41 protein-coding genes (2 of these 41 cut by a window edge) are annotated in these 57,671 nt (G+C 35.5%); 13 read left to right on the top strand and 28 right to left on the bottom strand.

The window, feature by feature from the left end; translation table 11 throughout:
- The 3 genes in view from sov to thiL are tightly spaced (at most 53 nt apart) and all read right to left on the bottom strand, a layout consistent with a single transcriptional unit that may run on beyond the window.
- Positions 1–1,694: the beginning of a T9SS outer membrane translocon Sov/SprA gene (sov, locus tag A8B35_RS01785; protein ID WP_068471589.1), read on the bottom strand. Its footprint begins 5,695 nt before the window's first position; 1,694 of the gene's 7,389 nt are visible here — the first part of the coding sequence; its start codon is at positions 1,692–1,694; the stop codon falls past the left edge of the window.
- A gap of 53 nt (positions 1,695–1,747) precedes the next feature.
- Complete coding sequence (ruvA, locus tag A8B35_RS01780; RefSeq protein WP_068471588.1) at positions 1,748–2,329, bottom strand: Holliday junction branch migration protein RuvA; 582 nt, start codon at positions 2,327–2,329, stop codon at positions 1,748–1,750.
- 33 nt (positions 2,330–2,362) lie between these two features.
- Entirely contained in the window at positions 2,363–3,400 is a 1,038-nt protein-coding gene (thiL, locus tag A8B35_RS01775) for a thiamine-phosphate kinase (protein WP_068471587.1), read from the bottom strand.
- Between the two features lie 230 nt (positions 3,401–3,630).
- Here thiL and yaaA point away from each other — a divergent pair, with 230 nt between their 5' ends.
- The 3 genes from yaaA (at position 3,631) to A8B35_RS01760 (ending at position 5,942) form a co-directional block, all read left to right on the top strand.
- Complete coding sequence (yaaA, locus tag A8B35_RS01770; protein ID WP_068471586.1) at positions 3,631–4,404, top strand: peroxide stress protein YaaA; 774 nt, start codon at positions 3,631–3,633, stop codon at positions 4,402–4,404.
- Between the two features lie 83 nt (positions 4,405–4,487).
- Entirely contained in the window at positions 4,488–5,201 is a 714-nt protein-coding gene (locus A8B35_RS01765) for a hypothetical protein (protein ID WP_068471585.1), read from the top strand.
- A gap of 174 nt (positions 5,202–5,375) precedes the next feature.
- Positions 5,376–5,942 carry a hypothetical protein gene (locus A8B35_RS01760; protein ID WP_068471584.1) on the top strand — a complete coding sequence of 189 codons (567 nt, stop codon included), beginning with the start codon at positions 5,376–5,378 and terminating at the stop codon, positions 5,940–5,942.
- Positions 5,943–6,002: 60 nt separating this feature from the next.
- On the opposite strand, the gene A8B35_RS01755 is transcribed toward A8B35_RS01760, so the two are convergent.
- Positions 6,003–6,467: an Lrp/AsnC ligand binding domain-containing protein gene (locus A8B35_RS01755; RefSeq protein WP_068471583.1), complete on the bottom strand. Its 465-nt coding sequence runs from the start codon at positions 6,465–6,467 to the stop codon at positions 6,003–6,005.
- 184 nt (positions 6,468–6,651) lie between these two features.
- Positions 6,652–7,920, bottom strand: a complete 1,269-nt coding sequence (locus A8B35_RS01750) for a mechanosensitive ion channel family protein (protein WP_068471582.1) — start codon at positions 7,918–7,920, stop codon at positions 6,652–6,654.
- 141 nt (positions 7,921–8,061) lie between these two features.
- Here A8B35_RS01750 and A8B35_RS01745 point away from each other — a divergent pair, with 141 nt between their 5' ends.
- Complete coding sequence (locus A8B35_RS01745; RefSeq protein WP_068471581.1) at positions 8,062–9,342, top strand: M64 family metallopeptidase; 1,281 nt, start codon at positions 8,062–8,064, stop codon at positions 9,340–9,342.
- 37 nt (positions 9,343–9,379) lie between these two features.
- On the top strand, positions 9,380–10,381 hold the full coding sequence (locus A8B35_RS01740) for an aldo/keto reductase (RefSeq protein ID WP_171973134.1): 1,002 nt from the start codon (positions 9,380–9,382) through the stop codon (positions 10,379–10,381).
- A 79-nt stretch (positions 10,382–10,460) separates the two neighbouring features.
- Here the strand turns inward: A8B35_RS01740 and pgl are convergent, their stop codons facing one another.
- The 3 genes from pgl to hydE all read right to left on the bottom strand — a co-directional run bounded on the left by pgl (position 10,461) and on the right by hydE (position 13,974).
- Complete coding sequence (pgl, locus tag A8B35_RS01735; RefSeq protein WP_068471580.1) at positions 10,461–11,168, bottom strand: 6-phosphogluconolactonase; 708 nt, start codon at positions 11,166–11,168, stop codon at positions 10,461–10,463.
- Between the two features lie 14 nt (positions 11,169–11,182).
- On the bottom strand, positions 11,183–12,718 hold the full coding sequence (zwf, locus tag A8B35_RS01730; RefSeq protein WP_068471579.1) for a glucose-6-phosphate dehydrogenase: 1,536 nt from the start codon (positions 12,716–12,718) through the stop codon (positions 11,183–11,185).
- A gap of 164 nt (positions 12,719–12,882) precedes the next feature.
- Complete coding sequence (gene hydE / locus A8B35_RS01725; RefSeq protein ID WP_068471578.1) at positions 12,883–13,974, bottom strand: [FeFe] hydrogenase H-cluster radical SAM maturase HydE; 1,092 nt, start codon at positions 13,972–13,974, stop codon at positions 12,883–12,885.
- A gap of 211 nt (positions 13,975–14,185) precedes the next feature.
- On the opposite strand from hydE, the gene A8B35_RS01720 reads away from it, so the two are divergent.
- The 3 genes from A8B35_RS01720 to A8B35_RS01710 all read left to right on the top strand — a co-directional run bounded on the left by A8B35_RS01720 (position 14,186) and on the right by A8B35_RS01710 (position 19,362).
- On the top strand, positions 14,186–16,243 hold the full coding sequence (locus A8B35_RS01720) for an acetate--CoA ligase family protein (RefSeq protein WP_068471577.1): 2,058 nt from the start codon (positions 14,186–14,188) through the stop codon (positions 16,241–16,243).
- Between the two features lie 223 nt (positions 16,244–16,466).
- Positions 16,467–17,555, top strand: coding sequence for a glycosyltransferase family 4 protein (locus A8B35_RS01715; protein ID WP_068471576.1), 1,089 nt, complete (start codon positions 16,467–16,469; stop codon positions 17,553–17,555).
- 208 nt (positions 17,556–17,763) lie between these two features.
- Positions 17,764–19,362, top strand: a complete 1,599-nt coding sequence (locus tag A8B35_RS01710; protein WP_068471575.1) for a DUF6377 domain-containing protein — start codon at positions 17,764–17,766, stop codon at positions 19,360–19,362.
- Here A8B35_RS01710 and A8B35_RS01705 read toward each other — a convergent pair.
- The 10 genes from A8B35_RS01705 to A8B35_RS01660 form a co-directional block, all read right to left on the bottom strand.
- Positions 19,359–20,636 (bottom strand): hypothetical protein, encoded by a 1,278-nt coding sequence (locus A8B35_RS01705; RefSeq protein WP_068471574.1) that lies wholly within the window; start codon positions 20,634–20,636, stop codon positions 19,359–19,361. The two genes, A8B35_RS01710 and A8B35_RS01705, sit on opposite strands and share 4 nt — an antisense overlap.
- Positions 20,637–20,925: 289 nt before the next feature.
- Positions 20,926–21,744, bottom strand: a complete 819-nt coding sequence (locus A8B35_RS01700) for a FecR family protein (RefSeq protein ID WP_068471573.1) — start codon at positions 21,742–21,744, stop codon at positions 20,926–20,928.
- Positions 21,745–21,859: 115 nt separating this feature from the next.
- The gene (locus tag A8B35_RS01695; RefSeq protein ID WP_068471572.1) at positions 21,860–22,999 is read right to left on the bottom strand and encodes a phospholipase D-like domain-containing protein; all 1,140 of its coding nucleotides are present in this window, start codon (positions 22,997–22,999) and stop codon (positions 21,860–21,862) included.
- An 18-nt stretch (positions 23,000–23,017) separates the two neighbouring features.
- On the bottom strand, positions 23,018–24,238 hold the full coding sequence (locus A8B35_RS01690) for a phospholipase D-like domain-containing protein (protein WP_075601819.1): 1,221 nt from the start codon (positions 24,236–24,238) through the stop codon (positions 23,018–23,020).
- On the bottom strand, positions 24,238–25,371 hold the full coding sequence (locus A8B35_RS01685) for a phospholipase D-like domain-containing protein (RefSeq protein ID WP_068471570.1): 1,134 nt from the start codon (positions 25,369–25,371) through the stop codon (positions 24,238–24,240). Before A8B35_RS01685 ends, A8B35_RS01690 begins: the two co-directional genes overlap by 1 nt.
- 34 nt (positions 25,372–25,405) lie before the next feature.
- Positions 25,406–26,809, bottom strand: a complete 1,404-nt coding sequence (locus tag A8B35_RS01680; protein WP_171973133.1) for a SusD/RagB family nutrient-binding outer membrane lipoprotein — start codon at positions 26,807–26,809, stop codon at positions 25,406–25,408.
- A 91-nt stretch (positions 26,810–26,900) separates the two neighbouring features.
- Positions 26,901–30,248 (bottom strand): SusC/RagA family TonB-linked outer membrane protein, encoded by a 3,348-nt coding sequence (locus tag A8B35_RS01675; RefSeq protein ID WP_222844081.1) that lies wholly within the window; start codon positions 30,246–30,248, stop codon positions 26,901–26,903.
- 340 nt (positions 30,249–30,588) lie between these two features.
- A complete protein-coding gene (locus A8B35_RS01670; protein WP_083634265.1) occupies positions 30,589–31,392 on the bottom strand; it encodes a glycerophosphodiester phosphodiesterase in 804 nt (267 codons plus the stop codon).
- A 64-nt stretch (positions 31,393–31,456) separates the two neighbouring features.
- On the bottom strand, positions 31,457–33,274 hold the full coding sequence (locus A8B35_RS01665) for a DUF6359 domain-containing protein (RefSeq protein ID WP_068471567.1): 1,818 nt from the start codon (positions 33,272–33,274) through the stop codon (positions 31,457–31,459).
- 246 nt (positions 33,275–33,520) lie between these two features.
- Positions 33,521–35,161 (bottom strand): DUF6359 domain-containing protein, encoded by a 1,641-nt coding sequence (locus tag A8B35_RS01660; protein ID WP_068471566.1) that lies wholly within the window; start codon positions 35,159–35,161, stop codon positions 33,521–33,523.
- 195 nt (positions 35,162–35,356) lie between these two features.
- On the opposite strand from A8B35_RS01660, the gene A8B35_RS01655 reads away from it, so the two are divergent.
- Entirely contained in the window at positions 35,357–35,890 is a 534-nt protein-coding gene (locus A8B35_RS01655; RefSeq protein ID WP_068471565.1) for an RNA polymerase sigma factor, read from the top strand.
- A gap of 240 nt (positions 35,891–36,130) precedes the next feature.
- Positions 36,131–36,775: a fibronectin type III domain-containing protein gene (locus A8B35_RS01650; RefSeq protein ID WP_068471564.1), complete on the top strand. Its 645-nt coding sequence runs from the start codon at positions 36,131–36,133 to the stop codon at positions 36,773–36,775.
- A 66-nt stretch (positions 36,776–36,841) separates the two neighbouring features.
- Here A8B35_RS01650 and A8B35_RS01645 read toward each other — a convergent pair whose 3' ends face one another.
- From A8B35_RS01645 to A8B35_RS01630, 4 genes are all read right to left on the bottom strand, one after another.
- The gene (locus A8B35_RS01645; protein ID WP_068471563.1) at positions 36,842–37,303 is read right to left on the bottom strand and encodes a hypothetical protein; all 462 of its coding nucleotides are present in this window, start codon (positions 37,301–37,303) and stop codon (positions 36,842–36,844) included.
- 114 nt (positions 37,304–37,417) lie between these two features.
- On the bottom strand, positions 37,418–39,484 hold the full coding sequence (locus A8B35_RS01640; RefSeq protein ID WP_068471562.1) for an outer membrane beta-barrel family protein: 2,067 nt from the start codon (positions 39,482–39,484) through the stop codon (positions 37,418–37,420).
- Between the two features lie 362 nt (positions 39,485–39,846).
- Positions 39,847–40,911, bottom strand: coding sequence for a ribosome small subunit-dependent GTPase A (rsgA, locus tag A8B35_RS01635; protein WP_068471561.1), 1,065 nt, complete (start codon positions 40,909–40,911; stop codon positions 39,847–39,849).
- A gap of 66 nt (positions 40,912–40,977) precedes the next feature.
- On the bottom strand, positions 40,978–41,967 hold the full coding sequence (locus A8B35_RS01630) for a helix-turn-helix domain-containing protein (RefSeq protein WP_068471560.1): 990 nt from the start codon (positions 41,965–41,967) through the stop codon (positions 40,978–40,980).
- 153 nt (positions 41,968–42,120) lie between these two features.
- Between A8B35_RS01630 and A8B35_RS01625 the strand changes: the two genes are divergently transcribed.
- Both A8B35_RS01625 and A8B35_RS01620 read left to right on the top strand, forming a co-directional pair.
- Positions 42,121–43,659, top strand: a complete 1,539-nt coding sequence (locus A8B35_RS01625; RefSeq protein WP_068471559.1) for an arylsulfatase — start codon at positions 42,121–42,123, stop codon at positions 43,657–43,659.
- 104 nt (positions 43,660–43,763) lie between these two features.
- Entirely contained in the window at positions 43,764–44,975 is a 1,212-nt protein-coding gene (locus A8B35_RS01620) for a BamA/TamA family outer membrane protein (RefSeq protein WP_068471558.1), read from the top strand.
- A gap of 87 nt (positions 44,976–45,062) precedes the next feature.
- Here A8B35_RS01620 and A8B35_RS01615 read toward each other — a convergent pair whose 3' ends face one another.
- The 6 genes from A8B35_RS01615 to A8B35_RS01590 form a co-directional block, all read right to left on the bottom strand.
- Positions 45,063–45,692, bottom strand: a complete 630-nt coding sequence (locus tag A8B35_RS01615) for a GyrI-like domain-containing protein (protein ID WP_068471557.1) — start codon at positions 45,690–45,692, stop codon at positions 45,063–45,065.
- A 258-nt stretch (positions 45,693–45,950) separates the two neighbouring features.
- Positions 45,951–47,465 carry an alkaline phosphatase gene (locus A8B35_RS01610; protein WP_068471556.1) on the bottom strand — a complete coding sequence of 505 codons (1,515 nt, stop codon included), beginning with the start codon at positions 47,463–47,465 and terminating at the stop codon, positions 45,951–45,953.
- 159 nt (positions 47,466–47,624) lie between these two features.
- Positions 47,625–48,431, bottom strand: a complete 807-nt coding sequence (locus A8B35_RS01605; RefSeq protein ID WP_068471555.1) for a PI-PLC domain-containing protein — start codon at positions 48,429–48,431, stop codon at positions 47,625–47,627.
- A gap of 45 nt (positions 48,432–48,476) precedes the next feature.
- Complete coding sequence (locus tag A8B35_RS01600; protein WP_068471554.1) at positions 48,477–50,030, bottom strand: RagB/SusD family nutrient uptake outer membrane protein; 1,554 nt, start codon at positions 50,028–50,030, stop codon at positions 48,477–48,479.
- A gap of 40 nt (positions 50,031–50,070) precedes the next feature.
- A complete protein-coding gene (locus A8B35_RS01595) occupies positions 50,071–53,118 on the bottom strand; it encodes a SusC/RagA family TonB-linked outer membrane protein (RefSeq protein WP_083634264.1) in 3,048 nt (1,015 codons plus the stop codon).
- A gap of 202 nt (positions 53,119–53,320) precedes the next feature.
- Complete coding sequence (locus A8B35_RS01590) at positions 53,321–57,178, bottom strand: hybrid sensor histidine kinase/response regulator transcription factor (RefSeq protein ID WP_068471552.1); 3,858 nt, start codon at positions 57,176–57,178, stop codon at positions 53,321–53,323.
- Positions 57,179–57,395: 217 nt separating this feature from the next.
- Here A8B35_RS01590 and A8B35_RS01585 point away from each other — a divergent pair, with 217 nt between their 5' ends.
- Positions 57,396–57,671, top strand: the 5' portion of a protein-coding gene (locus A8B35_RS01585; RefSeq protein WP_083634263.1) for a phosphatidylinositol-specific phospholipase C. It continues 687 nt past the right edge of the window; 276 of the gene's 963 nt are visible here — the first part of the coding sequence; the start codon lies at positions 57,396–57,398; its stop codon lies off the right edge, out of view.

Below are 57,671 nucleotides of genomic sequence, written 5' to 3'. Positions count from 1 at the left end.
GGCACATCATCAGGGAAATAATTAATGGCAGTACCAGTAGAATCATCAACATAAGCCACATCAAATATAAAGTCTTCTCTATTTACCTGATACGCACCTATTGCATAAATATTCTTCATCATCAAATCCCACGATGGCTTCACTGTAGGCGTTAAATTGGTACTTTTTAGCATTTTAAGATATAGTGCCTGAGGTGCATCAATCCCATTATTGGCAAATTCTCCAACCCTATATGTTGCTCCATCATAATCATATTCATAAGCAATGGCTAGAACCTCATCCGCATTAAGCGACATATTTAATGATATAAAACCTAAACTTCGATTTAATGTATATTCTGTTGACGACAGCATACGAGCACCTTCCAATTTTTCATAATCTGTCCCATCCTTAATCACACCATTAAATTGTGCCGATGCATTCTTAATATCGCGAACAGAACTATATTCTCCACCTTCTATTATTGATGCATACAAGGAGTTAACATCATTCGTTGGGTTCACATTAGCACCACTACCTCCCCATTTTTTTGGACTGATCATATAGGGATTATCAGAGCCAACGCCCCCCCCAGACTCACCGAGATCGGCAAATGCAATTATATCGCGAGCATCATTTACATTCCCAGATCTATTAGTAACCCAAACTTCAACACGCTGAACATTAATGCGTGGTAACATAGGGTAGGTCTTTTGTGTTATATCGTATAAATTGCGGAAATAATGAGATAAAAAGAAGTGACGGTTTTTGTCGTACTCATTCACAGGCATATCAAATTCCTGCTTCTGCGCACCTCCTTGTATATCTAATACTGAGGTTTCTCCTTTTTGTTGAGAAAATATAGAGGTAACAGATAATTTACCAAACTGCATTTCGGTTTTAACACCAAACAAACTCTGACTACCGGTAATTAAAGTTCCTGGTAGTGGCAGTGTTACATTACCCGCTTCAACAGAACGCAAAATATCATCCTCCTTACCTTCATACTCCAAATTCATTTGATTCTCAAACTCAAATGTAGCTTCGGTATTATAGTTAATACCCATTTTCAGTTTATCTCCAATAGTACCTTGGATATTCATCTGAATCTTTTCCTGAAAATCGAAAGTGGTAGTCTTCCTGAGGTTTTCTTGTAATGTGGGGTTATCAATTTTACTAGTAGTTACCCCAATGCGTAATTCGGCAACCCCTTGCGGCTTAATATTCACCATATTATTGCCAAATATATTACCCAGGAGTTCGCTATTTACATTAAAGTTTGGATTGAAAATACTAAACTGATCATTCTCATCACCTGCAGATCGGGCTCTTTGATCCCAATACGCTAACATGGAATTTCGCACATCCTCATTCATGTACTCCTCCACCGTCATAGAGTAAGGGAGCTTTACGTCTATATTTCCTATTTTACGATAAAAATGAACTTGCCCTGTCGCGGGGTCATATTCTGATGTATAATTAAGACTTGAAGCGTCATTAAGCTGCATTGAACGACTTGAACTCTTCTCTGCAAAAGGATTATTACCTTTAGAATCAATACTCTCAAATCGAGTACCGGTATAGATAGAGTCCGGTTCTTGGGTTTGCCATTCAGCAAGTGGTAAGCTACTATTAAGCGCCCAAGCATCAGTCAAGCCCAAACAGCTTAATATAACAATAGAGAGTTTTAAAGTATTTTTAAAAACTTCACTCAAGTTTTGATTCAATTATAGGATTAAAAATTAGGGGGCCTGCGTACTCGTATTCTCTATAGCATTTTTAATGATTTTTTAATTACATCCTCAACTTTACAGTCCGGCTCAGAGTTTAAGATTTTAGTTACAACTTTTTGTGCACTATTCTTAGCAAATCCCAACATCACTAAAGCAGATAACGCCTCTTCTTTAGTTGTATTGTTTTGATCAGTAAATAATTTTTGATCTACTGGTTCCTTACCTAACTTATCAGCAAGGTCAACTATCACTCTTTGAGCTGTTTTTGCCCCAATTCCCTTTATTCCTTTTAGAACATTAACATTTCCTGAAGTGATTGCTTCGTGTATCTCTCCCGGAGACATTGACGATAACATCATGCGAGCAGTATTGGCACCAATACCACTAACCGATATCAAATGTTTGAATATTTCACGTTCTGTAGTTTCGTAAAACCCATATAGATTATGTGCATCTTCACGAATCTGTTCGAATAAGAACAATTGTATTTCTTTCTGATTTTGAAGCTTTGTGTAGGTATTAACTGATATGTTAATAAAATAGCCTAGCCCATTGTTTTCAACAATACAATGAGCTGGACTCGCTTCTATAATATGACCTTTTATGTACTCTAACATATAATTAAATGGATTAGGACAATGAAAATTTGTTTAAGCTAAAGCATTCCAACCTTGAGCTTGCAGGGCAACTTCCTGATCTCCGCCTGTTACTAAATAGCTACCTTTACTTTCTTCGGTAATATGGCCTATGGTATAAATTTTCAAATCAGTTTCTTCCGAAAACTTTTCATAATCGGCTTGCGATATAGTAAATAACAACTCATAATCTTCGCCACCATTTAAAGCCGCCACAGTAGGGCTCATATTTACCTCTTCAGCCATCATTGAAGTTACAGGATCAATAGGAATTTTTGTTTCGTAAATCCTAGCTCCTACTTTCGATTGCTTACAAAGATGCAACACTTCTGATGATAAGCCATCAGAAATATCAATCATTGAAGTTGGTTTTACGCCAATAGACGCCAAGTATTCAATAATATCCTTTCGGGCTTCAGGTTTTAATTGACGCTCCAATATATAATCGTATCCTGATAAATCAGGTTGTACTTTAGTGTTACCTGCATGAACGGCTTTTTCACGCTCTAATACTTGCAAGCCCATATAAGCGCCACCTAAATCGCCACTTACACATACTAAATCGTTTGGCTGTGCACCATTTCTGTAAACAATATCTTCTTTATTAGCCTCACCAATTGCAGTAATGCAAATGGTTAATCCAGTTAATGAAGTAGAGGTATCTCCTCCTATTAAATCAATGTTATGCGCTTCACAGGCCATTTTTATACCCGCATATAATTCATCAATATGCTCTAATTTAAACTTAGAGCTAATGCCTAAGGAAACCGTAATTTGCTTCGGAATCGCATTCATAGCATATACATCACTCAAGTTTACCATAACTGACTTATAGCCCAAATGCCTTAATGGTGTGTATACTAAATCAAAATGAATACCTTGTAATAAAAGGTCAGTTGTTACCACTTGGTGTTTGTCAGTGCTGATTACAGCAGCATCATCACCTACTCCTTTTATAGTAGAGCTATGTTTAATTTCTACATTTTTAGTTAAATGCTCAATAAGTCCAAACTCTCCTAGTGATTCAAGGTTTTGTTCCTTTTCTGTGGTCATATATATTTGTATTCTTTTTTGTGATGATAATTAACCCTGCAAAACTAATAAAATAGAATGTGAATATGATATTGCATGGGTATTAATACAATTTATATTATTAAAATTGTGATATAAATAGTTATTACTAGGATAAACTTAAATACATCCGATTTATTATATCCCGATTGGAACAAATACGGATACTATTAGTTGTATAATTAATTACCTAATATTTTACAAACACGAGTATGCAAATTATTATATCACCAGCAAAGTCTCTCGACTTTGAAAGCCCAATTTCAATTGAAAACAAAAGTAATATCCGTTTTACTGAAGAACCCCGGCTTATTGTTGAGGAATTACAAAAAAGAAATATATCAGATATCGGATATTTAATGAAGATAAGTGATAAACTCGCTGAGTTAAACTATAATAGATATCAAGAATGGGAATACCCCTTTAAACCTGAAAATATTAGACAAGCCCTGTTTGCTTTTAAGGGAGATGTTTATCAAGGTTTAGATGCCTTTTCATTATCTGAAGAAGATGTGACTACTGCGCAAAGCCAACTACGTATATTATCTGGCTTATACGGTTTATTGCGACCTATGGATACAATTATGCCATATCGTTTAGAAATGGGAACTAAACTTTCGTTCAAAAAATATAAGAATCTTTACAATGTTTGGGGCAGTAAAATTACCGATATGTTGAACGAAGACATCCAAACAGAAAATCATAAAGCGCTAATTAACCTTGCCTCAAATGAATATTTTAAAGCTGTAAAGAAGAGTAATATAAAGGTGCCAATTATAACGCCAACATTCAAAGATTTGAAAAATGGAGAGTACAAAATTATTAGTTTTTATGCTAAGAAGGCTCGGGGCTTAATGACACGATTTATTATCCAAAATAAATTAACCAATGTAGATGATTTAAAGGCATTTGATTTTAATGGATATTACTATAACAATAACTTATCGACCGAAGATGAACCTGTTTTCACAAGAGATCATGCATAATTAAAGACCCGTAAGTAGCCTATTGACTTATACATTTTTTTTTGTACCTTATTACAATTAAAATAATCTAAATCAGTACTACTATGGATACATCTAAAATAATTGACACCTATGGTAACTTATTAAAAGCTGAAGAGCTTGTTACCATGACAAAGAAAATCTTACCTAATACTTTTGTTTTAGAAGCACCAGAACCTTTCCCCGGTTTCTTTAATTATTATAGTGATGCTCCTGGAAAATCAAAGCCACTATATATTTATTTTGTAGTAGACAGACTCTATACTCTTGAAGAAATCACAAGAGCCCGACAAAACATAATGCGGTACTTTCCGGATGGCTTTCATGCCGATGCAGGTACCTTATCATTTTACAACAAATCATATCACACAATAAGGGTTCGTCATTTAACTGATTACGATCAGGTAAGAGACCTTCAATCGTGCTTTTTAGATGAAGGAATTGTTTTCAAGAAAAAGCCAAGCAAAAACATTTCGGCAACGGCTATCATTCGACTCAAAAAATTCTTCTGTCTTGAAGAAGTGCAAGAAGGTATTTATTTAGATCGAAGTGAAAAAGACCATGGATACTTCACTTTACCACGCCAATTAAAATGGAGCGAATTTGAAGAGGTAACAAAAAAGGTTAAATACAATTGGGAAGCCACTTCATTTGATGCTGCCTTGGGTCACTTCCATAAAGATTTTAATATCGTTGATATGGTTAGGGTTTTTAATCCGAATTTAAATGTTGAATTAATTTTAGAGGCACGAAAAAAATATTTACAGCAAATTAAATAACGGTAGAAGTAAATTAATAGCGTTAAGTAAATAAAAGTCCCTACGGGGACTTTTTTATGCCTAACGTGTGAATAAAGAGATTCAAGTTGTACTGCCATGATTTAAACCTTGCAATACTTGTAAATAATAACATTATGTATTACTATCGCTCCATAATTTATAAATGGTAATAAAATGAAAATACCACAGATTGACTTTACGCTTGCTAATTTAACTCAACTGAAAGAAGAAAATAGTTGGAACGATCACTTTACCATAACATTATGGCCACGCTTATTAAATTGGCTTGGAATTATAGAGCAATTTAAAGATTATGCAAACATTGAATGGAGGCTGCATTACACCCCTAATAATATGCACTCGAACATGTTATCGGCACATATTATTGATCCTAACAAAACCTTTAACTTTTACTTTCAGATTCCACTGAAACAAAACTTTCAGTTTAATTTATATCTGGGAGATAACACATACAACTTTTTTGAAATACACCCATTCCTAGTGCATAAAGGAGTAATAAGTAACAGTGAACCAAAAATTGAAGCAACCTCATCCATTCTCCCCCACCTTGTACTTTCTACAGAAAATAGTAAATACCAAAGAGCTACATTAATGAAAATTAATAGTGACAATTATATTTCTATCACTAAAAATGATCCCTTAATAAATCTATTAGTATTGAACTTTTCTAAATTTATTGCGCCTTTGAATAAAATCATATCTGGAGAATGGCAATTATAGAAACAAAAAGAGCTTGCTCAATAAAGAACAAGCTCAAATAAAATATAAATACCTTATAATTTAGTCAATCGGTAATTGACGTTTAAATGTTTCTTCAAGAGATATAATTGTTTCTGTTGCTGAAATTCCAGCAATAGATTGCAATTTATCATGTAGCATTATCTTTAAATCTTCATTATTCTTTGAGTATATCTTAATAAAGATTGCATACTGCCCTGTAGTATAATGACACTCTACAACTTGAGGTATCTCTTTTAAAGCACTTACAACTTCATCAAAAAGACTGGCTTTCTTTAAAAATATCCCCATAAATGCACAAGTGTGGTAACCTATTTTTGCAGGATTGATAATAAATTCAGAACCTTTAATAACTCCAAGATTCATCAAACGCTGAATACGTTGATGAATAGCAGCTCCCGACACCTTACACTCTCTTGCAACTTCTAAAAAAGGGATTCTAGCATTTTGTGTAACAAGTGCTAATATCTTTTTATCCAAACTATCAATTTGTTGGCTATTCTCCATCTTGGCAATACTTGAATTTATAATTTGTTATTGAAACGTTTAATTTAGTAATAATCTGCGCAAAAATAGAAAACAAAAACATATAAAACATGTAGTTTGATCATATTTATTTAACTATTAGTTTACAGCTAGCATGCTCAAAATAATAAAACTAACCACTTTTTAATCAAATATCCTTTAATAATTAACTTAAACCAGCTAAGCCTACTTCGGTAGGATATTGAAATACCCTCAATTCAAACTCGGGAATTACAGCTAAAATATGATCAAAAATATCAGCTTGTATTGACTCATAATTAGACCAAGCCTGATCAGTACTAAATACGTATATCTCAATAGGCAAACCTTTCTCGTTAGGTTGAAGATGACGAACTAAAAAGGTCATTCCATCATGAATTTTAGGATGTTGCCTTAAATAACTTTCCAGATAGGCTCTAAAAACACCCAAATTAGTCATGCGCCTTCCATTTACAAAAACAGACTCATCAATGTTAGCTGATGCATTGTATTGCTTAATTTCTTTCGATTTATCTTGCATGTAGCCATTCAAAAGATGCACTTTACCATACTTCTCAATCATCTCTTCAGTGCAAAATTTCACAGATTTCATATCCACATTAATAGATCGTTTTATGCGTCTGCCACCAGATTCCTCCATACCTTTCCAATTTGAAAAGCTATTACTAACCAATGCATAGGTCGGTATAGTAGTTATGGTTTTATCCCAGTTCTGAACCTTTACCGTATTCAGGGTAATTTCCAAAACTGTTCCATCTGCCCCTTGCGATGGCATTGAAATCCAGTCGCCAGGCTTAACCATATTATTGGCCGACAGTTGTATACTTGCTACAAAACCAAGTATTGTATCTTTAAAAACCAACATGATAACAGCAGCTGTTGCCCCAATACCAGTAAAAACTTTGGTAAGTTTTACATCGAATAATATGGATATAATAATCAGAATTCCAATAACGGTAAAAAGAAGCATTATAGTTTGTACGTAACTTCGTATAGGTCGATCTTTACTATAATCGAAAGATTCATATATATCGGTCAGACCTCGCAGAAAGGATTGCACAATGAGCAATATGGCAATTATAAAATATACCGAAACTACATTATGAAGCAGGTTATTAATTCCATCAAATTCTCTGAACACCCAATTCAGAGTTGTATAAATAACAATAGCTGGAATGATATTTCCTATATTCTTAAATAATTTACGTTCAATAAATACATCGTCATGTTTAGTTTTGGTTTTCTTCAAGGCTTTCTCAATAACCTTCACTACATACTTGCTAAAAATCCAATGCGCTATTTTAGCAACTAATAATACTATAAGGCATAATACAGCAGCGCGCGCATATGATATAAGGTGTTCACTCATACCCAAATCCAACATTGCATCTCTAAACCATTTATATATTTCGGTTTCTTTGTTTAAGGTTTCCATAAAATTTTATCATTTATTGTATCCCCAAAAATAAACAGTTTAACTATATATTAGCACTCTTGTTTTGTATATTTACATAGAAGTTGTTTAACCATTCCAATCCATTCAACATTTTTTATCGTACACACTAATTTATCTTATATGCATAAGGCACTTTTTATTGTAATATTATCATTAACTACTTTTATTAAACCCAATGCTCAGTTTAATCAAAGCTTCACTAAGGAGGCTTTACGTATCGATTTTGTTTTAACCGGAAACAATAAAAGCACCGACATATCAATATTTGAAACCATAAAGGAACCTCATTGGGGAGGAAACTATAATAATTTAATTTGTCCGTTTGATTATGGTCAATTTAGATTAGTAGTTAAAGATTATTCTTCGAAACAGGTTTTATATACCCATGGATTTTGCACTCTCTTTGAGGAATGGCAAACAACTATTGAAGCTGAAGAAAACGAAAGTGCTTTTTTTCAGACAGTACAGTGCCCATTTCCCAAAAAGAAGGTATTAGTTGACATTGAAACTCGCGATGAAGCAAATCAATTTAAATTAGTAAAAACCTTTACCATTGACCCTAAGGCACATTCTATAATCGAGCGTAAAGCAATAGCTAAAACCCATAAATTTATTGATAACGGAAAGTCAACAAAATGTGTTGACATAGCCATTATTGCTGAAGGCTATACCGAAGATGAAATGGAGATATTTCATGCTGATGTAGAACGCTTATCCAATTACTTATTTACGCAAGCCCCCTTTGATCAGTATAAAAACAAATTTAATATTTGGATGATAGATGCCATTTCTGAAGAATCAGGAGTTAGTGACCCTAGAAAAGACATTTGGAAAAACACGGCTTTGCAAGCTAGTTTTAACACCCTTAACTCCGACAGATATTTAGAAACTACCCATACCTTCACTGTTAGGGATTATGCGGCTCTTGTTCCTTATGATCAAATCTACATTTTAGTAAATACTGAAAAATATGGCGGTGGCGGAATATACAATCACTTCTCTACAACCGCAGCGCATCATGGCAATTCTGAGCCTGTATTTGTCCACGAATTTGGTCACTCTTTTGCTGCATTAGGCGATGAATATTACACATCAGAAGTGAGCTACTCTGATTTTTTTAATACTGCCGTTGAACCTTGGCAACCTAATTTAACCACTTTAATTAACTTTGATAGCAAGTGGAAGACAATGCTTGATGAGAACACTCCAATACCAACTCCAGCAAATGCTAAACAAAAAGATATTATTGGTGTTTACGAAGGCGGTGGATATGTTGCCAAGGGGGTTTACAGACCTTATATAGATTGTAGAATGAAAACCAATACTGCAGATGGATTTTGTCCGGTATGTCAAAAGGCCATTAAAGAAATGATATTATTTTTAACAGGAGAAGAACTCTAATTGCACCCACAATAAAAAACGAAAAACGACAGTGAAAATGGAACACAAAGCAGCGGATAGTAGATACGATAAAATGGATTATCGTAGATGTGGAAGAAGTGGATTGAAATTGCCAGCTATATCATTAGGACTATGGCATAATTTCGGTTCTGTTGATGTATATGAAAATGGGAAAAGTATAATATTTGAAGCTTTCGATAAAGGAATTACTCATTTTGATTTGGCAAATAATTACGGTCCTGAGCCAGGAAGTGCAGAAACAAATTTTGGTAACATCGTTAACGATCATTTGAAAAACTATCGAGATGAAATGATCATTTCAAGCAAGGCTGGTTACGATATGCTTCCTGGTCCGTATGGAGAATTTGGTTCTCGAAAAACGATGATTGCAAGTTTAAACCAAAGTTTACGCAGGTTAAAGCTAGAGTATGTTGATATATTTTATTCACACAGATACGATCCTGACACTCCACTTGAAGAGACGATGATGGCCCTTGACTTTGCCGTAAAACAAGGAAAAGCCTTATACGCTGGCATTTCTAATTACCCGGCTGATAAAACACGTGAGGCTGAATCTATTCTTCGAGAATTGGGTACACCTTGTTTAATTCACCAAGCGCGTTACAGCATGTTTCAGCGCGACGTAGAAGAAGAATTACTAGAGGTAGTAGACAAACGTGGTATGGGACTCATTGCTTTTTCTCCTCTCGCCCAAGGTTTATTAACGGATCGTTATTTAAATGGAGTTCCTAGCGATTCTCGTATGGCTCGAGCTCATTTCTTAAAGCAAGATCACTTAAACGAAGAAAAATTTAATATTATTAAGGCCTTAAATGATATAGCCAAAGATAGAAATCAATCTTTAGCCCAAATGGCGATTGCTTGGTTATTAAAGGATAAAAGGGTGACTTCGGTACTTGTTGGTGCTAGCTCTGTAAATCAATTAAACAACAACTTGGGTGCATTAGATAATACAGCATTTAACGATTCTGAACTCTCTAAAATTCAAGAATTAATTAAAGATATTCAGTTAAGGTAGCTAATTAGCATTCTATCAAACGAAAGAGAGACCTCTAAACATTTAGAAGTCTCTCTTTATTTTAGTTTTTTCAAAGTTGCTATTCTTGTAATTTTGCAGCAGCTGCGCTATCCAATAACCAAGTCGGTTTGTCAACTAAGGCTGCAGGATATTGCTTATATCCTTCTTTTTTATTTAATATCTCTGAAAGCTTATCTGCTTTATTCGATCCGGTTACCAAAAAGAAAATCTCTTTAGCATTATTAATTACACCTCCAGTGAGTGAAACTCTATTTTGCTTAGATTCGGGATGCTGCGCCGCCACACATACTTCAGGTTTATCCCATAAATTAATTTGATAAGGAAATACCGATGCTGTATGTCCATCATCTCCCATTCCTAAAATCATAAGGTCAAATTGTGGCAATCCATTACTTTGAGGTAACTCAGCCAATAATACCTTTTGGTAATCTTCAACGGCAGCATCAATATTCAGTTCACCTTTTACCCTAAATACATTAACTTCGGGTATGGTAACCTTGTTTAATAAATGTGTTTTTGTCATTAAATAATTACTCTCTTCATCAGTAGGTGGCACGCAACGTTCATCGCCCCAAAACAGAAATACCTTGGTCCAATCAATTTCATTGGCATACTCGGCAGCTAATTCCTCAAAAATTGCCTTAGGAGTACTTCCTCCCGAAAGTGCTATAGTAACTTTATCCGACTTTTGTGTTCTATTTAATAGTACTCTTCCGAAATGCTGTGCCAGCATTTGTTTATCACTAAAAACTCGTGTAGTATTCATTGTAAAGAGTGGTTTTAAAGTTCGCAATAATTTCCATCGTTAGCCAAATTTTTACATGGGTAACGCCAAGTTTGCCTTTTATCTTCAATTAAATCATCGGCCACATCAGGTCCCCATGTACCTGCAGGATAACCATGAACCGGGATATTATTATTTTTCTTCCAGGCCTCTTGAATTGGCTTTACAAATTCCCAAGCCGCTTCCACCACATCTCCACGAGAATACAAAGTGGAATCGCCCAACATACAATCGTGTAATAAACGTTCATACGCGCTTGGTAGGTATGCATCTGCTAAATCTGAATAATGAAAATCCATATTAACAGTTTGCGAATTAAACCCTGCACCTGGTGTTTTCATACCAAATTTCATTAACAATCCTTCATCAGGCTGAATGCGAATTACTAACTGGTTATGATTGTGCTGCATGCCTGACTTATCAGCAAATAAACGATGTGGTGAAGGTTTAAAGTGAATTACAACTTCGGTTACACGAGTAGGAAGCATTTTTCCTGTTCGTATATAAAAAGGAACATCAGCCCAACGCATATTGTCGATAAAAAACTTCATCGCCACATAAGTTTCTGTACGCGATTCTGGATTTACTCCTTGCTCCTCACGATATCCTTTTGTAGCAACTCCTTTAATTGTAGAATCAACATATTGACCGCGTATCACATAATTTTCAACCTCTTCCTCTTTTATCGGGCGTAAAGATTGCATTACTTTGGCTATTTCGTTACGAATACCATTTGATGTTATTACTGCTGGCGGCTCCATGCCTACTAGGCCGGCTAACAGCAATAGGTGGTTTTGAACCATATCGCGCAAAGCACCTGATCCTTCGTAATAACCACCTCTATTTCCTACACCTATACTCTCTGATGAAGTAATTTCAACATGACTTACGTAATTACGATTCCATAAAGGTTCGAAAATACCATTTGAAAAACGCGTTACTAATAAATTCTGAACCGTCTCTTTTCCTAAGTAATGATCGATTCTATAAATTTGATCCTCTTGAAAATTCTTTAACAAATCTTTGTTTAAAGATTTTGCAGTTTCTAAATCGTAACCAAAAGGTTTTTCAACTATTAAACGCTTAAAGCCATTCTCCTCATCAGCTAAGCCTTCTTTTGCCAAATTGCAAGGAATAACTGTATACATACTAGGCGGTGTTGCCAAGTAAAAAATAAAATTATTTCCTGTATTTAACTTCGCATCTAATGAAAGTAAACGCTGCTTAAATCCAGCATATTCACTCTCCTCTTTAGTATTAAAAGCGTAGTAATATAGTTTTTGCACAAAAGCATCTATATCGTCTGCAGTTGAATCATGATTGTGTTTACTGGCAAACTCTTGAATACCCTCCTTCATTTTAATCCGAAAATCAGCATCACTCATTTGGGTGCGTCCAAGGCCCAGAATTGCAAAATTATCAGGCACTAAATTCTGCTCGAAAAGATCGAACACTGCTGGTACTAATTTTCGGTTTGTTAAATCTCCGGATGCCCCGAATATAACAAGTATATGATTGCTAGGTATCTTCATTTGCTTCTATTTTTCATTGACTTAATAGGCGCATAGGCCAAGCCAAATGTAGGATTTTACTTTTAATTTTTGTTTGCTTACTTGGGGATTAAACAAGAAAAATAGCGTTTAGTTTAGTACAAAGTCCTATAAATATAATCGGGTTAAATAAATAGGTGTCGAACTTATTTTAATGGAGTAGTTCTATTTTGAAAATGCGGTGAATCTCCCCACTCTCCAAGTCCAGGCTCCCTATCTGCCATCTCAATTCTAATACTCATACAGTTACCACAATCTTCAGCACCTTCATCTGTACATGGTTTATTCTGATAAAGCTGATAATCTTTCCGATGCGTTGTAGGAGTTATATTAGGCATTATAACATTTGCACCAATCTTTAAGGCTTTCTCGCGGCCCATAGGATCAATAGCCTGCAAAGCTGTAGTGGCCGCAATATTAATATCCTTCATTAAAATTCGCAACAAAGCAATCATATTTAATGAAGTATTAAAACGCTCTTCAATGGGCCATAACATTTCTTTTTGAGCGTACAGTGGAGTATCTTCATGTTCAATGTAAGGGCCCATTCCACACATATCAATATCTCGCTCTTTCATAAATAGCAAATCCCTCGCTAAATCTTCATACGTTTGCCACGGAAGGCCAATCATAACACCAGTTCCTACCTGATAACCTACATTTCGTAAGCTATCTAAACAAGACACGCGTTCATTATAATCGTGCATTTGATTGTCAGGATGTAACTGCTTGTATAAAACGGGCGATGAAGTTTCAATTCTAAGTAAGTAACGGTGTGCTCCACTATCAAACCATTTTTTATAGGTATCTGCAGTTTGCTCGCCCAAGGAAATTGTAATACCTAACTCATTATTTGTTTCCTGTTTAATAGTCTTTAACAGCTTTGTAACTCTATCAATAAAAGCACTATCATTACGTTCACCTGCTTGCAAAACCATAGATGAATATTTGTTTTCCCACGCAAATTTTGCGGCATTAACAATATGCTCATCTTCTATATTGTATCGATCAATCTCCTTATTTCCTTTTCGTATGCCGCAATAAAAACAATCTTTTGCACATACATTAGAAAACTCCACTAGGCCCCTATAAAAGACTTTACGCCCCAGATTGGCTAACTGAACTTCTTGGGCTTTGCTAAAAAGCAGCTTTTGATCCGCTCCTTTTAGCTGTAGTAGGTATGCCAACTCTCTAACACCTAAGTCGCCTTTTAAAATATTGTTGATATTATTACTCAAAATCCTAATTATTAAAAAACACTTTATTACTTCTTAACCTTACCAATTATTGATGAGTTGAAGTTATTGAAATTTTGTGAGCGGCAAAGTTAACAAAAGCGGACTAAGTATTCTAATTCATAACAAATACTGAGGATTATCACTGATATAATTCATTGTAATACTAAGGGATAAATGGCATTTTTAATCAGATAGATTTAAGATATAGATTATGATTAACGAGCAGTTGATAAACCCCAAAAGTATAGCTATAATAGGCGGATCGGAAAACTTACAAAAACCCGGCGGTAAGATTTTACATCATATTTTGGAGCGATATCGAGGCGAAGTTTTTGTGGTTAACCCCAAGGCTGAAAATATACAAGGCGTAAAAGTGCATCAGCAAATTAAGGATATCAACGAAGAAATTGATTTAGCAGTTATAGCCATAGCCGCAAAGTTTTGTCCCGAAGCTGTTAAAAAACTAGTTAAAAATAATAACACGCGTGCTTTTATCATCATATCAGCTGGCTTTAGCGAAGAAAGTGCGACCGGTGCAGGCTACGAAAAAGAAATTACGGATACTATTAATAACGTTAATGGCTGCTTAATTGGCCCAAATTGCACTGGAGTAATCACTAATAATCATCAATCTTATTTTACAACACCCATTCCTAAACTAAATCCACAAGGGGCCGATTTTATTAGTAGCTCTGGAGGCACTGCCGTTTTTATTATTGAAACAGGTACTAGTATGGGATTAAGTTTCAACAATATATTCTCGGTGGGCAATGCACCACAGACTTGCGTTGAGGATGTTTTAGAGTATTTAGATGAAACCTTTAACGAAGAAACAAGCTCAAAAAGTAAACTTATTTACATTGAGGATATAAAGAAACCCGACAAACTTTTAAAACATGCGAGTTCTTTAGTTCAGAAAGGATGCAAAATAGCGGCCATTAAATCAGGTACCTCAGACGCTGGTAAAAGAGCAGCAGAGAGTCATACGGGAGCAATGGCTTCCTCCGATATTGCTGTAGATACTTTATTTAAAAAGGCCGGTATTATTCGTTGCCACAGCCGATTAGAACTTGCTACAATGGCGGCAATATTTGCATCTCCTGAATTAGTTGGTAACCGTATGGCTGTAATAACCCATGCCGGTGGCCCTGCTGTAATGTTAACAGATACACTTAGTAATGGTGGTATTGAAGTACCGCAACTTGTAGGTGAAGATGCCGATGATCTCAAAACTAAACTGTTTGCTGGGTCGAGTGTGAAAAATCCTATTGACTTTTTAGCAACAGGAACGGCAGAACAATTGAGCGAGATTATTGACTATTGCCAAAACAAATTTGATAATATTGATGCCATATGCATTGTTTTTGGGAGTTCGGGTCTATTTGATGTCGAAAATGTTTACGAAGTAATACACCACCAAATGGGTAAGTGCTCAAAACCCATTTTCGCGGTTCTGCCATCCGTTGAAAATGCAAAAGAAGCGATTGGCTATTTCACATCTAAAGGAAATGTGTGCTTTTTTGATGAAGTAATATTGGCTTCAGCCCTAACTAAAGTATATCCTACATCTGAAGTAAAATATAAAGGAATTGAGATGAAAGGGGTTAATATTCCCTCAATCAAAAAAATGATTTCGAAAGCTTCAACAGGCATACTCGATGCTGATGATTGCAATAAACTACTTAACTATGCAGGCGTAGCAAGTGTTCCCTATCAAATAATTCAATCAGAAGCTGACCTAAAAAATATTAATAAGGAATTGAATTTTCCTATTGCCGCAAAAGTAATGGGTTTCGCTCATAAAACAGAAATTGATGGCATAGCACTTAACATTAAATCAGCAAATGAACTAGAAGAAGAATATCGCCGTCTTTCAAAAATAGAAAATGCGGAAGGCGTTATTTTGCAGCCTATGCTTGATGGAATAGAACTTTTTGTGGGCGCCAAATACGAACCTAAATTTGGCCATATTATGATGATTGGTTTAGGCGGTATATATGTTGAGGTATTAAAAGACATCACTAGTGGCTTGGCTCCTTTCTGTAAGCAAGAAGTATTAGAAATGCTGCGTGAACTTAAAGCCTATCCAATCCTTCAGGGATTTAGAGGCAATAAAGGCATTAATATTGATCAATTTGCTGATATCATTGTACGTATATCTACAATGTTACGTTTCTCTACTGAAATTGTAGAAATGGATTTAAACCCACTTATTGCTAATGAAGATGGTATCTTCGTGGTTGATGCACATATTAAGATCGAAAAATAATGCCCGTTCATAAAAAAACGACCTTAATTGCTGGTTCATCTTTGTATATTGTAATTGCGACACAGAAAAGTATCACATAATAATAACATAGGATAACACTTGCGATAAATCTGGTGAGTTACATTGCATTAATAAAACTTAGACTAGCGTCTAATTTTGATCCTCCGATACGATAGAGGTTTAAGCTTGATTGGGAATTGCAAATATCCGTAAACGATAACAGATGAAAACGGTATTAATAGCGCATAAATATTCCGACAATTCTTTTGCAGCCATGTCAAAAGCTCTTGCCATTAAGCTTGCTAAGGATGGGCATCAAGTCATTTTTCTATCACACAAAAAAGACCCGCCATTTGTTGATGAGTACGGTGTTAAAGTTTTTAATTGGCCCGATAAGAGACCAAATGGAATTAAAAGTTTGTTACTGTCATTAAAGCTTCACTTTAAATATAAACCAGATATCTCAATAGCACATTTTTCTGCCGTGCAGTGGGTAATGCTCTCCGGCTTCTTATCCCGCACAAAAAAAAGAATGGCCTACTACCATACTTTGTCGGAGCAAATTGCCATTGATGATAAAATCACAATTAAATCTCACATCAACAAAATGAGAAATAGCCTAATGTATAGGCTATTTACAACACATTTAATTCCGGTTTCTAAATACGCAAAAAAAGATTTTAGAAAAACCTTTTGCACGAGCCCCTTTCTTAGGCCAGAAGAAATAGTTTGCAATAATGGAATTCCTGATCGCTATAAAAACTCTGTCAGCTCAAATAAATCAATATCAAAACCAATAATAATCAATTATCTGGGTAGAATAGATGAAAGTAAAGGACTGACAGAAGTTGTTGACTTTGTTATTGCTGACCCTAAGCTATCTAACTTAGTGCAAATTAACATTGGAGGCAAAGGATCTTTAAGTACTTATTTTTCGGAATTAAATAACCCTAGTATTAAATACCTCGGACTAGTAAATTACACGGATATCGATAAATACCTTCAATCAGGTCACTTCACAATTATTCCTTCTAAAATAGATAACCTTCCCACTGTTGGTTTAGAAAGCTTAATGAATGGCACTCCTGTAATTGGAAATACCAGAGGCGGAATTCCTGAAATAGTAAGTGATAATGAAAATGGTATTTTATTTGATGGATTATCTGATAATGAACTCACTAAGTTATTTGAAAGGATATTATCAGTCTCTGGTGATGAATATGAACAAATGCGAACCAATTCTCGTAAAAGCTACTTAAATAAATTTTCAATAGACACTTACCTTGAAAACATGTACAAAATAATTATGTAAGCTATTTAAAACTACCTAAAATTTAATTTGTTGAATTATTCTGAGGATTTTTAAGGAGAAGTCAATACTAAGTTTGACATGAAATAATTCTGCTAGTTCAATAAACTTTGCAAATCAATTTATTAAAAATACACTAAAACAAAAGGATAAAATATTAACAGTTTCTTTACAACTATTATATCTTTGGTGGTGAAACAGAGCATTAACAATGAAGTATATTTTTACCTTATTAAGTATTTTTTTTAGTCTTAACCTATTATCTCAAAACTCAGAATTATTAAATGAGTTAGATCTTGTTCTTTCAAATAAAAAAGAATACTCCCTCAAAAAGGAAGCTAAATTAGACTCTTTAAAACTTGAGGTTGAAAAAATAAATACACTTGGTAAAGGTTGGGAACGTTATCAAATATTGCTTCAGATTGCAGATGAATATGCTCGTTATAAATTTGACTCCGCTTTTAATTATTCAAAACAAGCTATTGATTTGGCTTACCAAATAAATAATGCCAATGCTATAGCATACACTAAAAGTAAATTTGGTCATTTATTGGTTTCTGTTGGATTACATAAAGAAGCCATTGATACACTGAATAGTGTAAATACTTCTCATTTAAAAAACGAACAGTTACAAGATTATTATGGCTATAAGGTTCGTGCTTATTACGATTTAGCCGATTATATAAATGATGAGTATTACGCTCCATCCTACCGTAAAATGGCTCGCAGTAATGTAGACTCGTTACTTAAATATAAGCAAAGTGAAACTACCAAGCCTGTAATGACAAAGGCTATTCGTTTTTTAGCCGAATACCAATTAGATTCTGCTGCCTATTATTACAATTACACCCTTAAAAACTACCATACAACATTGCACGATGAAGCAATGATTCACTCATGCCTAGGCTTTATTAATATTGAGCAAGGCAATACAAATGAAGGTAGAGACCACCTTATAAAATCAGTAATTGCAGATGTGCAAACGGCTACAAAAGAAGCCATATCTTTAATAGTATTGGCCAATTATTTCTATAATCACAACGACTTAGAACGTGCGTATAGGTATATACTTAAAGCGAAAGAAGATGCACTATTCTTCGGTTCTAAACAGCGTTTATTACAAGTAAGTGAAGTATTGCCAAAGATTGAAGGAGCCACCTTATTAGCTACCGAAAAATCAAAAGAAAAGGCTACACGAATTTTATGGGTTTTAGCTGTGGTAGCTTTTGTTGTTATTGTATTATTGATGATTGTTTACCGCCAACTTTTTGATTTGCAAAAAATATGGGCTGTAATAAATAATCAGAATAAAGAACTCAAACAGCTGAATACCGAATTGCAAGAAGTCAATAAAATTAAAGAAAAATATATTGGACACTTCTTTAACACCAGCTCTACTTACATTAACAAATTAGAAACGATTTCTAAATCGCTCAATACTGTTTTGGTGAGTAATAATACTCAAAACCTTAAAACGATATTACGTAGTATTTCTCCTAAGAAGGAACGAGATCAGCTATTCCATAACTTCGATGAGATATTCTTAAGCCTGTTTCCGAGCTTTATTGAAGAGGTTGATAAAATGTTAGATGCTGATAAAAAGTATACCCTTAAGCCCGGTCAGATATTAAATACCGAGCTTCGAATATTAGCCATTATCAGATTAGGAATAATTGAAAATGAAACCATGAGCCAAGTTTTAGGCGTATCGATAAATACCATATACACTTATAAAACAAAGGCTCAAAATAGATCATCCCTTTCTACCGAATTATTCTTTGAAAGGCTGAATCAAATTAAATCGGTTTAAAACTCAAATCCTAAACCAAATTCAAACTGATTGCCCGATGGGATAGAATATTGCTCGGGAGTTAAATCTTGGCGGAATTGGTAATTCATTTTTAAAACCAAATGCTCTGACAAATTGTAGTTTGCTCCAACGGCTAAAATATTCATATTACGCTGAATGCGATCGTAGCCTTGTAAGGACTCTGCTACTTTTCCATGTGTATTTAAATGCTCCACTCTAACAAAAATAGGCAGTTTCATATCTTTATTATTGTGTACAAAACTTTTACTTTCAGAACGGTTTGACCATAACCAATGTAAGATATCAACCCCGGCTTCAAGGTAACCGCCATATACCTGCTGGCCCAACACCTGACCTTCGCCATGCTTTTGTTTGGTAATTTCGTATATACCCTCTGTATCGCTTAAATTACCCAAGGCACCAACAGCTAAAAATCGGAAGTTGGCAGGTGTATAACGTGCATAAGCCGAATAAAGTGACAATTGCGACTGATTGGTTAAATCTCTACCTCCATGTTCATAATCGTAAGATCCCACGCTTCCAAAATATCCTGATACACTTAAATCTAAATCATTTCGTGGTGAATAAATTAACTGAGGAGAAACAGCAAACGAGCTATAATCAAAGGCTTCTCTACCATTTCGCACCCATGTAGCACTTCTAAATTCTGAAGCATCTAAACTGGTTACTACATTTACAAAGTAATTTAATTTAGGAGCTATTTGTCCGTAAGCACCAACACCCAATTCTATCCAAGTAGTTGGAATAATTAAGCGCTCCACCTCAGGTCTGTTTACCGAATAAAACAATAAAGGCTCGTCGTTACTATTTATATACCCTATGGATATAGGCTGAAAACCAACTCTTAAATTTAAGGCCTGATGCAAACGAAAATCTAAGAATAACTCAAAATTAAACTCTGTATGACCTTCTATTCCATCAGTTAAATACTCCACTTGAATTTCTGAGTTGAAAATAATTTTATCAGAAAATCGGTAACCAAAAAAAGTAGCCAATCGATACAAGCTAGTGTAATACAACTCCATATCTCCTAAGGATTCTTTCATTGGAGAATAGTTATAGTTTACACCGTTCACCTCGCCAAAACCGCTAACTGACCATGGTTTTTCGGAAAAGAAAATACTAGATGCCGCTTTTCCTAAACCCGGATATTGTTGGTCTTGATGATTTTGTATATGTGTTGAATCTTTTATTTGAGATTGTGCTGAAATAGCAAAAATTAGCAGTGCGCTTAGAAGTAACTTTAGCTTCATGATGTTTGTGTATAGTAGTGTGCAAATTAGGGGCGAATAGTATTTTAAAGCACCTTATTCAAAAATAAGACAATTTTATAACACATGCATGCCCAGTATCGAGCTGCTATAGGCAATTACTATGCCTAAGAGAGTAAGTTCACACTCTGAAAACTATAATTTAAGTTAATTATACCCCCTATAAAAATAGAGACAGATATTATTGTTTGGTATTTGAGAAGTATTTATAATGATTATATCATATGGTTACATACGTTCTTTAGGAAACAAACCAGTATTAAAAATCTTATTATTTAGTGATTCGCATATCCGCTGGATTATATTTAAGATCACAGGTTTTTGTCCACACTTTAATTAGATCGTTGACATCTGTTTTCTTAAACTTCGCTGTAAATAAACTTGCGTTTAGGTTCGCATCGGCATTTAGTTGCACATTAAATTCGCGCTGTATTATCTGTATTACTTCAGTAGGAGTAGCATTGTTAAATTCTATAATTCCATCGCGCCACAGTGCTGTTTGTGCTTTATCATACTCAACAACATTAGCTTGATTGTTATTAAATACCAAACGTTCGCCAGGAGAAAGTTGAAAGGTTGATTGATTATTTTCTAATTCTACACGAACTTTACCCGATTTTAAAGATACCTGCTCTGCAATTCCCTCGTATGCTTTAATATTAAAGCTAGTACCCAAAACCACTACCTTAAATTGCTCGGTTTGTACCGTAAACGTTTTACCTTCATTTTTCACCACATCAAAAAAAGCCTCGCCTTTTAAGGTAACTTCTCTATTGTTTGAAAACCAGCGCTTGTAGGTAAACTGCGATCCGCCATTTAAAATAACTGATGATCCATCAGGTAAAATAAGCTCCTGAGTTTCTCCATTGGCCACTATTAAAGTAGTTTCGGCTGTAGAAATATAAAAATAAACACCAAGTAACAATACAACACTTGCCGCTGCTGAAGCAAGGTATCGCATTATGTTAGGTTTATTTTGTTGCTTGCTTAACAAAGCATCTTCATACTTATCAATTCTATTAATAAGCTTATTAAATTCTTCAGATATTTCATCATTCGTTGCTGATGTGGAGCTATTCGGCGTTTTCATAAAGGCAATTTATTGAGATAAGGTTCAATTATTATTGTATGGAAAAAACAATTGCCGAAACTATAAAAGATATCGACAATTGCCATATTTTTTTTTGTTTTAAGTTCTTGAGTTATTACAATTGCCACAACTGATTAAAGTTTGCCATATAAGCCTTATAAATATCGGTGTTGTGTGTAGTAATAATTGCCTCGTTATTATTGCTTAGTGCATTTTGGGTAAGATTACCCGATCCTGTTAAAGTATACTCCCAGTCGTTGGTTTTAATAAGCATATACTTTGAGTGGATATTAATTTCAGACGTTTTAAAGATCTTCACTTCTACGTCATATTTCTCAAGTGCCAGCAATGCATTATTAACGGCAGCATCGTTACCTGTTTTTGTAATAATTTTTATACTCGCGCCAGCAATAGCCAACTCTTCAAGACGTTCAATAACATTCATTCTATTGGCTGTCCATAACGACATACCTACACTAATCACAGCACTTTCAGGATGTGCAATTTTATCCAAGGCTTCCATATAATTATCCCCTACCATTATGCTACCTCCTTTTCTGCGTGGAAAAAAAGCGGCTTCATAGGTATTCGATTGCACCTCGCGGTAACGATAATTGGTAAGGTCAGCATCGTAACAAAGTTGCATTACATCCTGATGGTAGCTTGCGTACCCTTGGTAAATGGTTTCGTCGCTTATAACAAGCGCATCTTGTAACTTAGCAGTGGCGCCATCGTGCATATTAGACGATGTTTGCAAAACCACATTATTTATGATACCCGATGATGTATTTATAGCAGATAAAGCCACGTATTTATTGTGATTTATAGAGCTGCTAGTAACATTATTGACAACAGTAATACCCGAATCGAAATGCTGAATTAATTTGGCATGCACCACCTTATTGGTAATTGTACTTTCATCAACCGAAAAATCAATCATCAAATTAACTTTCACACCTCTTTCATCGGCATCTATTAAGGCATCTGCAATTTCGTGGGTATCTATTAAATAAACCGAAAAGTAGATTTCCTCGCCAGTAGGTACCGCATTAATTAATTCAATTATGGTGTTAAAAATAACCCTATCTTTTTCTTGATTGGCAATGGTATTTGGATTATTAAAAATTGCCTTTGGAAGATTTATGTTAATGGGAGTTTCATCTTCCAACTCAATGCTCACTTCTTTTTCACATGAGGCAAGAAACAAACTGATAAAACAGATGAAACCTATTATTGATTGCTTAAATATATTCATTTTGCTATGTTTTGTAAATTATAAATTTTGATAAATAGTTAAGAACTGCTTGTGAAAATCATCATACCTTTTAAAAACACCTTCGTGATTAAAATACAACAGTGTTTCGTTATTGTAGCGCAAAGCATTTGTAGTTAAATTATGTGTTCCTGTTACTACAAAAGTTGCTGGCATATGATTTATAGTTCCTGTAAAAGTCATTACTTTCATATGCGTATTTTGCTTAGGACTCCCATATTGATCTAGAATAATTACCTCAGCCCCATCTTTTCTTAACGCATCTAAAGCACTTAATACTGAATTATGATTTGAGTTTTTTGTAATTACAGTTAAACCTACCCTTGACTGAGCTACCTCACTTAACTTGGTAAATATGCTAGATCTGGTATCAGTCCATGCTGACATATTGATCAATAAATGGCCCTCCTCGTTTAAATCGATTTCATCCATTATTTCCTCAAAACAATCGCCCCCGTATTCAATACCATTTGAACGTTTGGGGTAAAATTGAACCCTTAAATCCAATAGAGAATCCTTTTGTATTAAATACTCAAAATTGAGCATCGAACCTGCATTATTAAAACCACCAATGGAATTAAAGAATATTGTATAAGCCTTTGCTAATTCTTGGCTTTGAAACACCTGAGCGTCCTGAAACTTATAAGTGCTTTCATCCATAAAGTTTGATGAAGTCTGAAAAATAATATTTTCGTAAACTACTCCCCCTTCTTCTATTGATGAAAAAATAGCAAACTTATTGTGATTTATAGATGTTGCACTGGCATTGTTAATCACAATAAAATCGTCAAATTCTTCCTTCAATATTTCAATAACTTCTTTATTACTATTGATGCTTGACGAACGACTTTGATCAACTTGTAAATGCACATTTACTCCACGTGCTTTGGTTTTATTTAAAGCGCGCGCCAAATAATGATCATCGAACATATAAATAGATACGTATACATCTGAGGCTTTTGGAGCGGCATCGAGCAAATAAATAAACTGATCAAATATTATTCTATCACTTTTGCCGTTAAAAATGGTTTGCGGATTATTAAAAATAATTTTGTTGGCATATTTAGGCGTCGCTTCTTTACCTTCTTCATTTTCATCATCAGGGCAAATGCACCCCGATTGGTTATCGCCTAACTGATCAGAACATGATAAGGCCATAAAGCAAAATATGAAAGAGATGCCCATAAGGATAGTAATACCACAGCTACTTTTAATACGCATTATAAATTATGATAGTTATTTAATAAATCTGTATGAAACTTATTATAGATGTCGTAAACCTTTGCATCTGTAAAATACAACAGTGTTTCATTGTTATAACGTAGCGCATTATTGGTAATATTATGCGTTCCACTTACCACAAAACAAGCTGGTTTATTATTAATAGCACCTTTAAATGTAAGCACCTTCATATGGGTATTTTGCTTTGGTGTACCATAATAATCAAGTATAATTACATTCGCTCCAGCTTGCTCAACCAAAGCCAATTGCTCTAAAACAACCTTTGAATTTGAGCTTTTAGTAATTACGGTTAGTTCAATATCTGAAGCAGCTATTTCTTTTAATTTGCTAAAAATAGATTTGCGCGTACCTGTCCATGCAGACATATTTACAAGCAATTCGCCCTCGTTATCCAAATCTATCTGATCCATAATATCAATTAAACAATCGCCTTTATGGTTTTTTCCTTTGCTACGTTTAGGATAAAACTGAACGCTTAGGTTTAATGCTGAATCAGTAGCTGTGTAATATTCAAAATCGAGCATAGAACCCGACTTTGAAAAGGCATTAATCTTTTTAAAATAATCGCGATAAGCACCATATAAAATCTCGCTTTGAAATACCTGAGCATCTTGAAACTTATAGGTACTCTCATCCATAAAATTAGACGAGGTTTGAAACACAATATTTTGATAATTGTGCCCATCCTTACTAATCTCAGAAAACAACGCAAACTTATTGTGATTTATAGAACTTTTTGTAGCATTATTAAGCACCGTAAAATCACTAAACTCTTTATTTAGGATAGAAATAACCTCTTGATTACACTCTAAACTTGATTCTCGGCTTTGATCAACCTGAATGTGCACATTAACTCCACGATGCTTGGCATTATTTATGGCATGTGCTAACTCCACATCATCAAACATATAAATAGAGATATAAACATCCGCTCCCACAGGGGTTTGATTCAAGAGCTGCATAAAGCTGTTAAAAATTACTCTATCGCCCTTACCTTCTAAAATAGTTTGGGCATCATTAAATATAAACTGTGTTTGGTAGCTACCTGTTTTATTGGTGCAGCTCGTAAAAGCCACACAAACAAATAGTATTATTGCAATAATATTTTTCATCTTTTATAATTCTGTGTAAGGATGCTGTTAACAATTATTTTTCCCACCAACAAACGGTTTGCATATTATCGCCACCAATGCGTTCAACGACTTCTTCGTAATTATCAGCATTTAAACTTTGTAGATATGTAGGATAAATAAAACGTGTTGGCGTTTGTCCGCCATTTCCCATATGGCCAGTGAAATTAAACTCGGGCATGCGGTTGCGTCTGTATTCAATCCATGTTTCCATGCCATTAAAATAGGAGTCGATCCATTTTTGCTCAAATATTTGATATAAAGTACCATCAAATATTACTTTCTCGCGAAGAAGGAATTGCTCAGTATCGCTATCTGTTACGCCCCAATATTTCATTGACGAACGAATACCTGCCTCATAGTGCGTTTCAGCCGAAGCACTAATCCATCCTTTTAAAGCCGCTTCGGCCAAAAAGAATTCCAACTCGGCATGGGTTAAAATGCTGCCTTTGCATTGCGGGTCTCTAAACTCAGGACGTAAACGAGCCAAGCGTGGGTGAGAACTCACTTCCTCAGGGTCAACACCTGAAGGAAGACCATTAAACTCGCCACTTACATCAGTAAAATAAGCATAACGACGCGGATCAAGATTATAATTCATCACATCAATAAATGTGGTTGATGCAGCTAAGCGTGCTTCAAAATTATCGCTATTGGATGTGGTAAATGGGTTACGAAATGCACCATCTCCAGTATAATGCAAAACAGCACCATCCTCATACGAACTAAAAAGTGGTTCGTTTTGATAAATCAAAGCGATTCTTTCTGGTGCATTTATTTCTGAACGCTTAGAACATCGCATCAATAATTTTATACGCAAAGAATTACAGAACTTCTGCCACTTTACCACATCGCCATTGTATAAATAATCGCCTCCAAACTGGAAACCGTTAGCTTCATCAAATAAGGTTGAGGCATAATCGAGATTTTTTAATAAGTCGGTATAAATAGCCTCTTGCGTATCAAACTTGGGCATAAAATCTTTATCCTTTCCCTTTAGGGCTTCCGAATAAGGAACATCGCCAAAAGTGTCAGTCAGTATTGAAAACATCCAAGCCTTAAGTACGTACCCTGCGGCTTCATAATTTGGATAATTATTCTCTTTTGAATTGTTAATAATATCCTCTACATCGTTTAGAATACGATATAAGTAATCGTAAATACGGTTGGACTCAGCAGGCGAAATAATATATCGATGTATTTCGTTAATAAGCGATGTATTGGTGACTTGCTGCCCCAAGTACATACCAAACCTGTGCGAGTTGTATAAATTACGATGAACACCATCGTAAATTGCGGCCCCCAATAAACCACCCGGATCTACATCCTTAATATTATTGGGATTGTCGTTTACTTCCTCAAAGTCGAAGCAGCCGCTTAACAAAGGTAAAAGACAACATAAAACGAATAGTTGTTTCATATATTTTTTCATTTCTATATGATATATTTTTTGTGAATTAGCCCTAACGAACTGTTTTATTGAATATTTCATTATTTAAAAGGATGCTGTATTAAAAGGTTAGATTAACACTTACACCATAACTTCTGGTTGATGGAAAACCGCCAGTTTCAACACCTGGAGTAATTGCTCCATCGGATAAGGTAGCCGCCTCAGGATCGTAGCCTGGGAAGTCGGTCCAAATGAATAAGTTATTGGCTAAGAACGATACCGATGCTCTACTCAAGTAACTTTTATTTAACCATCTTGATGGCAAGGTGTATTGTACCCTAAGCTCTCTTAACTTTAGGTAACTGGTATCAAATATATTTCCCTCAACCTGATCGCGCTCGTACATTGAATTGTAATAATAAGCAGCTCCCACAGCTTCATCGTTTGGCACATATTGACCTGTTGCCTCATCTAAGCGAACACCCTGACCAATAATTCCTTCTTCGCCCCTGCCTTCTAATGTATTAACGTGGCGACCTGTATAAGATAAAACAGAATGCGTTAATGAGTATGCCTGTCCGCCTACTTGGTAATCGAACTGAAAGCCAAGAGTTACATTCTTATATCGGAATTCGTTGTGGATACCACCTCTAAAATCTGGGAAGATATTACCCAATAAAATACGCTCGTCGGTTTTTTCGGCCAAACCATCTTTAAAAATAATGTTACCATCATTATCACGTGCATAACCCAATCCGTAAATATTACCCAACGGCTCACCTGGTCGGGCTTCAATGGAAACTCTATTGGCAATATGCGATCCCATCACATAATTATCAATAACTCCCGGAACCAACTCAACCACTTCGCCTGAGTTTGTTGACCAGTTTTTAGATAATTTCCAAGTAAAGTTACGTTTGTTGATGGCCTTTATATTTAAAACCGTTTCGAAACCTTTGTTTCGGATGTGGCCACCATTCATAATAACAGCATTAAACCCAGAAGCATTATCAACAGGCATAGATACAATTTGATTATGCGTATTGGCCACATACCAAGTTAGGTCGAGATTAATTCTATTGTTAAAGAATCCAATATCAGTACCTATTTCGTAAGAGTTGGTTATCTCAGGTTTAAGGTCTTTATTTAATAAGGTATTGGGGTTTGTATAACTGCCATCCAGTGCATGATTGGCATAATAATTCTCTAATTGGTATGGCTTTGTATCGTTACCTACCTTAGCTATAGATCCTCTGATTTTCCAAAACGTTAATGCAGTATCGTTAAACCAATCCACAGCATCAGACATGATTAAACTGGTTGATAAGGATGGATAAAAATAAGAGTTATTTCCAACAGCTAAAGTACTTGACCAGTCGTTACGGGCAGTTACATCAACAAACAAAAAGTTTTTATAACCCATGTTTGCCATTCCGTATACTGAACCCACCGCTTTTTCGCTTCGGTAACTGTAAGCAATTGGGCGTTCTAATGAGTTATCTAAGTTATAGATGCCCGGCGTACGCAAAAACTCAGCCGTAGCTCTAATATTAGAGTACTTTTGGTACATGTAACTACCTCCCATGCTTACGCCAAAATCGAAATTACCGCTAGTAAAATCTGAAGAAAATAAGAAATCGGTATTATTCTCTAAACGATTCACCTTTTGTTCTTGATACATTCCTTGTAAGTGATTTCTGGTATCCCACGGTCGTTTTGTATAACGCTCTTCAGCAGAGAAATCGACACCCGTACGTGCAAAGAATCGTAAATGATCAGAAAATTTATGATCGAACTTAACGTTTGATAAAATTCTATCTCTGGTTGATTCGTTTAAGTGTTCGTAAGCAATAAAATACGGATTATCAGAAGTATCATTAGGTAAATCTTTTTGTTTGCGACCTTCTTCACCTTCTGCCCAATAATCTCTATACCAATTTAAATCCTCATTACTTTGCGACCACAGAATAGCATAAGGAACAGACTGTTTATTGTAACCTCCGGTTGGTAAATTATCGCTTTGGCGGTGGTAATAATTGGTAATTAAAGAAACCGAACTCTTCTCAGATAAAGTTTGCTTGGTATTTAAACTGATGGTTAATTGTTCCTGCCCTGTATTGGGCATAATCCACTCATTTTTAGTATGCGTAATACTTCCTCTAAAATTATTTTCATCATCGCCACTAGAAATAGTTACGTTATTTTTAAGTGTATAACCATTTTCGTAAAACATATCCTGCGGATCGCCATACGACTTCCACTCCGTTGGTTCTAGGTAAGAGCCATCGATATTACGTGGCGAATCGTACTGATAATAATACTGGCCATCGTAGGCAGGTCCCCATGTGTGACTAGATGCTGTGTTTGCACCATACGGACTCGATCCGTACGAATAATAATCGTGATAAGCACGCTTTCCGCTACCGTACTCAAACTGCTTATCAAGATTACGGTTGGGCGATTCAATCATATAGCTACTATTAACAGCCACCTGAATACCTTTTCCTTTGCTTCCCATTTTTGTGGTGATTAAAACAACACCATTAGCAGCTCTTGATCCATATAAAGCAGCCGCATTAGGACCTTTTAATACCGAAATACTTTCCACATCATCAGGATTAATATCCGATAAACCATTACCATAATCCACAGGCTGTGTACCACCTAAATAAGCGCTACCACCATTACCCGTCATGGTATTATTAATAGGTACACCATCTACCACAATAAGTGCTTCGTTATTGTTTAAACTTAAGGAAGCTTCCCCTCTTAATACAATTCTGGATGATCCGCCAGGGCCTGATGCTGCAGTATTCACCTGCATACCCGGAACTTTACCCGATAGCACAGTAGCCATATCGGTACTACCACCTTGTTGTATTAATTCATTATCGATTTTAGTAATGGCATGGCCTATTTTCTTTTGCTCTTTAGTAATACCCAAGGCGGTTACCACAACCTCGTTAAGGCCGTGAACTTCGTCTTCGAGATATATTTGGTAATTACTAGCAGTATTTATTTTTACTGTTTGATTAACAAAACCAATAAAAGAAAACAGTAAAGAATCATTAGCATTTACAGATAATGAGAATTCACCATTAAGATCGGTAACTGTTCCTGTTGTTCCGTTTATGGCAGCTACCATTACACCTGGTAAAGATTCCATGGTTGAAGCCTCGTATACTGTTCCTTTTATTATAACAGTGCCTTTATCAGGCTCTGATAGAATTATTGATTGTCCGATGATATCGCAATTAAGATGTACTTTTTCTTCAATAATTTCGGTTACATCCGAAATATTATAAACGCCCTCTTCAATTGTAATATGTTCGTTTAAGTAAGTTTCAATATCGCTTGAATAGGAAAAAAAATATTCCTCAGCACCCTCAACCACTTGAATAAATTGTGCCAATGATAAAGACTGATTGTGCTCAATCTTAATATTAGCCGCTGCAGTTGATGTTATCATTAAAGCAACAAATAAAGAAAACGCACCTTGTATTTTCCTTAACCGTAAACTTTGTTGTAATTGTTTTAAAATTTTCATTTTTCCTTTTAGATTTCTTTCTCTTTGTTTCTGTATCCGAACTGAGCTTTATCGCTATTGTCCTTGTTTATTGTGCACATAGTATAGAGACTGAAAAGGCACAATCTCTTACACGCAAATGTGCATTTAACAATTTATTAATACCTCGCAATGCCAATTAATAAGCATAGTATTCAGTAAATGTGTGCATTAAAAAAGCGGATACTTCACTTCTGATTTTTTCAGAAGAAGTATCCGCTTAATACTAAGTTAATCTTACTATCTATTTTGTGCTGAATTTGGACTTCACAGCTATTGCCTGAGTCATTTTTTTAGGAAAATCGGTAGTTATACTATGTACGCCTAACTTTGCTAAATCTTTTGCTATTGCGGCATCATTAACGGTGTAACAATGTAACTCTAAATCCATATTCTGGGCTGTTTGCTTAACCGTTTCATCAATTAATTTGTAGTTTAAATCAACCCCATCAAGCTTATTGTCCTTTACCTTTTGAAACAGACTTGCATAATCATCGGATAAACTATGAATTAGAAAAAAGCTTTTGTTATTAGGAAATAACTGCTTGGCTTTTACAATGGCATCAAAGTGAAAGGATATAAATATCATTTGATCCAATTTGCCCGATGCATCAATTACCTTGGCCATTTGATCTACCACATCGATACCCGATTTTATTTCTACTACTAATTTCTTACCTACAGGTACTGTTTCAATTACTTCACTGAGGAACGGAATCTTTTCGCCGCTGTATTTGTCATCTTTAAACGAACCCGCATCGAGTTTTCGTAATTGTTTAGATGCTGTTTTTTTGATGATTAAATCTTTATTACAAATTCGTTTTGTACTGGCATCGTGATGCACCATTACTTTTTGATCTTTGCTCAAATGAATATCTATTTCAACAGCATCGGCATTGTATTCCCAAGCTAAATTGGCTGAGGCTACCGTATTTTCAGGTGCATCACCGGATGCTCCGCGATGCGCAATAATAAGCGGATTTATGGTTTGTGCTGAAATAGTTTGAACTAAAGTCAATACTATGATTAGTATATATTTTACTTTCATTTTTGTTTAAATACTAAAAAGGGTTACGATAATCGCAACCCTTGAATTTATATTTTGAACCTAATTAGTCTACCAATGAATAACCGTCAATCTCAATGATTCCAGGTATACCGTAGTAAGTGTTTATTGATCCACCAAACTTAATTTTTTTGCCGTAAAGCGATGGATTATCTTTTAGGTTCACTTCATCTCTAATATCTGTATCCGTATCACCTGTTAAACGAATTAATATCACATTTGCAGGATCTCTTTCGCTAGGACTTGCTGCCAAAATTAATCCCTTAGTGTGTAACCATTCGCCATTAACTGGCTCCCAATAGTAAACAGGTCCATCGTCAGGAATACCAACAATATAACCTTCGCCCCAAGCGTATCCAATACCTTGGTTATCTCTAACCTCCGCTACTGAGTATGGATTATTCTCTGATCCCTTAGGATCTCCATCGCCTGCAAAACCATAGGCCTCAACCAAACGAATTTGGTCGCCACCTGCTATTTCAAAATCAAGTTCAACATCTCCTTGAATGCTTCCATCAGGAGCAAAGCGGAAATAAGCGGTTGTGCGCTCATCAGTTGTAGCTGCAAAAGATACTGAGGTCTCGTATCCATTATCAGCTGATAAGGAAACCTCGAATTGAGTTGGTGCCGTTATGGTGATATTGCCATTTATTTGGTATGGAATGATTGTGATGGCTTGCGCTTCACTAACCTCGTTATCATCAACCTGACCAAAATTCATTTTAGTGCTATTAAGAACAATCGTTTCTTCGGTAAAGGTATATTGCTTTAAAGCTTTTAATCCGTTCACCTGATAGTATCGAATAAGATCTGCCTCAACCGTAATCTTTTTATTTTTAAATTCAGGATTATCTTCAATACTAATAAGCGGGCGGAAACTCGTTGTTAACTCAACAGGTATACATCTGGTAATGTCAGTTTCATCAGGACGATCGGAGATAAGGATATTGGTGTTTTTACCGTATGGAACAGCAAAACTATAACTTGTTGGATCATCAGGTGTCATTGGCGAATTAATTGCCGCACCAACAATATAACCATGCACCCATTGGGTAGAACCATCCATATCACTCAGTAAAACTTGTTTAACGTTGTATGGTGCATCTAATGATCCATCGCCATCTTCAGGTCCTTCTTCAACATCACATCTGTTGCCATCCATATCACTTAATAAGTCCGATGCTGACACTAATATTTGTGGTACCATACGCTTAACCGCGATACCAATAAACGAACCATTACCAAGCGGAATACTTTCATCGGCAAAAGACGCTTCGTCTCGCACATACACGCTTGCTATTGCTTGGTTATCGCACGAAATAATTCTATGATTTCCATCCGAATAGGTTCCTTCTTCGGCTTCAAATTGAACATTTTTTATAACAATACGCTCATCCTCGTGCCCGCCTGCTAATAAAACTTCAATACTTAGTTCAATTGGTTCTGGAAGTTCTGCATTTTCTTCAATAACAGTAATCTTGCTATCATCAGTAAACGACAACTCCATATTACCAACAATTGTTTTATCTATATTACCAGCGTGAGCATAAATCTCTACTTTTTGCCCCACTTTATAATTATGATTTGAATTTACATTAACCGTTAAGCCCGATGTTCCATCTTGAATAATGAATGACTGCTGTTCTATCTGTCCGTTTTCAGGAGAAAGTGTAACTACAGCTGTTATAACATAGTTTTCGGTAATGGTATTTTTACCATCTAAAGCCAACTCTCTTAAATCGAGAATGGAAGCGATTTTCGGATCGCCAATGGGTCCATTAGGTGTTGATGTTTCTTCCTTTTCACACGAGATGCACAAGAAAAAGCCAAGGCATAAAGCCATTAATAATGTTAATTGATTCATGGTAATAATAATTTCGTCTTTAATAATTATACTTTACCCCTATGAGCTAATTAAGGCTTACATCCCTTACACAACATACGATTGTTAACGATATGTTTACATGAATTTAACTCGCAAAAAGCTATTTTAAAGCCTTTGCTTGACACCCTGTAAAATAACAAGCGACTACCTCAAAAAAAGAGATAGTCGCTCGTATATAGGTTGGTATAACTTAATTATTATACCTGAGTATCTAATAATGATTTATTATTTTAAAACCTTTTGAGTGATTGATGTTCCGTTAGTTTTAGTAATTCTAATAAAATAAATGCCATTTGAGAGCTTCGCGGTATTAAAACTAATCGTAGAATCGTTGGCAGTTTTTTGATTAATAACAGATCCTGTTATATCAATTAACTCAACCATAGCAACATCAGCATCAATATTTGAAACATTTATATTGGTATTAAAAGGAATTGGGAAAATTGTATACGTATTTTCAGTATCGGCATCAATATTAGTTGCTTTACCCCATGCTGCATGTAAAAACAGATTACCAGCACTACCTGTAACAACTTCCTTAATCTCATCCCCTTCAAGGCTCGCATTATTAAACCAACCTTCAAAAACATAATCCGTTTTAGTAGGAATAGGTAACAAAAAGGTTTCAGAATCTGCGGTATAAAAATCATCCTCAATAGCCTCGCCACCATTAACATTATAATTAATGGTATATTCCGTTTGCACATCGAACGAATAATTATCAATAGTAATGATTGCAGGCACACCGTAATACGTAGCTAGCGAGCCACCAAATTTTATTTTTTGTGCATACAGTTCAGGATTATCCTTAAGGTTAACATCATTTCTAATTTGTGTATTTGGTGTATCCGTTAAACGAATAAGGATTACGTTATGAGGATTTCTCTCATTAGGATTATCGGCCAATATTAAACCTTTTGTATGTAACCACTCACCATCTTCTGCATCCCAGTAATAAACCGGTCCATCATCAGGAATACCTACAATGTAACCTTCGCCCCAACCATGACCTATACCTTGATTTTGTCGAACCTCTGAAACGCTATAAGGGTTATTTTCAGAACCTTTTGCATCACCCTCGCCTGCAAAACCATATACATTAATAATCCTACTCTCTGAGCCTCCTGAAATAGTGAATTCATCGTAAATATCGCCTGCTACACTATTGTTTGGTGCAAAACGAAAATAAGCTGTGGTAGTTTCGTTTGTTGTGGCATTAAAAGAAGCATTTGAAGTATAGTTTCCATCTTTTGTTAGTGAAACCTCAAAATGTTCAGGTGCTTCTAGGTTTACAGTACCTTCTATTTCAAAGGGTGTAATTTCTACTTCTATTGGTTCGCTTGTATTGTTATGCATAACCTGACCAAAACTCATACGAGAGAGATTCAGAACAATGGTGGCATTGGGGAATGAATAATCGCTCAAACCCTTTAAACCATTAACTTGATAATAGCGCTCAAGTTTAGCATATACTGTGATTTTTTTATTCTTAAAATCATGATTATCATCAATACTAATTAAGGGACGATAGGAAGGTGATAGCTCTACAGGTACACATTTATTTACATCCGTTTCATTGGGGTTATCTGCTATAAGAATATTGGTATTTTTGCCATAAGGCACCTCAAAACTATAACTTTCTGGATCTTCTTCGGTCATTGGAGAATTAATAGCTGCTCCCACAATATAACCTTGCACCCAGTTTTTGGTACCATCCATACTTGCTTCTAAAACCTGAGTAACAGATAAAGGTGCTTGTGCTGACCCATCGCCATTTGTTATTAAACGTGTATTGGCTGATAAAGGCATCGCCAACATTGCTCCTAAGAACATACACAATACTGAAGTTAATTTTAATCGATTCATGGTAATAGTAATTTCAAATTTTATTGATTTTTATGTTTCATCTTTACCTATGAGTATTCTGAAATTACAATCCCTTACAAGGGAAATAAAGATAATATTAACTTCACATAATGATAACACAAACCACTGCTAACGACGCTGTATATATTTTTAAGTTTGCAGCACATTTAACTAACACTACATATACAACACGGCATGACAGAATATGACAGTCATATTTTAACTAAACTAAAAACTGGAGATAAGAAAGCTTTTGAAGAAATATATGTTAAACACTATGCTGAACTAAAAAAATATGCTATCACAATAACTAAAGATGAGGACATTGCGAAAGACATCATATCAGATGTATTTTTTAAAATATGGACTATAAAGGATAGTATTGAAATTAAGAAAAGTTTGAAAGCTTATTTATTTGCCTCTATTCGTTACGAAGCATTTAAGGTAAATGCAAAAAACATAAAAAACGTGTCAATTGATATGGAACAAAATGACCATGCCTTAGATTTTGACAATACTATTGAAGACAACATAAATTTAAAGGATACTGCCGCCAAACTTGAAAGATCTATTGCCCTACTCCCGAGTAAGTGTGCTCAAATTTTTAAAATGAGTAGAGAACAAGAAATGCCTCATAAAGTAATTGCAGAAAAACTAAACATTTCAACAAAGACTGTTGAAGTGCAAATTTATAGAGCGTTGAAGAAGATTAAAATGGAACTGCAATAGTATAAATGTAGGCTTAAATAAAACCTATACCTCATACCTTTCTATTATATACAGCAGTCATCTGCCCAATATCCCCCTCGCGAGCTACTATTACACATATAGATATTATTTAACAACCTTCTGCTCTCTGAATAAAGCTATTAGCCCCTACAACCATAACGTCTCCCTTTTTTTTCAGCAACCAATTACATTTACTAACGTAGTTATGTTTACATATTAAACAATAAACTTAAATTTATTATGAAAAAATTATTTAATCTTTTAGCAATTGCTATTGCCTTTTCTTTATCTATAACTTCTTGTAGCAACGATGATGATGACCCAAAGATGGGAGAGATAACTGTTACAAACTCTAGTTCAAAGTTAACGGAAGCCACAATTGCTTTTAGTGAAGTAGAAGGCGCACTATTTTATGATATTGACTATGCTAAAAAAGGTGAAGAACTAGAGTATGAGATGTCTATTGCTAAAGAGCAAGGTTTAAATTATACTTTTAATAATTTATCGGCTGCTACTACTTACGATGTTAAAGTATCTGCTAAAGATGCTTCAGGCAATGCAATTGCTGAAGGAACCGTTTCTTTTGAAACGAAAGCTGCATTAGCTGCATTAGTAGGAGAATGGTATTATTCATATGAAGACTATAAGGAAACTTATACGTTTAACTCTGATGCAAAAGGTACTTTTACTACCTCAAGAGGCGCTGACGATAAAATTATGTGGGAAGCTGTAGAAGCTCCTATCGGAGAAGAAGCTGATTTAATTATTAAAACTTTTTCTGGTGATTACGAAGGTACTTCAACTGTAGATACCGTTAAATATACTTACTATGGTGTTGACGAAGCTATTAAAATTGATGGAACTCGTTATTGGCCTGCAGAATAACCGCATATATAAAAAATAAAAAAATGGCCGTTGTTTAATTACAACGGCCATTTTTATTTGTATAGTTTACTTTTCTACCAAAGGAACTTCCATCGATAAATGCGCATTTATTAAGGCCGCTATTTTGTTTTCTACTTGGAAGTAACGCACCGCTTCACTTGATGATAATATCTTTTTAAACTTCTTAAAATACTTCTTTTGTAGGGTAAGCTTTGTTTGCATATTCTTTTGATAAGTCTGCCAAACTGCCTCGGCTTCTTCTGTATCGATTGCTACTTCAACATCTAAAAGACGTTGAATAATATGAATACTACTACTGTTGGCTTCCTTTAATTTATCTTGATATTCATCGTAAAGACTCCAGAATGCAGGGGCATCAGCCTCACTAATATCCATATTGGCCTTTATTATTTCTTTTTTATCAGCCTGAAATACTTTTTGAGCTAACTTAATAAAATCGTTCTCTTCTTGAGCGAATGTATTTGCTGTTAAGCAAATAAAAAATGCTGCTATTACTATTTGTTTCATATTTTTTGTTTGAGTGAATTTATCAGTTTAAACATGAATCGAATGGTATTGTTTAGAGAGCTTTTAACGGAGCGCTTACTAAAAGCTTTAGCAGCAATAAACACTATGCATTATTTAATTCAATAATGCAGGATCCTGTTTAGCATCCTGCTTACTTGCCTTATAATTACCAAAATTATAACGCACATTAATCTCAAATATTGGTGCCTCAAAGTACATTGATTTATCCTGAACAAAATCAGAATGCTCCAATAAATTATGGTAATGTCCTTGATTAAAAGGTTCTTTAACAGCGAGTGTAAGTGTTAACTTTTTTTCCAAAAACAACTGTCTAACACTCAAGTTGGTTTTTCTGTACGAAGGTCTTGTTCCCTGCGCCGATTCGTATGCCGAATGATACAAATGAGTAGCAATAAATTGCGAGCCTTCCCACATATCTATATTAACATTCGTTTTTAGCTGAAATATATTGGAACTCCCCTCTATTTGCGCATCTATATTGGTGCCATCCTGATAATTATACCTGTACGAAGGAACTACATCAATTTTTATCCATTTCATTAGCTGCGCTGAATAGTAGGCTTCTATGGCAAAATCTCTACTCTGATTTAGGTTGTAAAAACTATTCTCTACTACATTAGGATTACTGCTAGAGGCTAAGGCGGCTTTGTAAATTTCATCTTGCCTATTACGCAAAATTACAGCCAATGAATAATTGTGACTAAGTTCGTCCTCCTTAGCATTAGTAATGGTAAAATTACCACTGTATTTTAATTCAACATTATCAATAAGTGTAGGCGCTAACTCTGGATTACCAAACTTAATATTATTGGGGTTTTGGTCGTTCACAAAGGGATTTACCTGTATTATGCTGGGGCGTACAATACTTCGGTTATACTTAAGGTTGATTTTATTTTTATCTGATAAAGGAAACGTTAGCTGCGCCGATGGAAAGAGGTTGGCGTAAGTGTTGGAAAAACTATTACTTGTGATTTCTTGCTCTCCTCTTGTGTTTGCTAACTCTGCCCGAAGACCTATATTAACATCAAATTGACCTAATTTACTATTCCACTGCAGGTACACTGCATTCACCTGCTCTAAATAGGCAAATATATCTTCTGATACTCTACTGGTATCGTTGCTTACCCCAATTGAATCTCTAGAATAATCCATTTCTGTTTTTCGGGTATAAAAACGATAGCCTGTTTCAAAATTTGATGTTTCACTTAGCTCGTGTGTATAATCTGCCTGAGCATTGGCTTGCCAAAACGCCTTATTGGTGTTATCTTCGTAGAAATCTTGTGTATTAGAGAAAAAACCACCATTGGTATAATTGTAATTGGATTGAATACTTAACTCCCTTTTCAAAGACTCCTCCTTTGAGAACTTATTGGTATAACTCAGGTTCGTCTGTGTGGTTGCCCCTTTATCTTCACGGTAACTGGTATAGGCATATGAATTATCGGGTATACTCGATTCGCTATTTATATCTGAACTCATGACTAGCTGACGCTGACCTATTTTTGAAGATAAAATTACATTCTGAAAAGAACTTATGGCGTACTCAGCCGATATATTAGCATTGATGCGTTTAAGGTTAGGGTCTAATATTAGTTTTTGTTTTGTGTATATTGTATCAGCTCCATTATACTGTTCCATATCAATGGTTTTGGTTACCTCCGTATTGTACTCTTGCGCCAGCGCGTCAAATTTTAAATTCCACTTGTTTTTTTTATAATTGATGCCGGCATTACCCATCATTTTATTGCCTGTGGATAGTTGCAAGGCTGCATTTCCTCCTATGCCTTGCATTCCATTGCTAGATAGCACAATATTTACAATACCGCCTGAGGCTTCAGCATCGTATTTTGCCGATGGTGTTGATATAACCTCTATATGCTTTATCATATCCAAACTTAACTGCTGCAAAACAGGCTGATAATCGCCATCTATGGATACTACTTTATCATCAATCATAACCATAGCTTGCCCGTTTCCCATGATGGATATAGTCCCTTCTTCCGTTGCCGAGACATCTGGTATCAATTCTAATAAATCGTAAGTATTACCAGTTTCTAATTTAAATTGCGCTGAAGTATAGATATTTTTGCCACCACTATTTTGGGAAATAGCAACAGAAATAAAACTAAATAGTAGTAAGCTCAATAAGCAGTATTTCATAGTATCAGGTACGTGTTTTATTTGCTGGGTTCAGAACTAGTATACGTGTTATAACTAGTCGGTTTTAGGAAAAACGTTTATAGTTAGGTATTGTTTAATACCGTAAAGCTAACAAACGTATCAAAAAACAAAAAGTTAATACTTATATTTCAGAGCCTCCTCAATGATTTCTCCACAGTTTATTGAATATATCCTACTTCTCTCCGAAATCATTGCAAAACACAGAAAACACCTCAAATAGTCTCAGAACTTTAAAATAATGAGCGGCGAAGTCATCGCCAGTGCCAAGAGAAACAAACTCGTTTATGATTACACTTAATAAATGACTCGTAATTGCAATCACTTTCAGCTGATATTTGATATCAATACTTATTCTTCTTTTTATCCTTCTTCATATTTTTAATCAGCTTACCCAAATCCTTATCTTTTTTCTTACGCTCTTGAGCATCCGAATCGTAGTGCATTCGTTCCTTCTCCATTTTCTGGAAGTTGGCATAGGCACCCTCATCTATTTCGCCATTTTCAACGGCTTCAATAATGGCACAGCCTTGCTCATGCATATGGGTACAATCGCTATAGCGGCAATGCTCAGCGTAATCTAAAATCGATTCGAAAGTAAGCTCTAATCCTCCCGATGTATCGGTAATACCCACCTCGCGCATACCAGGGTTATCAATTAAAATTCCGCCATTGGCTAGTACAATTAGTTCGCGATGACTAGTAGTGTGTTTCCCTTTATTAACTGCTGTGCTTATTTCGCCGGTTTTCATTTCGGTGGTACCTGCTAGTCCGTTTAACAAGGTGGATTTTCCTACACCCGAAGATCCTAACAAACAATAGGTTTTACCCACTTCTATAAACTGTTCAATCTGGCTATAGCCAATGGATGTGTTACTCACATACGCCACTGGAACATCGTTGATGCGCTCTTGTATTTGCGCATTGATATTGGCCAATTCCGCATCGCTAATTAAATCAACCTTACTTAAAACAATAATAGGATTTACCTTTGATGAATTACATATGGTAAGGTAACGTTCAATACGGTTTAGGTTAAAATCGCGGTCCACCGCCTGCACAATTAATCCATAATCAATATTAGTGGCAATAATTTGCACCTGTCCGGTTTTACCCACTGCCTTGCGCTCAATAATTGAGTGGCGCGGATACACTGTCTGAATCAAAGCCTTACCCTCATCGTATTCCATAAAAGCTACCCAATCGCCAACGGCAGGTAAATCGTATCGGCTATTAGCCGAAAAGCGCAAGTTACCCATTAACTCGGCCTCATACTCTTGGGTGGGTGTTTTTACCACGTAACGCTCTTTGTGTTCTAATATAACACGGCCCACTTCAAAGTCACCAAGTCCTTGTTGGGTTTTATGTTGTTGCAATGCATCGTTATATCCTAAATCTTGATAATTCATATTGTTTACTTTTACTTAGCTTCTACAAAAGGTAGCACTTAATATGATCTAAATAAAGCCCTCGTGTTACTTCCCCCTCACTTCGTTTGGGTTATAGCCGAATTGTTTTTTAAAGGCCCTACTAAAGTGCGAAGGACTATAAAAATCGAGCGATAGACTAATGTCATTAATACTTCTGTCGCTATACTTTATTAAGCGATGGGCTTCCTCCAACCTATGTTGGTTAAAGAATTTAAGAATAGGCAAATTATATACTTGCTTAAAAATACGCTGCAGTTTAGATACACTCATATTATAGTTGGCACTCAATACTGATAAGTTAGGAGCACTTGAAAAATCATCCAACAGCTCTTCTTTTACCTGCATCATTGTCTCTAAATCTTTACTATGCACCTTACCATGAGTATAATTATCTTGATTCTCGTCTAAAAGCAAATTAATACGCCCAATTATTTCAAAGGCTCTGGAATAAAATATAAAACGCCTGGTACGTTCATCCTTAGATGCTCTGTAAACTTCCCTTACAACAGTCTCTATTTCGGGATTTAAGCGATAATAAAAGAAGTACTTCTCCTCATTAAATAAAATATTCATTAAATGGGATGATGCTTCCTTATTCCAAGTTTTGAAATATTCAAAAGGAAAACGGATTACCATCCATTGGGATAACCTCCCCTTGGGATAATACATGTCAAAAGGTTGTGATGCATCATAGATATAAATACCCTCTGAATTTGATGGAATACCATCTTTATTAGTAATATCACCTGAATATCCAATGCGTATGGCTATATGCCTCTCTACTGATGTGCGCAAATTCCGCACTAAATGCGACTTGTGAAAAAGTAAACTTGTAACTCCAACAATTACTCCATTAGGATATGCCAACGAAACAATATCATATTCTCCTAATGAATCAGAGAATGATAAAGTTTCACCATCCCAGTTTCCTCCTCTATCCATACTTAAGCCGCTAAACACAGTAGATACATCGTGTTCATATTGCTCAACAATAATTACATCTTCACTCGTTTCGTTGATTTCGTCTTTACTCATCTTATTTTTTCTCCCGTCGCATTTTACTATCAAAAACCTAAGTATGCATTTTTTTTGAAACTACTTAAATTTTCTGTGTCCTTAATTAAGGTGCAGATACTATTCCTTTGTCATTAGAAAATACAGGAGAAATATAAATTAATTTTTTTGAAGATGAAACATTTACTTACTATGGCAATATTGATGCTGATCAGCATCTCAGTGTTTGCAAAAAAAGGCGAGCGACCAAACATCTTAGTTATCATGGCTGATGATATTGGTGTTTCTAATGTGAGTTATAATAATAAAGGTATGATGGGTTATCAAACCCCTAACATTGATCGTATAGCTAACGAAGGTATGCAATTTACTGATTACTATGCAGAGCAATCGTGTACTGCAGGGCGATCGGCTTTTATTACGGGACAAATGCCTGTAAGAACCGGTTTAACTAAGGTAGGACTGCCTGGTGCAGATTTAGGTATCCGTCCAGAAGATCCAACTATTGCTGAGTTGTTAAAGCCTCTAGGCTATGCTACTGGTCAGTTTGGTAAAAATCACTTGGGTGATAAAGATGAGTTTTTACCAACAGAACATGGTTTTGATGAGTTCTTTGGAAACTTATACCACCTAAATGCTGAGGAAGCTCCTGAGCACCCTAACTATCCAAAAGACCCTGAATTTAAAAAGAAGTTTGGGCCACGTGGTGTATTAAAAGCAACGGCTGATGGGAAAGTGGAAGATACAGGCCCATTAACCAAAAAACGTATGGAAACCATTGATCAGGAATTTTTGGATGCTACCATGGATTTTATTGAACGTAAGGAAGGTGAAGATACGCCTTGGTTCTGTTGGTTTAATCCATCGCGTATGCACTACCATACACATGTGCCTGACGAATATGACGGTAAATCAGGACTAAATGTTTATGCCGATGGTATGATTCAGCACGATGATCAGATTGGTACTTTACTTGAGAAATTAGATCAATTAGATATCTCGGAAAATACCATTGTTATATATACAACTGACAACGGTGTACACTTTAATATGTGGCCCGATGGTGGTGTAACTCCATTCCGTGGTGAAAAAAATACGAATTGGGAAGGTGGATATAGAGTGCCTTTTGCCATTCGTTGGCCTGAAAAAATTAAAGCTGGACAGATTGAAAATGGAATTACCTCTCATACCGATTGGTTACCAACTTTAATGGCTGCAGCAGGAGATGATGATATTGTAGAAAAATTGAAAGAAGGACATCAAATTGGTGATGTAACCTATAAAGTGCATGTTGATGGATATAACTTATTGCCGAATCTAACAGATTCTAACACTGATAAGGAATGGCCAAGAACTGAATTCTTCTACTGGAGTGATGATGGTGACTTAGTAGCGTATCGTTTCGACAGATGGAAAATGGTATTCATGGAACAAAAAGCACGTCAGTTTAGAGTTTGGATGGAGCCATTTACTGCACTTCGTATCCCATTAGTATTTGATTTGCGTATGGATCCTTACGAAAGAGCTTCTACTGATGCCAATGGTTATTACGAATGGATGGAGCGAGTAGGTCAATTCTTAGCAGTTCCGGCACAAGCACAGGTAGGTCAAATGATATCTACTTTTAAGGAGTATCCTCCGCGTCAGAAACCAGCTAAGTTCAACTTAGAAGAAGTAATGACTAATATGATGAGAACAGGTTCAAATAACTAAAGAGTTCATTATTTAATACAAAGGGAGCTTATCTTTTCATATGCTCCCTTTTTTAATTCGTTCCCTAACTAAGTCATCATTATATTATAAAATTACATTAGTTCATGAAAAGGATTACAATACTCACTTTATTACTATCCCTATTATCTAGCCAAATATTTGCCTCAGACTTAGAAAAAAAGAAAGAGAAAGAGGAAACTAAAAAAAATGATGGTCCTGTAGCTGGTAAATTGTACGCATCCCCCATACCTGTTATTGCATCAAACCCGGCATTTGGTCTTATATACGGAGTGGCAACTTCTGGGGCTATGTTTATGGGCGACCCAGAAACAACCCGTATGTCGTCGGCCTTGCTAACTGCTACGTACAGCACCAAAAACCAGTTAATGTTTACCTTTAAGCCTACAATTTACACGGCCAACGATGAGTGGAACTTTATTGGGGATTATAGAGTATTCTTTTCGTCACAAAACACTTATGGATTAGGTTCTGATAAGGCGGTAACACCCATTGACCAAAGTCTGGGAGAACAGCCCATGGAATTTGATATGATCCGTTTGTATCAAACAGGTTTAAAACAAATAAAACCTAATTTCTATGCAGGAGTTGGTTATCATTTAGATATGATATCGAACATTAATGATATGACGCTTAATGTAGAGGAAGGTGTAATCACCGATCACTATAAGTACAGTACCGAAAAAGGATTTGACCCCGAAGAGTATAACTTATCCGGAGTATCAGCAAATATTTTATACGATAGCAGAGACAATGTTGCCAATCCATATACCGGTAGGTACGCATATGCATCGTTTAAATACAATCCTACTTGGTTAGGAAGTACGAAAAACTCTTCTACCCTTTGGTTAGAGTATCGCGATTATTTTAGCGTTTCTAAAAATAATGAACGTAATATTATAGCTGTATGGACGTATGGTAATTTTGTTACAAGTGGTGATATGCCTTATATGCTTCTGCCTGCTTTAGGATGGGACCAAATGGGCCGCTCTGGTAGAGCTTTCCCTCAAGGTCGTTTCCGTGGAGAAAATCTGATGTACCTTGAAGCTGAATACCGCTTCGGATTGCCTATTGTTAAAAGTAATCCTGATTTATTGGGTGGGGTTATATTTGCCAATGCTACCACAGCATCCTCAGAGATGGATCAAGTACATTTATTTGATGAATTGCAAGTTGCCGTAGGTGCCGGACTTCGTATACAAATCAATAAGAAAACACGTACCAACCTTTCTTTAGATTATGGAATTTCTATGAAGGGAGAAGGTGCATTTTATCTTGGCTTAACCGAATATTTTTAAGAGAGTTTATATAGAAGTTATACTACTATTATATATAAATGTCAGTGCGTTATGTTTTTCTCTAGTCAAGGAAACTAACGCACCGCTTTACTCCACCTTAAATCTTAGTACGGTTTTTAGCTTTTCGGGAGCTACCTTTCTGAAATCAGATAAATATAACTCGCGGTGTGTTTTTGAAATTCGCTTTAAACCTTCACGCTCCGTAAATTCCTCCATTATTTTAAAGGTTTCGGGTTCGTTATCGTAACTACCCACATGCAACATCTGAATGCATTTTCCTTCTGAAATGGTTTCGAACTTAACATTATTCAGCTGCTCTTGTGGTTTCTTTTGTTGGGTAAATGCTAACATCTCCTTAAAAAATGCTTCACTTACAAAATTGGGCTGACGAATCATTATTTTAAAAACCAAATCGTCTTTATTAAATGTTCCATCGTATTCTTTGCGGGCCTTTTCGTTTAAATCCCAAACGCCTTCGAGCGGATAAACGGTAAAGTCGGCGTATCCATCAGGCTTAACATCCATTTTTTTAAGGGTCATTTTAATGGCATAAGAAACGGCATACAGCGCGCCTATGCACTCACTAAACAATTCACCATTGGGATTTCCTTCTCCTGAGATTGTTACAAATTTAAAGGCAGGTACATCTAGCAATTGAGGTTTTGCTTTTGGTAGGTAAAATTCCTTTTCCGTTTTTCTCCATTCGTGCTTGGTCATCATACTTGGGTTTAATTATTCAAATGTATTACTGATACAATATTACTCATATCCTGGCAAAAATAAACGAGATGCGAGTTTTTTAAATTCTCAATGACAAAAGGTAAGCTCAAAAGCGGATTACCTTAGCTGATAAAGAACCAAACGAAAATTAAAATGTGCCTTATCCTTTTATTATTGAAGTTCTTTGGCCAACTAAAGCATTGCTTTTTTAGAAACTTGAAACAACGTCAATAGTAAGAATAGGCACATTTTAGCTTATTTCTTCATTTTAAGCACATCTAAATCTATTATTGATTGCATAATTTGTTGAGATTGCGCCTCAGAGATACGATAGCCGGTATGTTGTTCAATCAGCTTTTGAAGGCTTTTATAATTCTTTGCTCCTTTAAAAATTTCAGACAATGATTTATCTTGATTCTCTAATTTTTCATATTCATTAAACAGCAGAGGATCGGTATTATTCACCCAAGTTGAACCATCAGGAAATACTTTTTTTTCTTCATATTTCTTATCCAGCTTTTCGTAAGCTATTGCTAAACCTCCTGTTTCATGATCGGCAGTAAATATCAACAAAGTACCTTCAGGATCATCCTCATAATAAGAATATGCTGTTTGTAAAACTTTATCCATCTCGTTTACTGCTTGTAAAACAGCTCCAGCATCATTCGCATGCGCCTCCCAATCAATACGGGCACTTTCAATCATTGCTACATAATGCAATGATGATTTACTTACCAAGTGTAAAGCCCTATTGGCCATTTCAGTAAGCGTTGGCTCTTGAGCTGCTTTTGCATTTTTTAAATCAATGGGCGCAGGTAAGCCACCACCAGCAAAAAGTCCGATTACCCTAGAGCTATTCTCCTGTTCTAATGCTTGTTTTGTGCTTATTAATTTATAGCCATTATTATTTATCTGAGTTATTAAATTTACGGTATCTGTTCGGGATGATGTCCCTTTAGCTGAACTTCCCTTAAAAGCTTCGTAAGATTTTAAATCTGTATTTTGAGGAATAAAAAAGCTAGCACCTCCGCCAAAAGCAATATCAACATTATTATTATTTACCAACTGCTCGGCCAAGCCACTCTGCATATAACGGTAAACAGCATGTCCGTAATGCGCTGCCGGCGTAGCATCTGTAACACTAGCATCTGTAACTATTGCTGTTTTATAGCCATATTGCTTGGCTACTTCAAAGGTATTTTCTAAAACCATTCCGGTAGAATCTACACCTACCATGCCCATCCTAGTTTTACTACCCGTTGCCAATGCTGTTCCGGCTGCGGCAGAACCTGTTACTAAACCATCTGCTAAACTCGTAATCTGATAACCACAATCTCCCTCATTCATAATACGCTCAAACATGGTTTGCTGATTGTTTTCCTTTGCTATATTCATAAATATAGGTAAGGACATGTGCACCGACCCCATACCATCGCCAATTACCAAAATAATATTAATACCATCTTTTACTGCTTGCTTAATTACATTAGCCGTATTTGTATTGTGCTTTATTCCTTTAAGTTGAGTGGTGTATTTTTTAGGACCTACGCAACCCAATGGAACAAACTGAGCTGTATGATGTGCAGTTGCCCATACAACATTTCTTTGTAAAGAAACGGAACGATTAAAATAAACATAAGGCATTGAATTTGGGTACCAAAAATGCTTTTCGGGATGGTATAATAAACTTGAATCAATGGCCGATTGAGCCAAAGAGATACCTGTGCAACCTGCTAATGCAAGTGCAAAAAATAGAATGTATTTTCGCATATGTAATTTTTATTGATTTTTGTTTATATCCTAACTTAATCGGATATAGACTATTATTTATTACTTGAGATGAAACTAATTACTATTTAGCTACCATGAAGTTGATTAAATTCAGATCTTACTCGCAGTTTTTCAGCACAACTTTAAACAACTTCTATATTATAAACCAATCATAAACTCCGAAAACCCTTGTGGATTATCGCTTCCTAATAAATCTACTTTAGCCTTATACTGAATTTGCCAAAAAGGAAGGGCTTTATTTGTCTCAGTAGGTAAAGCCCAAAAACGTATCAGTTTATTTTGCTTATGGCACTTTTCTACCAACGCTTGTAATTCAGCTTCATTTTTATCTGTAAAATTGGAGGATGATGCAGCGTTAAAAAAGTTTTCCCAATTATCAGAAATTAAAGGAAAATAGGAATACCCCAATTGAAAACTTATGGCATCAAACCTACCATCTAATGCTGCAAGCCTATATGCTTCGTTTAATAAAGACCATGGCCTATCACCAGACAAAACAACACTCACATTATTCTGAATAAGGGAATCGGGAGTATAAACTGTAAGCATTGATTTATAATCTTCTAAAGCTTCCTTTAACAAAGGATAGCAAGCTTCTCCCTGCTCCTTTACATCAATTAACAGTATTATGGTATCCAAATTATTGTGCTTATACCTATCCCATAAAGGAGAAAGATATAAGGCATCTAATGTTTTGCCCAATTCTAATTCTGAAGTATCGTGGCCTACTAATAATTCGTTATCTCTCAAAAAAACATCCACCTCAATGGATACAAAACCATTGTCTAATGCTTCAACCAATGGGTGCTCTTGGTGATAATCATTATGAGAGTGTCCTCCCTTTATTTTTAGTTGAGCAAAAACAGTACTACTTATACAGGTGAATAAAAGCAAGGTGCACATTACGTATTTCATACCAATAAAATGAAAGCCTAAAACTCCCATAGGAGCTTTAGACTGTTTAGTTTAAATTGTTTTTAGATTACCTGATTAATAACCCGCATTTTGTTTTAATAATTTACTTTTCTCAATTTCTTGAGGTGGTATTGGCCAAACATGATGTTTTACCGGATCGAAATTACGCGCAGGCCACACTTCTTGAACGGTATAAGAAGACTCTGGATCTGATTGATTTTCATGAATTCTACCGTGCAATGGTTGTGCATAAACAGCTTCGGCATCGTGCCAACGCACTAAATCGTAGTGTCTATCGGCCCATTCTCCGGCAAGTTCTACCCTACGCTCATGTTTCAAATCATTCATTACTGCACCTGTTATCTTACCTAAGCCAGCTCTTTGTCTAACTTCATTTAGTGGTTCATCACCATTTTTGCCATCTGCTATTAAAGCTTCGGCTTTAAATAATAAAACCTCAGCGTACCTAATTAATGGCATATTCAGCGTAGTAGTTGGGTTATCACCATCAGGATTCACAGTTGTATTAATACAATCGGCATTTTTATAGGGATCCATAAATTTACGGAATTGCATTCCTGTGCGATTGTTGGTTGACCAATACTTCATAGTCTCTCCAAAAAACTGAAACTCATCGCCAAACTTTAATATTGTAGCTTCTCTTCTAGGATCAGTTTCTTCAAACGCTTGATATAATTCTTCGGTAGCATGCCAATAACCCCAACCATTATATTTTCCCCATCCTTTGTTTTCGAGGTATACTGATGGCGTAATTGCACCCACCTCGGTATTACTTACAAAGGACCATATGTACTCTTTACCCCAATTATTCTCAATTTTAAAAACATCTTCATAATTATCTTCTAAGGCATGTTTATTGGTTGCGATAACTTTATCGGCAAATTCTACCACCTTCGGGTAGCTGCTTTTATCGTACTCAGCATTGTATAAATACGCTTTAGCAATGTAAGCCCAACAAGCTGTTTTATGTGGTCGGCCAAAATCAGCATCTTCATATGCATCGAAGAAAGGAAGTAGATCGGCTGCTTTTTTAAAATCCTCAATCAAATACAGGTATGTATTAGAAACATTATCGGTACGAGCCACATCCATTTCTTCAATTTTAAGACCTTGCTCCGCTATAGGTAATCCGGCTCTACTATCACCATATCGGGGCGCTAACCACATATAAGCCCAAGCCCTAAAAAAGTAGGCCTCGCCTAATGCCTGGTTCTTTAAATCTTGTGATATTTCCATTTCAGGAACGTTTACCAAAACCGCATTCGCTTTGGCAATTAACTTATACATCTCTGGCCAATTCTGAGCTGTGTATCCATTGCTACCATCATCTATAAAGTTTTTCATATTCACCGATTGGGTTTTATCACGACCAACAACCATATCGTCGCTTGCGCAGATGTACCACATAAAACCTCTTCCAGTAATGTTTCCGTTTGAAAAAACATCATATAAACCATTTATAGCCAATTGTACGTCACTCTCTGTTTTCCAGAAATTACCCGTGCTTTGATCGCCATATTTATCGTACTCTAAAAAGTCATCGGCACAAGCACTAAACAATAATGTGCTTAGTACTATAATTGCAGTATATATTATATTATTTTTCATTGTAAACGTGATTTTAATATTTGATTTTGAGTGATTAAGACTAGTAATTTAAGGTTACTCCAAAAGACATAACACGTGCCACCGGATAGTTACCAACGTCAACGCCATGGTTACCAACCTCGGGGTCCATACCTGAGTAATTAGTAAACGTTAGTAGGTTTTCTCCTGTAACATACAATCTTAGCTTTGTGCCATTTAGTTTAATCTTATTCATTAAGTTATTGGGTAGGGTGTAGCCTATAGTTAAATTCTTTAATCGCAAATACGATCCATCCTCTAAAAACCAATCAGAATTAGTTTGAAAGTTTTTGTTCGGATCCGTTGCTGAAATGCGCGGAATATCTGAGCCAGTATTTGATGGCGACCATGCATCTAAAATATCAGAACTCATATTATAACCTTGTTCTGATGCCGTTAGCGTAGTACTCTTAAATGCATTAAACACCTTACTTTGTCCGGTTCCTTGCCAAAGCATTGCCAAATCAAAGCCCTTATAGCTACAGTTAAAATTAAAGCCATAATGCAACGTTGGTATTGAACTACCCATAAACTCCCTATCCTCATCATTGATAATACCATCATCATTTTTATCGATAAACTTAAGGTCTCCTGCAACTGCATCGGGTTGAATCCTTTTTCCGTCTTTATTTACATGATTAGCAGCTTCAGCATCGCTTTGGAAAATACCGTCGCTCTCAATTAGGTAGTACGAGTACCATGGTTCTCCAATGGCTGAATATACTGGCGAAAGTACACCACGAACAGTTACATCATTAGAGTAAAGCTCAATACCGCCAAACTCCTTTACTTCGCTATTTACCATGGATAAATTTGCGCCAATATTATACTTGAACTGCGCATCGCCATTGTTATAATTTAAGGCCAATTCAAAACCTTTGTTTTCAACCTCACCAACATTTGAATATGGAGCAACATCAACACCTGCTGTTGGAGTTGGTTGTAGTTGTTGAATTAAATCCTTTGTTGTTTTTATAAAATAGTCGCCTACAAAACTTAATTTATGATCGAAGAAATCCATATCTAAACCAATATTTAGTTGCTCCGAAGTTTCCCATGTTAATGATAAATCTGGCACTGTTTCTTGCCATCCACCAGTTATACGTTGGGCGTCTTTACCAAGCACTCCTCCTCTACCAGTTGTAATGGTTGCTTGATGCGAATAACGAGGCACTGTGGATACATTTCCTATTTGTCCCCAACTGGCTCTTAGTTTTACCAAACTCACTTTTTCAATATTAAAGAAGGGTTCTGAAGATAATTTCCAAGCACCGGAAACCGCAGGAAATACACCACTATTATTATCGGTATATAAATTTGATGTAGCATCTTTACGTACACTTCCTGTAATAAAATATCGTCCGCCATAAACATAAGTTGCTCGTCCAAAGAGAGAGGTAAAAGCCTCTTCGCTGCGATTCTCGTATGGCTGTGATTTTGACCAATTTTGACCTTTATTTAAATGGCGTAACAAAGGATCTTCACTATCGAAATTATAAACCTGTAAACCAAAACCTCTGTTATTCTTATAGTTTGTACTGTAACCTCCTAGAAGATTAATATTATGCTTACCAATTTGGTTTTGATAGGCAATAGTATTTTCCCACAACCAATTTATTTCTTCGTAAGTAGAAGCTATTTTACTATTCTCAAGTACTGATTTACCTGGTTCTGGTCGACTTGGAATAAACTCTTGTGTTTGATTTTGATTACTCGAAATTGTGTATTGTGAGTTAAATGAAAAGTCCTTTAAAAAATCAATAGTAAGTTTTGTGGTTGAGTGTAATTGCGTGGTAGGATTATAAATATCCTTACGCATTAGTGTAGCAACTGGATTAACAATATCGCCATACGATCCGGCTTTATCCAAATTTTCTTCTGTTACAACACCACCAAAGGTTCCATCTTCGTTATAAACCGATGCTGATGGTGGCATATAAATAGCACTAATGATAGCACCTGTATATCCTTCTGCTGTTAAAGCTGAATTTCCTTGCGATCGTTTCGCTCTCACCCATTGCGATACTTTAACGTGATCGGATAATTTAAAATCGAGGTTTACTCTTCCCCCCAATGTTTTTTGCTGTGTATTTAATAATATCCCTTGATTATTGGTAGTTTCAAATGCTGCTAAAGCTTTAACCTTATCACTACCTCCCGACATAATAACCGAAAAACGTTCTACACTACCCGTTCTAAAAATTTCATCAACCCAATTTGTTCTAGTTGTATTTCCGAATGGATAAACCGACGCATTGTAAGCATCGTTACGCGGTGTGCCCGCATTATCGGCAGCTAAATTTTTAATGTCGTTGAACTGAGGTGCATTAAGTGCTTCGGGAGTTCTCCAAGCTTGCTGTATACCGCGAGTATAATTTGCCTCAATGGATACTTTTCCTTCGGCAGCTTGTTTAGTGGTAACAATAATAACACCACCCGAACCAACATTTGCACCATAAATAGCTGCTGAAGCTGCATCTTTTAGAACTGTGATACTCTCTACCTCTTGCGAATTAAATGGTGCACCCGGAACACCATCAACAACCCATAAAGGCTTATCGCCCGGTGAGCCTAAACCTCTAATAATAATACTAGGTTCCTTATCCGGATCGCCACCATTATTTACTACATTAACTCCTGCAATATTACCTTGTAACATGCTACTTACACCTGTTGCTCTACTTTTTATTTCCTGAATATTTTTAAGTGGAGAAACAGCTGTTGATAAGTCCTTTTCTTTTACTTGTCCGTAACCAATTACAAGTACATCACCTAGATTTACTAAATCCGATTCGAGTGCAACATTAATGGTAGCACTACCGGCAAAGGAATTCTCCTGACTAGAATATCCCAAAAAGGAAGCAACAATTACCCCTGAATCAGCAGATGATTCAATACGGTAAACACCCTCTACATTAGTTATTGTTCCGTTTGTTGAACCTTTTACATGAATACTAGCCCCAATTAATGGTTCGTTGGTTTGTGCATCAACTACCTTTCCGGTAATTACAACTTGAGCATATGCCTTTCCGATAAATAGGAAGCATATTAAAAGCAATAGTTTGTTCATTTTCGATATAGATTATATAAATTTTATGGTGGCTAAATTAGAGTTTGGGAGGTTTGGGTAGGTGGATAATTGTAACCAGAAAGGGGTTTTATTTTTGCATAAGCTCGCTAATTGTTGCAAAAAAAGAGGCTTATTTATTCAGTAATATTGATGCTATTTTAGCTTAACAATGGCTTAATATTTTAGCTGCGGTAATTCTATTTTAGGAAGTAACTACCGCTTTACTTTGTAATTGCTCTAGGTATTTTTTTGGCGTTAAATGATATTGTTTCTGAAAGCAACGACTAAAATATTTAGGATCGTTGAAGCCTACTTGATAACAAACTTCATTTATTCGCAATTCTGAGGTCTCGAGTAAAAGTTTCCCCTGTTTTAAACGCATGGTTTGTATTAAATCGTTGGGTGCTATTCCGATGGATTGTTTAATTTTTCGATACATCTGCATTTTACTCCAGCCCATATAACTGGCTAGTGTTTCTGCATTAAAATCAGGATTGGCAAAATGCTGCTGTATAAAACCAGACACCTTTTCGGCTATGCGTTCGTCATGTGTTTCAATGCTAACTTCTTTAGGTTTTAATATTTGATTATGAATATTATCCGATTCTATTATTATTTCTTTACGCTTTAATAAATTGGCAATTTTACTTTGCAAAAGTGGTATTGAGAATGGTTTCATAATAAAATCGTCTGCTCCATTTTTTATCGCCTCAATTTGATGCTGTTGATTGCCCAAAGCAGTAATTATAACAAATGGTATTAAACGATGCACCTTATTACTTTTAACCCTTTTACAAAATTCGATACCAGTAAGCTCAGGCATCATCCAATCACTTAAGACCAAATCAACGGCTTGCGATTTAAGCATTTTATAGGCTTCCTTACCATTAGGTGCGGAAATAATGTGGTAATCCTGTTTTAATACATCAGTAATAAATGAACGCATATCCTCATGATCTTCCGCAATCAAAATTGTCTTTCTATTTTTTAATCCATCTGTTTCTAAAGAAATATTTGAATTTAAGACTTCCTCTATCTCAGCATTATTACTTTGTTTCTGTACTACAGGTAATTCAACAATAAATTGACTCCCCTTACCAGGTTCACTTTCAACCCTAATAGTCCCTTTATGCAATTTCACTAGTTCCCTTACAATAGCTAAGCCCATACCAGTGCCTGGTTTAGTTGCATCAACAGCCTTACCCACTTGATAAAATTGATCGAAAATATTTTTCTGATGATGATTGGCTATACCAATACCTTCATCTTTAACCGATATTCTCAGATCACTTTCGCTGAGCGATAAGTCAACACTTATTTGACCTCCTGATTTAGAAAACTTAACGGCATTGGCCAAAAGATTCATGAATACCTGATGCATTCGCTCTGTATCAAAAAGCATATTTAAAACAGATACATTGGTGGTAAAACCAACTTTAATATTTTGGTTGTGAGCCTCAAACTCGAACGAACGAACAATTTCTCTTAAAAAAGAAACCATATCATACTCGGTTCTATTTAGCTCAACTTTGGTAATTTTAAGTTTTCTGTAATCAAGCAGCTCTCCTATTAATTTTATTAAATAATCACTTTGCTTTTTAACCAATAGTAATTTCTCTTTTTGATCGCCATTTGATGATTGCAGTAAATAATTGATAGGCCCATTTATTAATGTTAATGGAGTTCTTAGCTCGTGGGCAACATTTGAAAAAAACTGCATTTTATGCTCACTACTCTCTTCTAACTTTTTGTACAAGTCTTTTAAATGTGTATTCTGGGCAATTATTTTATCTTTCTGAGAATGTAGCTCTACATTAACATCATGTAATTCGTTGGCTTTTTGTTGGAGTTGATTGCGTTGGTTTTCTATCTCGTAAGTACGCTGATTTACTTGTTCGCGTAACTGGCAGGCTCTTCTTTCTTCAATCTTAAGTTTAAGACGTAACACAATAGTGAATAAAATAATACCTAGTAAAAGTATGGCTATCCAAAACCATAACTTCAACCAAAAAGGCTGGTCGATAATAAAATTGATGGTTTTAGTTTCCTCCCATATATTATCAGCATTGCACCCCTTATACTTAAAAGTATAATTTCCTGGCACCAAATCGGAGTAATTTATATTTTGGCTCGAGGTGTTAACAGACATATTCCATTCCTCATCATAAGGAATTAATTGCCAAGCTATTTTGTTCTTTTTTATTGCACTATAATGCCGTGCTTTTATATTTAAACTTAATAACGCAGTATACTTATTATCTATAAGACCCACGTTTTCGTTATCAAATGCGAGCTCTGAATTTAATAATTCAACATTTACGCTAGGTGGCACTTTATTAGAAGCTAAATCTTCGGGGTAAAACATACTTACGCCATTGTTTCCGCCAAAAAATAATTGCCCAGTATTGCTTTTAAAATATCCGCCTTCGGTAAAAGCTGTATTAATCCAACCATCTTCATTATCATATTGCCGAACTGCTTTTGTCGACTGATTATATCTGCATATTCCCTTAGCAGTCTGAATCCATACATCATTACTCTCGCCAGGTAAAACCCCGTAAACTAGGTTAGAAGCAAGTTGTTGATCTGTGGTCAAACTATTCCATTGCTGATGTAATCTAGTGTAAATACTAATTCCGTTATTGGTGCTTATCCAATATTGACCTGGCAATAACTCTGCAACATCAAATATACTGTTGCTTAGCACACCACTATTATCGGTATTCAGCACCTCAAAGTAATCCTCCTTAATATGATAAATATTTACCCCTCCAAATTCTGTTGATATCCATAAGTCATCATGATCATCGAGGTACAATTTTCTGATATTATCATCGCTCAGCAAAGTTTTATCAATGGCTGTAATTCGTTTATCTTTTGTATTAAAGTAATATAAGCCATACCAACTTCCAATCCATAAATTATGATGACGATCTTCTGTAATACTATAAATTCTTTTCATGCCCTGTTTCTCAAAACCTTCATATGTGGTATAATACTCTCTTCGGTCATTTTCAGTGCACTTCATTAAGCCTCCATAACTCCCAACCCAGACATTTCCTAATGAATCTTTATATAAACTTCGGATTCTATCCCAATTACGCATGCTTACATCTCCACTATGGTTTATTTCCTTCAATCGCTCTCCCTCTGGCGAAAGAACTACAATTCCTTTATCGTAAGTTCCAACCCAAATATTTAATGCATTATCAATAGCAATTGCCCTTATAGTAGATTCTGGCAGATTATGCTTGGCACAAATATTAGTAATGGCTGAGGCCTGATTGAGTAAAACATTAACACCTCCATCTTTAGTTCCTGCCCAAACCAAACCAGTCCGATCCTGAAAAAGACAATGCACTTCGTTTTTTGAAATTGAAAAAGGATTACCAGGACAATGCTGAACCAATGAAAAAGAATAAGTATCTGCGGTTTTATTGAGCTCTATAATTCCGTTATGATAAGTCGATAGTAATACTTCATCTTCATTTAATATCAATCTATCGAGCACCTGAAATTCAGGATGTTCAGCAATAAAAGTATTGATTAAACTATTTTGATTCGGACTAGGGAAGTATTTAACCGCACTTAATTCAAAGGTATTGCTAGAACTACTAAATACATACGAGTTTCCTTCGGAGTTAACACAAACTCCTTGTGTTGGATGAATAAATAAACGCACACTAAGATCTTTATCTACCCTAAAATGGTAATTTGTAAATGTACCCAACTTTAAATCGTCTATTTTACTAATCCAACCATCAGAAAGCTGCAGCCAGATTGTATTTCTTTGATCTATCTGTATATCTAAAACACAATTTTGAGCTAAAGAATGTTTGTCTTTCGTCTGCTTATAGATTTTTGATATTTGACCATCATAAACACATAAACCATTATATGTACCAAATAACATGGTACCCTCCTCATTTTGGTTAATGGCATAAACTGAATTATGAGATAAGCCTTGTTCTGTTGTGATTCTTTTAAAATGATAGTTCTGTTTTGAATAAATACTTATACAAAGGACTGTACTAAGAAATAATGTAACGGCGAGTTTCATAAATTAATTACGCTTTAGGTAGCGCGCAATTAACTTACATAACACTAACTGAATATAAGTTAAATATTATGTATTTATTAAATACCAAGCTTGTATGTAAACAGAATATTTAAACTACTCTTCTGAAAATTCCATCCTCCTTTTTTGAAAATAATCACACCTAATAAATACTTGTTTAATATAGGTTTACAGCTATTAACTAATTAAACTTTTAAAAATGAAAACGCTGTATTTTTTAACGGTATGCTTTGCCATATGCTTAGTATTACCAAGCTGTGCAAAAGAAAATGAAATTGTTTACTCTGAAAGCGAAAAAGCATTAGAAAGCAATACATTAAAATCAACTAACTATCAATTAAAAAACTGGATGGCCAACATTAGTAATTCGCAAAGCATTGCTAAACTATCAATACCTGGCACACATGATTCAGGAGCTAGATTCGAAGACTTTTGGGGTACTGCAACTTGCCAATCTCTTAGTATTGATGAGCAG

This window comes from Saccharicrinis aurantiacus, from assembly GCF_001660705.2.
Taxonomy (GTDB): Bacteria; Bacteroidota; Bacteroidia; order Bacteroidales; family Marinilabiliaceae; genus Saccharicrinis; species Saccharicrinis aurantiacus.
The sequence above is the reverse complement of the archived record's forward strand: the minus strand, read 5'-3'. Positions and strand labels throughout refer to the sequence as shown.

Excerpts from the sequence above, each read along its gene's own strand:
- ruvA (WP_068471588.1), bottom strand. The coding sequence starts at position 2,329 with ATGTTAGAGTACATAAAAGGTCATATTATAGAAGCGAGTCCAGCTCAT.
- thiL (WP_068471587.1), bottom strand. The coding sequence starts at position 3,400 with ATGACCACAGAAAAGGAACAAAACCTTGAATCACTAGGAGAGTTTGGA.
- yaaA (WP_068471586.1), top strand. The coding sequence starts at position 3,631 with ATGCAAATTATTATATCACCAGCAAAGTCTCTCGACTTTGAAAGCCCA.
- A8B35_RS01765 (WP_068471585.1), top strand. The coding sequence starts at position 4,488 with ATGGATACATCTAAAATAATTGACACCTATGGTAACTTATTAAAAGCT.
- A8B35_RS01760 (WP_068471584.1), top strand. The coding sequence starts at position 5,376 with ATGAAAATACCACAGATTGACTTTACGCTTGCTAATTTAACTCAACTG.
- A8B35_RS01755 (WP_068471583.1), bottom strand. The coding sequence starts at position 6,467 with ATGGAGAATAGCCAACAAATTGATAGTTTGGATAAAAAGATATTAGCA.
- A8B35_RS01750 (WP_068471582.1), bottom strand. The coding sequence starts at position 7,920 with ATGGAAACCTTAAACAAAGAAACCGAAATATATAAATGGTTTAGAGAT.
- A8B35_RS01745 (WP_068471581.1), top strand. The coding sequence starts at position 8,062 with ATGCATAAGGCACTTTTTATTGTAATATTATCATTAACTACTTTTATT.
- A8B35_RS01740 (WP_171973134.1), top strand. The coding sequence starts at position 9,380 with ATGGAACACAAAGCAGCGGATAGTAGATACGATAAAATGGATTATCGT.
- pgl (WP_068471580.1), bottom strand. The coding sequence starts at position 11,168 with ATGAATACTACACGAGTTTTTAGTGATAAACAAATGCTGGCACAGCAT.
- zwf (WP_068471579.1), bottom strand. The coding sequence starts at position 12,718 with ATGAAGATACCTAGCAATCATATACTTGTTATATTCGGGGCATCCGGA.
- A8B35_RS01720 (WP_068471577.1), top strand. The coding sequence starts at position 14,186 with ATGATTAACGAGCAGTTGATAAACCCCAAAAGTATAGCTATAATAGGC.
- A8B35_RS01715 (WP_068471576.1), top strand. The coding sequence starts at position 16,467 with ATGAAAACGGTATTAATAGCGCATAAATATTCCGACAATTCTTTTGCA.
- A8B35_RS01710 (WP_068471575.1), top strand. The coding sequence starts at position 17,764 with ATGAAGTATATTTTTACCTTATTAAGTATTTTTTTTAGTCTTAACCTA.
- A8B35_RS01705 (WP_068471574.1), bottom strand. The coding sequence starts at position 20,636 with ATGAAGCTAAAGTTACTTCTAAGCGCACTGCTAATTTTTGCTATTTCA.
- A8B35_RS01700 (WP_068471573.1), bottom strand. The coding sequence starts at position 21,744 with ATGAAAACGCCGAATAGCTCCACATCAGCAACGAATGATGAAATATCT.
- A8B35_RS01695 (WP_068471572.1), bottom strand. The coding sequence starts at position 22,999 with ATGAATATATTTAAGCAATCAATAATAGGTTTCATCTGTTTTATCAGT.
- A8B35_RS01690 (WP_075601819.1), bottom strand. The coding sequence starts at position 24,238 with ATGCGTATTAAAAGTAGCTGTGGTATTACTATCCTTATGGGCATCTCT.
- A8B35_RS01685 (WP_068471570.1), bottom strand. The coding sequence starts at position 25,371 with ATGAAAAATATTATTGCAATAATACTATTTGTTTGTGTGGCTTTTACG.
- A8B35_RS01680 (WP_171973133.1), bottom strand. The coding sequence starts at position 26,809 with ATGAAACAACTATTCGTTTTATGTTGTCTTTTACCTTTGTTAAGCGGC.
- A8B35_RS01675 (WP_222844081.1), bottom strand. The coding sequence starts at position 30,248 with ATGATAACATCAACTGCAGCGGCTAATATTAAGATTGAGCACAATCAG.
- A8B35_RS01670 (WP_083634265.1), bottom strand. The coding sequence starts at position 31,392 with ATGAAAGTAAAATATATACTAATCATAGTATTGACTTTAGTTCAAACT.
- A8B35_RS01665 (WP_068471567.1), bottom strand. The coding sequence starts at position 33,274 with ATGAATCAATTAACATTATTAATGGCTTTATGCCTTGGCTTTTTCTTG.
- A8B35_RS01660 (WP_068471566.1), bottom strand. The coding sequence starts at position 35,161 with ATGAATCGATTAAAATTAACTTCAGTATTGTGTATGTTCTTAGGAGCA.
- A8B35_RS01655 (WP_068471565.1), top strand. The coding sequence starts at position 35,357 with ATGACAGAATATGACAGTCATATTTTAACTAAACTAAAAACTGGAGAT.
- A8B35_RS01650 (WP_068471564.1), top strand. The coding sequence starts at position 36,131 with ATGAAAAAATTATTTAATCTTTTAGCAATTGCTATTGCCTTTTCTTTA.
- A8B35_RS01645 (WP_068471563.1), bottom strand. The coding sequence starts at position 37,303 with ATGAAACAAATAGTAATAGCAGCATTTTTTATTTGCTTAACAGCAAAT.
- A8B35_RS01640 (WP_068471562.1), bottom strand. The coding sequence starts at position 39,484 with ATGAAATACTGCTTATTGAGCTTACTACTATTTAGTTTTATTTCTGTT.
- rsgA (WP_068471561.1), bottom strand. The coding sequence starts at position 40,911 with ATGAATTATCAAGATTTAGGATATAACGATGCATTGCAACAACATAAA.
- A8B35_RS01630 (WP_068471560.1), bottom strand. The coding sequence starts at position 41,967 with ATGAGTAAAGACGAAATCAACGAAACGAGTGAAGATGTAATTATTGTT.
- A8B35_RS01625 (WP_068471559.1), top strand. The coding sequence starts at position 42,121 with ATGAAACATTTACTTACTATGGCAATATTGATGCTGATCAGCATCTCA.
- A8B35_RS01620 (WP_068471558.1), top strand. The coding sequence starts at position 43,764 with ATGAAAAGGATTACAATACTCACTTTATTACTATCCCTATTATCTAGC.
- A8B35_RS01615 (WP_068471557.1), bottom strand. The coding sequence starts at position 45,692 with ATGACCAAGCACGAATGGAGAAAAACGGAAAAGGAATTTTACCTACCA.
- A8B35_RS01610 (WP_068471556.1), bottom strand. The coding sequence starts at position 47,465 with ATGCGAAAATACATTCTATTTTTTGCACTTGCATTAGCAGGTTGCACA.
- A8B35_RS01605 (WP_068471555.1), bottom strand. The coding sequence starts at position 48,431 with ATGGGAGTTTTAGGCTTTCATTTTATTGGTATGAAATACGTAATGTGC.
- A8B35_RS01600 (WP_068471554.1), bottom strand. The coding sequence starts at position 50,030 with ATGAAAAATAATATAATATATACTGCAATTATAGTACTAAGCACATTA.
- A8B35_RS01595 (WP_083634264.1), bottom strand. The coding sequence starts at position 53,118 with ATGAACAAACTATTGCTTTTAATATGCTTCCTATTTATCGGAAAGGCA.
- A8B35_RS01590 (WP_068471552.1), bottom strand. The coding sequence starts at position 57,178 with ATGAAACTCGCCGTTACATTATTTCTTAGTACAGTCCTTTGTATAAGT.